We start from the raw sequence: 55,767 nt of genomic DNA, 5'->3' as shown, positions 1-55,767 counted from the left end.
GCATTTGTGGAAATGAATTGAATCGACTCAAGTTTTCTAATTACAATTATTGAGTCGATGCAATGTGTAAAGACCTCCAGCGGCTTTCTGCGCTGCATCGCACAGCTGTGAACGGCTTCAAAAAAATACAACGTCAGCCGCCTCTGCCCGGCTTAGCACCACACCGACGGCCTCAAGCCAGCTCAACGGAATATCACTCGAAATGGAAAGCGCACACCTGCAACAAGGGGCCGAGCCTCAGACCTCATTGGAGATCCGCCTGCCCTGGGTCATCTCCAGCGCCTGGCAAACCCTGCTGAACAACACCCCGCTCGATTTCGAGACGAGCAAAGACCTTTATCCACAGCTCAAGGACCAGGCGCAGGAAGTACTGGGGAAGGCGCTGTGCCAACGTATCCGTAGCTTTGTCGAAGACCCGCACCTCACCGGCATGATCGTACGCAACTGCCCTCGCGACCGGGACATCCCGCCCACGCCTTATTCGGGAGTGCTCAGCCCACGCAGCACGCCCATTGCCTGCCTGGTCACCCTGACCATGCAGAGCCTGATGGGCATCAACCCGGTCGTGTACGAAGGGGAGAACGATGGCCGCCTGTTCCGCCATGTCATCCCGTCGCGCAATTCGTCCAGCCACAAGAGCTCCCACGGTTCGCGACTGCGATTTTCCTACCATGTGGATAACCCGGATCTGCCCCTGTCTTCAGAGCCACTCGGTAGCGCTTCCTGCTGCCCTGAGTACCTGTCGTTCTTCGGCATGCGCTGTGACCCACGCATCAGCACCACGCTGGTCAACCTCGATGCAGTGGTCCAGGCGCTGCCCGCATCGGTCGTGCGTGAGCTGTGCCTGCCGCAGTTCGAAATCCGCCGCCCGGACTCGTTTACCGGCAAACGCCGTTGCACCGCAGAGTTGCCCGTTCTGGCGCGTGGCCATGCGGGCGAATGGTTGTGCCGCTTCGACAGCGAGAACACCCACGGCCTGAACCTGCGTGCCGAGCAGGCCCTGGGCAGCCTGCGCAGCGTGCTGGAAACCCGCCGCTTCGATGAACCGCACCTGCTGCTGCCAGGCGATTTCATGATCTTCAAGAACCAGCGCGTGCTGCATGCCCGCGATGGCTTCGAGCCGCAGAACGATGGCGCCGACCGCTGGCTGTTGCGCCTGTTCGCAGTCAACGACCTGAACCGGGTGCACTTCGCCCGGGCTGACCATCTCTACGAAGTTCTTTCCTGATCCCTTTTACTGACTCGATGGAAGTATTGTTATGGAACTGTTAGGCGCTTTCTGGGCGGAACACTGGTTACTGGCCATCCTCATGCTCGGCGCAATCGCCTTCGTCGCGGGCTTCGTCGACAGCATCGCCGGGGGCGGCGGGTTGTTCCTGGTGCCGGGCTTCCTGTTGGTCGGCATGCCACCGCAAGTGGCCCTCGGCCAGGAAAAACTGGTGAGTACCCTCGGCACGCTGGCTGCTATCCGCAACTTCCTGGCCAACAGCAGGATGGTCTGGCAGGTGGCGCTGGTCGGCGTCCCGTTCTCGCTGCTCGGAGCCTACCTGGGGGCGCACCTGATCGTGTCGATCTCCCAGGAAACTGTAGGCAAGATCATCCTGGCGCTGATTCCCTTCGGCATCCTCATCTTCCTCACACCGAAGGATCGCCCAGTCGAGGAGCGCGAGCTGTCATCGCGCATGCTGTTCACCGTGGTCCCGCTGACCTGCCTGGCCATCGGCTTCTACGACGGTTTCTTCGGTCCTGGAACCGGCAGCATGTTCATCATCGCCTTCCATTACCTGCTGCGCATGGACCTGGTCTCCAGCTCGGCCAACTCCAAGACCTTCAACTTTGCATCCAACATCGGCGCCCTGGTGGCCTTCATCCTGGCCGGCAAGGTCGTCTACCTGCTGGCGTTGCCGCTGGTGGCCTGCAACATCCTCGGCAACCACCTGGGCAGCGCCCTGGCCCTGCGCAAGGGCAACGAAGTGGTGCGCAAGGTGCTGGTGTTCTCGATGCTCTGCCTGTTCACCAGCCTGGGCGTGAAGTACCTGGCCTGACCCCGTCCATAGGAGACAATTGATGAAAACCGCATTCGTAACCGGCGCGTCCGCAGGCTTTGGTCGTGCCATCTGCCGCACTCTGGTTGGCAAGGGCTATCGCGTGATCGGCGGTGCCCGGCGCATGGATAAACTGCAGTCGCTGGAAGCCGAACTGGGGGTCAACTTCATCCCGCTGGCGCTGGACGTAACCGACCCTGCCTCGATCGCTGCGGCGATGGCGCAGATCCAGGACGCATCGCTGCACATCGACCTGCTGGTCAACAATGCCGGGCTGGCGCTGGGCGTAGACCGCGCCCAGGCCAGCAGTGCGGAAAACTGGCAGCGCATGATCGACACCAACATCACCGGCCTGGCCATGGTGACGCACAAGATACTGCCGCAGATGGTCGAAGCCGACAGCGGCATGATCATCAACATCGGTTCCATTGCCGGCACCTATCCCTACCCGGGCGGTAACGTCTACGGCGCCAGCAAGGCCTTCGTCCGTCAGTTCAGTCTCAACCTGCGTGCCGACCTGGCCGGTACCCGGGTGCGGGTGAGCAACATCGAGCCGGGGCTGTGCTCGGGCACTGATTTCTCGGTGGTGCGCCTCAATGGCGACCTGGAGGCCGTGCAGGCCCTGTACCGTGACGTACAGGCCATTCTGCCCGAGGACATTGCCGCCACGGTGGCCTGGATTGCCGAGCAGCCGGGGCATGTGAACATCAATACCATCGAGATCATGCCCGTGGCCCAGAGCAGTGCCGCGCTGAATGTGGTGCGCAACCTGCCGCGCTGTTGATCAGCCAGTGGTGGAAGGCATCGGCAAGGTCAGCAAACGAGGCCGCAACTGACCCAGATCATCGCACGTTCCCGATTCTTGGCTAGTCTTACCTGTTGGCGGCCATCAACTGGCCGCCACCGTGACTACCAAGAGGCGCCGGCCATGTTCCGTGCGTCCACCACCTGATCAGGAGTGCACGATGGACCTGAACCGTCGGCAATTCTTCAAGGTCGCCGCCGTCGGCCTTGGAGGCTCGAGCCTTGCGGCGTTGGGCATGGCCCCGACACCCGCATTCGCCGAGCAGGTGCGTCATTTCAAGCTGGCGCATACCAAGGAAACCCGCAACACCTGCCCCTACTGCTCGGTCGGCTGTGGCCTGATCATGTACAGCCAGGGCGATGCGGGCAAGAACGTCAAACAGAACATCATCCATATCGAAGGTGACGCCGACCACCCGGTCAACCGCGGCACTCTCTGCCCGAAAGGCGCCGGCTTGCTGGACTTCATCCACAGCCCGAGCCGTCTGCAGTACCCCGAGGTACGCAAACCGGGCAGCAAGGAGTGGGTGCGGGTCAGCTGGGACGAGGCGCTCGACCGCGTCGCCGAGCTGATGAAGCAGGACCGCGACGCCAACTTCATCGAGAAGAACGCCCAGGGGCAAACGGTAAACCGCTGGCTCACCACCGGTTTTCTCGCTGCTTCAGCCGCCTCCAGCGAGGCCGGCTACCTGACCCACAAGGTCATCCGCGCAACAGGCATGCTGGGGTTCGATAACCAGGCACGTGTCTGACACGGCCCGACGGTGGCAAGTCTTGCCCCGACGTACGGCCGTGGCGCCATGACCAACCACTGGTCCGATATCGCCAACGCGAATCTGGTCCTGGTGATGGGGGGCAACGCAGCAGAAGCGCATCCGTGCGGCTTCAAGTGGGTGACCGAGGCCAAGGCGCACAACAAGGCGCGGCTGATCGTGGTCGACCCGCGCTTTACCCGTACCGCTTCGGTGGCGGACTACTACGCGCCGATCCGCACCGGTACCGACATCGCCTTCATGGGCGGGCTGATCAACTACCTGCTGAGCAACGACAAGATCCAGCACGAGTACGTGCGTAACTACACCGACGTGTCGTTCATCGTCAAAGAGAACTATGGCTTCGAGGATGGCCTGTTCAGCGGTTACGACGAGGCCAAGCGGGTGTACGCCGACAAGTCCGGCTGGGGCTACGAGCTGGGTGAGGACGGTTTTGCCAAGGTCGACCCGACCCTGCAGCACCCGCGTTGCGTGTTCCAGCTGATGAAGCAGCACTACAGCCGCTACACCCCGGAACTGGCCAGCATGACCTGTGGCATGCCGCAGGACGCCATGCTGAAAATCTGGGAAGAGATCGCCACCTGCTCGGTACCGGGCAAGACCATGACGATCCTCTATGCGCTGGGCTGGACGCAGCACTCGATCGGCGCGCAGATCATCCGCAGCGCGGCCATGGTCCAGTTGCTGCTGGGCAACGTCGGCATGCCGGGTGGAGGGGTCAATGCCTTGCGCGGGCATTCCAACATCCAGGGTCTGACCGACCTCGGGCTGTTGTCCAACTCGCTGCCGGGTTATCTGACCTTGCCCGGCGATGCCGAACAGGACTACGTCGCCTACATCGACAAGCGTGCCTCCAAGCCGTTGCGCCCGGGCCAGCTTTCGTACTGGCAGAACTACGGCAAGTTCCACGTCAGCCTGATGAAGGCCTGGTATGGCGCCAACGCCACGGCAGAGAACAACTGGGGCTACGACTGGCTGCCCAAGCTCGACGTGCCGGCTTACGACGTGCTGCGCATGTTCGAAATGATGGGCCAGGGCAAGGTCAACGGTTACATGTGCCAGGGCTTCAACCCGATTGCCGCGCTGCCGGACAAGAACCGTGTAACTGCGGCCCTCGGCAAGCTCAAGTGGCTGGTGATCATGGACCCGCTGGCCACCGAGACCTCGGAGTTCTGGCGCAATGCCGGGCCGTTCAACGACGTCGACACGGCCAACATCCAGACCGAAGTGATCCGCCTGCCCACCACCTGCTTCGCCGAGGAAAACGGTTCGCTGGTCAACAGCAGCCGCTGGCTGCAGTGGCACTGGAAAGGCGCCGACGGCCCGGGCGAGACCCGCACCGACGTGCACATCATGAGCGAGCTGTTCCTGCGCCTGCGCCAACGCTACCAGGCCGAGGGCGGCGCCTACCCGGACGCGCTGATGAACATCAGCTGGCCATACAAGATTCCCGAAGAGCCATCCCCGGAGGAACTGGCCAGGGAAATGAACGGCTGGGCAGTAACCGACGTCACCGACCCGACCGGCGCAGTGATCAAGGCCGGCCAGCAACTGGCGGGCTTCGGCCAGCTGAAGGACGACGGCAGCACCGCGTCCGGCTGCTGGATCTTCGCCGGCTGCTGGACCGAGCAGGGCAACCAGATGGCCCGTCGCGACAACAGCGACCCGTACGGCATGCACCAGGTGCAGAACTGGGCCTGGGCCTGGCCGGCCAACCGCCGCATCCTCTACAACCGTGCCTCCAGCGACCCGCAAGGCAAGCCGTGGGACGCCGAGAACAAGCGCCTGGTATGGTGGAACGGCAAGGCCTGGACCGGCACCGACGTGCCCGACTTCAAGGTCGACTCGCCACCGGAAGCGGGGATGAACCCGTTCATCATGAACCCCGAGGGCGTGGCGCGCTTCTTCGCCATCGACAAGATGGCCGAAGGGCCGTTCCCCGAGCACTACGAGCCGTTCGAGACGCCGATTGGTATCAACCCGCTGCACCCGCAGAACAAGAAGGCCACCAGCAACCCGGCCGGGCGTATCTTCGATTCGGTGTGGGACACCCTCGGCAAGCACGAGGAGTTCCCGTATGCGGCGACCACCTACCGGCTGACCGAGCACTTCCACTTCTGGAGCAAGCATTGCCGGCTCAACGCCATCGCTCAGCCCGAGCAGTTCGTCGAGATCGGCGAGGTGCTGGCCAACGAGAAGGGCATCAAGGCTGGCGACCGGGTGCGGGTGTCGAGCAAGCGCGGGCATATCGAGGCGGTGGCGGTGGTGACCAAGCGGATTCGCCCGCTCAAGGTCAACAACCAGACCGTGCACCAGATCGGCATTCCGCTGCACTGGGGCTTCACCGGGGCTACGCGGCATGGCTACCTGACCAACACCCTGGTGCCGTTCCTCGGTGACGGCAACACCCAGACGCCGGAGTCCAAGTCGTTCCTCGTCAAAGTGGAGAAACTCTGATGGCCAGCCAAGACATCATCGCCCGCTCGGCCACCACCACCGTACCGCCTTCGGTACGCCAGCAGCAGGAAGTCGCCAAGCTGATCGACACCACCAAGTGCATCGGCTGCAAGGCCTGCCAGGTGGCGTGTTCCGAGTGGAACGAGCTGCGTGACGAGGTCGGCCACAACCACGGCACCTACGACAACCCCCAGGACCTCACTGCCGAGACCTGGACCCTGATGCGCTTCACCGAGCACGAGCGCGACGACGGCAACCTGGAGTGGCTGATCCGCAAGGACGGCTGCATGCATTGCGCCGAGCCAGGGTGCCTGAAGGCCTGCCCGAGCCCAGGCGCCATCATCAAGCACGCCAACGGCATCGTCGACTTCAATCAGGACCACTGCATCGGCTGCGGCTACTGCATCACTGGCTGCCCGTTCAACATCCCGCGGATCTCGCAGAAGGACCACAAGGCGTACAAGTGCACCCTGTGTTCCGACCGTGTGACCGTGGGCCTGGAGCCGGCCTGCGTGAAAACCTGCCCGACCGGGGCGATCGTGTTCGGCAGCAAGGACGAGATGAAGGTGCATGCCGCAGAGCGCATCGTCGACCTGAAGTCGCGGGGCTACGACAAGGCCGGGTTGTATGACCCGGACGGCGTCGGCGGTACCCATGTGATGTATGTGCTGCACCATGCCGATACGCCGAAGCTGTATGCCGGCCTGCCGGACCAGCCGGTGATCAGCCCCCTGGTCGGGCTGTGGAAGGGCATTACCAAGCCGCTGGCGCTGCTGGCCATGGGCGCGGCTGTGCTGGCAGGGTTCTTCCACTATGTGCGGGTCGGGCCGCAGCGCGTGGCGGAGGACGAGCACCCGCTACCGCCCGACGAAAGCGTGCATCAGGTCGACCCGTCGGTGCATGTCTATGACCCGAACAGGCCGGCTGGCCAGGAGGAGCAGCGACCATGAACGACAACAAACCCATCCTGCGCTACAACGCCAACGAGCGCAGCAACCACTGGGTCGTCGCTATCCTGTTCATCCTCGCCGGGCTGTCCGGGCTGGCGCTGTTCCATCCGGCACTGTTCTGGCTCAGCCATCTGTTCGGTGGCGGGCCATGGACGCGTATCCTGCACCCGTTCCTGGGCGTGGCCATGTTCGTGTTCTTCCTTGGTCTGGTGCTGCGTTTCTGGCGCGCGAACTTCATTACCGCCAACGATCGCCTATGGCTGCGTCGGATCGATCGGGTGATGTTGAACAGCGAGCAGGGGGTACCGCCGATCGGCAAGTACAACGCGGGCCAGAAGCTGCTGTTCTGGACCTTGCTGGTGTGCATGCTGGTGCTGTTGGTCAGCGGCGTGGTGATCTGGCGTGCCTGGTTCAGCCAGTACTTCGACATAGGCGCCATTCGCCTGGCCACCTTGCTCCATGCCCTGGCGGCGTTCGTGTTGATCCTCGGCATCATCGTGCATATCTACGCCGGCATCTGGATCAAGGGCTCGGTCGGCGCCATGCTGCATGGCCGGGTCAGCCGCGCCTGGGCGCGCAAGCACCATGAGTTGTGGTATCGCGAAGTGACCGGTGACAAGACCCCGGGCAATCACGGACGGAAAGAAGGATGAGCGCTTGAGCACGATACTCGAACCCGGGCAGATCGAAGCATCGGCGGTGATGCCGCCGTTTTTGCATCTGCCTACTGCCAACCTGTTCGAGCTGCGCGCCGCGCGCCTGGAACAGCTGGCCGAAGGCAATGCCCTTGGCGATTACCTGAAACTGGCGGCCCGGTTGTGTCGCATTCAGCAGCAGCTTGTGGATAACCCGCCCGGTGATATGCCGGTGGCCGAGCAGCGTCAGCGCTTGTGCACAAGTCATGGTTTGCCGCCGCTGGCGGCTGACAGCCTGGTACGCGAAGGGCCGTGGTTGGCCTGGTTGCACGCCTTGCTTGGGTACCTCGACGCTGACACCAGCGGTCCGTTGGGGGAGGCGCTGCAAGCCCTGCGTGGCAGTGGCGACGATCAACGCAAGGGCTGGGGCATCGCCTTGCTTGCTGGCCAGTACGATGCCGTGCCTGCGGCGTTGGTGCCATTCCTCGGCGCCGCGTTGCAGGCAGCCTGGGCCAGCTGGTTGCTGGCGCTACCCGCGCCAGAGCTCAAGCCCGCCGGCAGCCTGGCCCAGTGCCCGGCCTGTGGTTCGCCGGCAATGGCCGGGGTGGTGCGCAACCGCGGCAAGCACAATGGCCTGCGCTACCTGGCCTGTTCGCTGTGTGCATGTGAATGGCATGTGGTGCGGGTCAAGTGCGTGTATTGCGAGTCGAGCAAGGACTTGCGCTACACCAGCCTCGACGACGATCGCCATGCTCCGGGCAAGGCGCCGTTGCGGGCCGAGTGCTGCCCCGCGTGCAAAAGCTACCTGAAGCACAACTACCTGGAAAACGATGCGGCCGCCGAGCCCCTGGCCGATGACCTGGCCAGCCTGGCGCTGGATATGCGCCTGGATGAGGAGGGCTTCCATCGCCTGGCCCCCAACCTGATGCTCGCACCCGGGTAGTGGGTGAGGGTCTACACTGCAATACCGAGTCGCCTTCTTCGCGGGTGAACCCGCTCCCACAGGTACGGCGCAGGTCGCAAAAGCTGCGCGGACCCTGTGGGAGCGGGTTTACCCGCGAAAAGGCCAGTACAGACAACGGATCAGTCCAAGGTAGTACCGCATGCCCTCCAGCCTCGCCAGCGAAACCCCGCGCCTTCCGTCCATCGACACTCTCCTGCGCCACCCAGCCTGCCTGCCGCTGATCGACCGCCACGGCCGCGACGCCGTGCTGGCCACCCTGCGCCAACTGCTCGACGACCTGCGCGACCCCGTCCGCAACGGCCAGCTCAGCGCCGCCGAGCTCGCCGCCGAGGTTCTGCTGGGCCGCGCCGGGGAACGCCTGGCCCACCAGCAGCGCAGCCAGGTCCGGCGCGTCTTCAACCTCACCGGCACCGTGCTGCACACCAATCTTGGCCGCGCCCTGCTGCCGGAGGCGGCCATCGAAGCCATGCAGACCGCCGCCCGCTACCCGCTCAACCTCGAATTTGACCTGGCCTCCGGCAAGCGTGGTGACCGCGACGACCTGATCGAAGGCCTGATCCGCGAGCTGACCGGCGCCGAAGCCGTCACCGTGGTCAACAACAATGCCGCCGCCGTGCTGCTGGCGCTCAACAGCCTGGGCGCGCGCAAGGAGGGCATCATCTCGCGCGGTGAACTGATCGAGATCGGTGGCGCTTTCCGTATTCCCGACATCATGGCCCGTGCCGGCGTGAAACTGCACGAGGTCGGCACCACCAACCGCACCCATGCCCGCGATTACGAGGCCGCCATCAATCCGCGCACCGGCTTGCTGATGCGTGTGCATTGCAGCAACTACAGCATCCAGGGTTTCACCACCCAGGTCGCCACCGCCGAGCTGGCGCGCATCGCCCAGCAACATGACTTGCCGTTGCTTGAAGACCTGGGCAGCGGCAGCCTGCTCGACCTGACCCGCTGGGGCCTGCCTGCCGAGCCGACCGTGCGCCAGGCCCTCGCCGACGGCGCCGATATCGTCACCTTCAGTGGCGACAAGCTGCTGGGCGGGCCGCAAGCCGGGATCATCGTGGGTCGCAAGGCGCTGATCGCCAGGATCAAGAAGAACCCGCTCAAGCGCGCCCTGCGTGTCGACAAGATCACCCTCGCGGCCCTCGAAGCGGTGCTGGCACTGTACCGCAACCCCGACCGCCTGGCCGAACGCCTGCCCAGCCTGCGCCTGCTGACCCGCAGCCAGGCCGATATCCACGCCCAGGCCGAGCGCCTGGCCCCTGCGCTGAAGGCCTGCCTCGGTGAGCAATGGCAGGTCAGCGTGGAGCCGGCACTGGGCATGATCGGCAGCGGCAGCCAACCGGTGGCGCGCCTGCCGAGCGCAGCGCTGTGCCTGCGCCCACAGGTGTCGAAGAAGCTGCGTGGGCGTAGCCTGCATGTGCTGGAACGGGCCTTGCGCGACCTGCCGGTACCGGTGCTCGGCCGTATCGACGACGACGCCCTGTGGCTGGACCTGCGCCAGCTGGATGACGAAGCCCAGTGGCTGGCCCAGTTGCCTGCCCTGCAACTGGGGCCGGTGCAGTGATCGTAGGAACCGCCGGGCACATCGACCATGGCAAGACCGCATTGCTGCAGGCACTGACCGGCCAGGCCGGGGACCAGCGCCAGGAAGAGCGCGCCCGTGGCATGACCATCGACCTTGGCTACCGCTATGCTGCGCTGTCCGAGGGGGCAGCGCTGACCGGCTTCATCGATGTGCCGGGCCATGAGCGTTTCATTCACAACATGCTGGCCGGAGCCCATGGCATCGACCTGGTGCTGCTGGTGGTGGCTGCCGACGACGGGGTGATGCCGCAAACCCGCGAACACCTGGCAATCATCGAACTGCTGGGTATTCCGCAGACCCTGGTAGCGATCAGTAAATGCGACCGGGTTGAGCCGGCGCGCCTGGCCGAAGTGCAGGCGCAGGTCGATGCATTGTTGTCGCCGGGGCCTTATGCCGGGGCGCCGCAATTTCCGTTGTCGAGCGTAACTGGCGAAGGCATCGATGCGCTGCGCCAGGCCCTGCTAGCGGCCCAACAGCAGATGCGCCAGCGCAGCACACGCGGCGGTTTCCGCCTGGCCGTCGACCGCGCTTTCGCCGTTACCGGTGCGGGTGTGGTGGTGACCGGCACCGCGCTGGCCGGGCGGGTCAGTGCAGGCGAGACCTTGCTGCTGGGCAAGGCTGGCAAGCCGGTGCGGGTGCGTGGTCTGCATGCTCAGAACCAGGCCGCGCTGGTCGCCGAAGCGGGCCAGCGGGTGGCGCTGAACATTGCTGCCGAACGCCTGGCGGTAGAGCAACTGCACCGCGGTGACTGGCTGGTACCCGGGTGGCTGCATGCGCCCAGCCTGCGGGTCGATATCGAGCTGCACCTGTTGCCGGGCGAAACCCGCACCTTCGAACATTTCAACGCCGTGCACGTGCACCTCGGCACCCAGGATGTCACCGCCCGGGTTGCGTTGCTCGAAGGTGAAACCCTGATGGCGGGCCAGCGCATGTTTGCCCAGCTATTGCTCAACGCGCCGCTGCAAGCGGTACATGGCGACCGCCTGGTGCTGCGCGACCAGCGCGCCCAGCGCACCCTTGGCGGTGGCAAGGTGCTCGACCCGTTCGCGCCAAGCCGTCAGCGCCGCAGTGAACAGCGCTTGCGGCAGTTACAGGTATTGCGTGATGCCGAGGACCTGGAGCAGGCGCTGCCGGCACTGCTCGCCAGCGCCCAGGGGGGTATCGACCCGCAGCGCCTGGAGCGGCAGTTCAACCGCCTGCGCGACACCTGGCAGTTACCCGACAACGCGCGGGTAGTGACAACCCGGCAGGGCCAACTGCTGTTCGCCAACGACCAGTGGCAGGCGCTGAAACGCCAGGCGCTTGGGCAGTTGGCGCTGTTCCACGAGCAGGAGCCCGACCAGCTGGGCCCGGACCGTGATCGCCTGCGCCGTTTTGCAGGGTTGCCGCTGGAGCGGCCCGCTTTCGTCAGCTTGCTGGACGAATTGCTCGATGAGGGCGCCATTGCCAGCAGCGGCCCATGGCTGCACCTGCCCGAACACAAGGTGCAGTTGAGCGAAGCCGACAGCGCGTTATGGGCCCGGCTGCAACCCAGGTTGCTCGCAGGGCGATACGATCCGCCCTGGGTCCGGACGCTGGCGAGCGAGGAAAACTGTGCCGAAGCCGATGTGCGCCTGTTGCTGCGCAAGCTGGCCCGGCTGGGCCTGGTGCACCAGGTGGTACGCGACCTGTTCTACCCCGAAGCGACGCTACGGCGCATGGCAGAGCTGCTGTTGGGGCAGGCCGGGGAAACGCCGATAGTGCAGGTTGCCGCGTTTCGCGATATGTTGGGCATCGGTCGTAAACGCAGTGTGCAGATTCTGGAATATTTCGACCGCATTGGCCTGACCCGCAGGGTGGCCGACCAGCGTCACATCCGCGCCGACAGTGCCCTGGCCCAGCAGCAGGCCAGGCACTGAGTTCAAGGAAGGCAATCGCGCCCGGTGGCGCGGCCGGGCTTCAAACCCGGTTGGGGACGGCAGCCGTTCCCGGGCAGGTTCGACTCCCGCTGCCTTCCGCCATTTCCTCTTGCCTGTCAGGGCCTAAGCCCGCTCCCCACACAGATCCAGAGCAAACCACCGCTCTGCTGTATTGACGTCCAGGCCAGCCCCCAGCAGCGCAAGCATCTTGCCCAGCGCAGCCTCGCGGGTCATGCCGCCACCGCTGACCAGCCCGGCCCCGCGCAAGCGGTTACCGGCCGCATAGGTATCGAACACCACCGAGCCCTCTGGGCACTGGCTGATCGCGACCAGCAACACGCCGCGCTGGCGCGCCGCGCTCAGTACATCGAGCAGCGCCTGGTCGTCCGACGGCCCGGTACCGCTGCCATAGCACTCCAGCAGCAGCCCTTGCACGCCGCTGCCCAGCACGGCTTGCAGATGGCTGGCCTGCAGGCCTGGGAACACCGGCATCACGGCCAGGTTGACCGCCTGGCGCGGGTGCCGGTAGCCCAGTTCGGCGGGAAGCGCCGCCGCCCGCTCGCCGTCGCGATGCCGCGGCAGCGCGGCGAAGGCGTCGAAGGCTTCGCTGCGCAGCTTCGATACCCGGCAGCCATGCAACAACTGGCCGTGGAAGTACAACTGCACGCCATCCTGCAGGCCGCGTTCGAACTGGCACAGCGCGCCGCACAGGTTGTCCCATGCATCGCTGCCAGGCGCACCTGCCGGCAGCATCGAGCCGGTCAGCAGCACCGGCACCGGCAGGCCGAGCAACAGGAACGACAACGCGGCAGCGCTGTAGGCCAGGCTGTCGGTACCGTGCAGTACCAGCACACCGTCATGGCCAGCGTCCACAGCTGCGACGATGGCATCGCGCATCGCCAGCCAGTTGTGTTGCTGCATATTGGCGCTGTCGAGCAGCGGGTTCATTTCCTGCAGGGCCCAAGGCACCTTCGGCGCATCGGCCATCAAGGCGAAATGCTCGCGCATCCGCACTTCGAAACCACCTGCCGGCGCCAGGCCTTCGGGGGTTTCGAGCATGCCGATGGTGCCCCCGGTATAGAGGACGAGGAGATTCTTTACTGCACGCATGGAAAGCATCCGTAGCGATGAACGGAAAAAGAAAAGCCGCCCGCGGATGGGGCGGCTTGGCAGGCCAGGATATCAGCGCTGGGTTTGCGCTTGGGCAACTGCCTTGTCAGTGGCGGATTCCACCTGCGGATTGGCAGGCCAGGCGTTGCGGTCCAGGTCGAGGTCGGCGAACTTGGCCGAATCGAACACCGGCTGGTCGACACCTGCCTTGCGCTGCTCATCGTAGTCACGCATTACGCGCAGGCCGACCTTGAACAGCAGGGCCAGGGCAATCAGGTTGACGAACGCCAGGCAGGTCATGGTGATGTCGGCGAAGGCGAACACGGTCGACAGGTCCTGCAGCGAACCCCATACCACCAGCGCCAGCACCAGGCCGCGGAACACCATCAGCACCACACGGTTGCGGCTGAGGAACTGCAGGCTGTTCTCGCCCAGGTAGTAGTTGTAGAGGATGCAGGTGAAGACGAACAGCGACAGCGCAACGCTGACGAACACGCGGCCCCAGTCACCGACCACGGCGGCCAGCGAGTTCTGGGTCAGGACGATACCGTCACCTTCGAAGCCCGGAGTGTAGAAGCCCGACAGCAGGATCAGCAGGGCGGTACAGGTGCAGATCACGAAGGTGTCGAGGAACACGCTGAAGGCCTGGACCACGCCCTGCGCACCCGGGTGTTTCACGGCAGCCACGGCGGCGACGTTCGGCGCACTGCCCAGGCCTGCTTCGTTGGCGAACACGCCACGTTTCACGCCCATGACGATGGCGCTGCCGAGCAGGCCGGCAAACGCCGGGTCAAGGCCGAAGGCGCTCTTGAAGATGGTTTCCAGCATGGCTGGCACGTGCTCGATCTGGGTGCCGATCACGTACAGGGTCACGCCGATGTAGGCGAGGGTCTTGATCGGTACCAGCAGGTCGGACACTGCGGCAATGCGTTTGATGCCGCCGATGAAGGTGATGGCCAGCAGCACGGCGAGGACGATGCCGGTGTGCTTGGGGTCGAAGGCGAAGGCGTTCTGCAGCGAGTGGGTCACGGTGTACGACTGCAGGCCGATGAAGGCGAACCCGTAGGTGACCAGCAGCAGGATCGAGAACACGATGGCCATGCTTTTCAGCTTCAGGCCGTGCTGGATGTAGTAGGCCGGGCCGCCACGGTACAGGCCGTCGCCGTCGGCGCGCTTGTAGACCTGGGCGAGGGTACATTCGAAGAAGCTGCTGGACATGCCTACCAATGCGGTAACCCACATCCAGAACACGGCGCCTGGGCCACCGAGGGTCACGGCAATGCCGACACCGGCGATGTTACCAGCGCCAACACGACCGGCCAGGCTCAGCATCAGAGCCTGGAACGAGCTCAGTTGGCCTGCCTGGCCGCGCAGCGATTCTTTGAACACACTGAACATGTGAGCGAAGTGGCGGAACTGGACGAACCGGGAACGGATGGTGAAGTAGCTACCCAGTCCCACGATCAGCACGATGAGCAGTTTCCCCGAGAGGAAATCGTTGAGTACTTCGAGCATTGGAAAATGACCTCGATTCTTATTGTTCGTGTGGAAAGACCAGCGGACGGCAGGCGCACCGCTATTCGTTGGCGCGCATGGTTGGCCATGACAAGAGCGGTTACAATTTCGCGGGTTGCTCCAAATTGGTGCGACTTGATGCTAGACTGGCGTCATTCGCGTCACCTGGGTTCCGTGTCATGAGCGATAATTTCGCTATCAACCTCAAGTTTGCCTGCAGTCATTACCGCTCTATCTCCGAAGTTTGCCGCCAGCTCTCGATCAATCGCGCCCAGTTCAACAAGTACCTGAGCGGGCAGAGCCGTCCGACGGCTTTCAACCTCAAGCGCATCGGCGATTTCTTCGGCGTCGAAGAATACGAACTGAACTTGCCGCCCGAGCAGTTCAGCCAACTGATCGGTGCCCGCGTACCCGCTTTGGTCGAGCCGGCTGGTGATCCGATCAGCGAGCTGTTCCGCCCCTTGCACGACCACGCCGGCAACCTGTCGCGTTATTGCGGCTATTACCTGGAATACTCCAACTGCATGTCGGTGCCGGGCACTGTCCTGGTGTCGCTGGTGCAGCTGTGGGAGGAGCAGGGGCGTTTCCTGTTCGAGCGCGAGGAACGCCAGGAACGCTCCAGCACCATCGACCACCATGCCGAGGTGCGTTGCCGTTACCTGGGCGCGGCGTTCCAGCTGCAGGACCGGATGTTCCTGGTTGACTACGAGTCGCTGACCTTCAATGAGATGAGCCAGACCATCCTCATCCCCAGTTTCAAAAGCCGCATCACCCGACTCAACGGCCTCAAGGCTGGCGTATCCAGCGGTGACCGGCGCAACCCGGCCTGCACCCGGGTGGTGTGGGAATACCTGGGTACGCAGATCAATCGCGCCAGCATTTTCCGCCAGGTGAAACTGTACCAGCCGGATGATCCGCGAATAGATGACGATATACGCGAGCGGTTGAGTGAGCGGCCGTTGCGCAACAGCCTCTTCGAAATCGAGTAGTGTTCGATGCCTCAGGCATTGTCGGGGATGAACGTACCTGGCGCTTGTTCCTGCTCCGTTGGTAGGGATTTCTGCCTCCGGCGACTTTTGACTGAAGTCATCCACGCCTGTGGCAGCGAACGGGGTCGGGGTTGGACTTCCCTGGCAGGAAACCGCAAAATGACCCCTTTCCCTTGATCAACCTCTCCGGATCTGCTGACTCTATGCGTATGCGCCTAATGCTGTTGGGTGGTGGCAATGCCCTCGGGCAAGCGCTGATTCGTCTTGGGGCCGAGGAGGACATCGCTTTCCTGGCGCCGCGCCCGCCCGAGAACGGCTGGACCCCGGCCAGCCTTACCCAGTTGCTCGATGAACATCGCCCCGACGCCCTGGTCAATCTGGCCTACTACTTCGACTGGTTCCAGGCCGAGACGGTCAGCGAACAGCGCCTGGCCCAGCAGGAGCGGGCGGTGGAGCGCCTGGCGGAGCTGTGCCAGCATCACCAGATCACCCTGGTGCAGCCTTCCAGCTACCGGGTGTTCGATGGTTCGCGGGCTACCGCCTACAGCGAAAAGGACGAACCAGTGCCACTGGGGCTGCGCGGCCAGGCGTTGTGGCGCATCGAGCAGAGTGTGCGTGCGGCATGCCCGCAACATGTGTTGCTGCGCTTTGGCTGGTTGCTCGACGAAAGTATCGACGGCGCGCTAGGCCGCTTTCTGACCCGTGCCGAACAACCGCAGGAGTTGTTGTTGGCCGATGACCGGCGCGGCAACCCGACCCCGGTCGACGATGCCGCCCGGGTCATCCTGTCGGTGCTCAAGCAGCTGGATTGCAGTGCGCCGCTGTGGGGCACCTATCATTACGCCGGCAACGAGGCGACCACGCCGCTGGCGCTGGGCCAGGCGATCCTCGCCGAGGCCGGCCATTATCGCCAGCTGGCCGTGCAGGCCCCGACGCCGCAGGCCCATGCCGCGCGGCCGGATGCCAGCGAGGAACCGCAGCATGCGGTACTGGCCTGCAAGAAAATCCTTCATACCTTCGGCATCAAGCCGCGCGCCTGGCGCGCTGGCTTGCCGCCCCTACTGGACCGGTTCTACCGCCATGGCTGACGCCCCCATCCTGATCACCGGCGGTGCCGGCTTCATTGGCTCCCACCTGTGCGATGCGTTGTTGGGCAAAGGCTACGCCGTACGTATTCTCGACGACTTCTCCACTGGCCGGCGCGACAATCTGCAGGTTGATCACCCGCGCCTGCAACTGATAGAAGGCGATGTTGCCGATGCCGCGCTGGTGACCCAGGCGGCGGCTGGCTGCAGTGCAGTGGTGCACCTGGCAGCGGTGGCTTCGGTGCAGGCCTCGGTCGAAGACCCGGTGCGCACCCACCAGAGCAATTTCATCGGCACCCTCAACGTCTGCGAAGCCATGCGCGTGCACGGCCTGCGCCGGGTGTTGTTCGCCTCCAGCGCAGCGGTGTATGGCAACAATGGCGAAGGCGAATCGATTGCCGAAGACACCCCCAAGGCGCCGCTGACCCCCTATGCCGTGGACAAGCTGGCCAGTGAGCAGTACCTGGATTTCTACCGCCGCCAGCATGGCCTGGAGCCGGTGGTGTTCCGCTTCTTCAACATCTTCGGGCCGCGTCAGGACCCGTCCTCGCCTTACTCCGGGGTGATCAGCATCTTTTCCGAGCGCGCGGTGCAGGGCTTGCCGATCACGGTGTTCGGCGACGGCGAGCAGACGCGGGACTTCCTCTACGTGGGTGATCTGGTCCAGGTGATGGTGCAGGCGCTGGAGCAGGCGCAGGTCGAGGAGGGCGCGGTGAACATCGGCCTCAACCAGGCCACCTCGCTGAACCAGCTGCTGGCGGCGCTGAAGATGGTGGTCGGTAGCTTGCCGCCGATCAGCTATGCGGCGGCGCGTTCGGGTGACATTCGCCATTCGCGGGCGGATAACCAGCGCTTGCTGGCGCGGTTCGATTTCCCGCAGGCGACGCCGATCGTCGAGGGCTTGGCGCGGCTTCTGGGCAAGGTCTGAATATCCACGGGGGCGCACCGCGCCCCGAACCTCACGGATGCCGCACCACTTTGCGCTGGCAATCCTCGGCCGCCAGCACTCGCCCGTCGCGGCTTCGTACCTGTAGTGTCTCCAGCGCCTGCCCGGTCACACGCTCCACCAGATCCGAACGCGTTTCACCTGCTGCGAACAGAAATCGCTCGCCCCACTGCCTCAAGCCAACCACCACCGGAAACACCGATCGCCCTTTCTCGGTCAGCACGTACTCCTTGTAGGCGCTGCCATCCGATGCCGGTTGCAGCGTCAGTAGCCCGCTTTCCACCAGCAACTTCAGGCGTGAAGCAAGGATGTTCTTCGCCAACCCCAGGTTCTTCTGAAATTCGCTGAAGCGTCGCAGGCCGTCAAAGGTATCGCGCAGAATCATCAGCGACCAGCGGTCGCCTAGCACCTCCAGTGCCCGTGCCACGGGGCACTGTGCGTTGTTTTCATCGAGCATTACAGCAAACCTGTCTTGATCATCTGGTTGCAGATTAAAACCACATTTGTTAAATATCCAGCATGTGGTTTCAATTTAAAACCAGATTGACGAGAATTCCCGATGCGCTCTGTGCTGACACGCTGGACAACGCTGTTGCTCGCCATCACTAGCGCCATGGCCGTGGCGACCGTGTATTTCGCCCAGCCTTTGCTCGAATCGATGGCCGTCGACCTGGGTGTGGCGCAGCAGCGGATCGGCTGGGTAGTTGGCGCGACGCAGGCAGGCTATGCGCTGGGGCTGCTGCTGATCGTGCCACTGGGGGACCTGATCGACCGCAAGCGCCTGTTGCTTGGGCAGTTACTGTGCTCGGCCCTGGCATTGATCGGTGTAGGCCTGGCCCCCAACTGGCCCCTGCTGTTGGTGACGCTGGCCGCTACCGGACTGATGGCGGTCATGGTGCAGGTGATGGTGGCGCATGTAGCCAGTCTTGCTGCACCCGGCCAGCAAGGGCGGGCGGTGGGCACAGTCACCAGTGGGGTGGTGCTGGGCATTCTGCTGGCGCGGCTGGTCTCGGGCGGGCTTGCCGACCTGGCCGGTTGGCGCAGCGTTTACCTGGTAGCCGCCGGGCTGCTGATGCTGCTGGCGCTGGTGCTGTGGCGGTGCTTGCCGGCGGGGCAGCCGGTGGCGTTACGGCCTGGCTACCGGGCGCTGATCGTGGCCCAGTTCAGTTTGTATCGGCATGACCGCCTGCTACGCCAGCGTGGGTTGTTCGGCGTGTTGATCTTCGCCGCGTTCAGCATGCTGTGGAGCGCCATGGTGATGCCCCTGAGTGCCGCGCCCTTGGCGCTGAGCCATAGCGAGATCGGCCTGTTCGGCATCGCCGGTGTGGCGGGCACGTTGGCGGCAGGGCGCGCCGGTCGCCTGGCCGACCAAGGGCTGGGCGAACGCACCACCGGGTTGGCGCTGGCCCTGCTCACGCTGTCATGGCTGCCAACGGCCTTCGTCGGGCATTCTTTAACGGTATTCGTGTTGGGTGTGCTGATGCTGGATTTTGCCGTGCAGGCAGTGCATGTCACCAACCAGAGCCTGCTGCTGGCCGGACGCAGGGCAATGGCCAGCCGCTTGATCGGCGCCTACATGGGTTGCTATTCGCTTGGCAGCGGGCTGGGGGCGGTGCTGGCGAGCTGGGTGTTTGCCCGTTGGGGTTGGGCTGCGGTGTGTGGCCTGGGCATGGTCATCAGCGCGGTTGCGCTGGGGTACTGGCTGTGGCTAGAACGGGCGAGGGCGGCCGAGGCCGCCCTGCAGTGTTCAGGTCAGAACTTGTAGCCAAGGCCGACCATGTAGACCCAAGGGTCGACTTCGACGTTGACCTTGGTCTTGCTGTAGCCCAGTGCGGAGGGACCGTCGACGCTGGCTTTGGTGTCGATGTCGACGTACCAGACCGCGGCGTTGACCAGCAAGTTGTCGGTGAGCATGTAGTCCATGCCCAGCTGGCCGGCGATACCGACCGAGTCCTGCAGCTTGAGATTGCTGAAGCCCTGCTGCTTGCGGGCGCTGCTGAGGTCTTCGTCGAAGAACAGGGTGTAGTTGATACCCACGCCGGCATACGGCTGGAATCTGGAGCTTGGCTCCATCGGGTAGTACTGCAGCGACAGGGTCGGTGGCAGCTGCTTGATGTCTGCCAGCTTGCCATCCAGGCCGCCGCCCAGGCCCTTGACGCCGACGGTGTGCTTGAACGGGGTGGCCGCCAGCAGTTCCAGGCCGACATGGTCGGTGAGCATGTAGGCGAAGGTCAGGCCCAGCTGGGTGTCGCTGTCCAGAGTTGCCTTGGTGCCCGAAACCTTGTTGCCATCGAACTTGAGGTCGCCGCTGCTTTCGTTGGGGGCGGTGGTGATGGCGCCGGCGCGCAGGATCATATCGCCTGCCTGATAAGCGTGGGCGGCAGGTGCGGCGAGCGCCAGGGCCACGAGTGAGGCGCCGAGCAAGGTCTTGTTCATGGAAGCTCCCAAAGGACGTGAGTAATCGAGTAGTCCAATGGTACGGATGCGTTTGAACAGAAAGTTTGACCCAGCTCAAAGAAGCGTCGCCACGAATTCGAAACAGTTCTCACTTCAGCTCATAAGCGTATATTTTTTCGGCTTCCATCTGGTAGCCAGCATCCGCCAGTTCGCTGGTGGAGGCTCTAACTTGCAGCTTTCCCTCGATCCAGTAAGGCTGGTAGAGGTCTTCGATGCGCACGCCCATTTCGCTGAAGATGTGCACGATCTGGTTCGGCGGTGGTGGCGGCACATGTATGCATGCGCCGTAGTAGGGGACCAGCAGAAACTCGGTTGTGCGGCCTTCTTCGCTCACCTCCAGCGGTACGATGTAGCCGGGCAGCTTGATTCGCTGGCCGTCGAGGCTTTTCACCACTGGCGCGTCGGGGGCCTGCTGGCGCGCCGGAGGCGCCGATTCGGCAGACAGGGCGTCGCCGAGCTGCGACATGTCGTGCAGCGGTGCGAGTTGCGGCGGGATGACGGGTGCGCCTTCGGGGATCAGGGAAGGCCAGTCCAGTTCCCGGGGTTCGTCGGCCCACAGCGGCATTGCTACTGTCAGCAGCAGGATCAGCAGTGTGTGCAGTGCTGACCTCTTCGCGGGCTTACCCGCAAAAATAGCGGTGAGGTTGCGGATCATTACCGGCTCTCAAAGGTGAATGGACAGGCCATCGGCCAGCGACTGCCGGTAGGCCCGCCACGCCGGCACGCTGCCCATCAGCAGCGCGGCCCCCAGGATGATAGCCAGCAATGTCCACTCATGAGCACTGGGCAGTGCCAGTGGCAGATACAAACCATAGTTGGCCTGCACGTACCCCTGTGCCAGGGCGATACCGGCATACAGCAAGCCAAGCCCGGCGATGATCCCGACTGCTGCCAGCGATAATGCTTCAAGTACCAGCAGCCCCGCGATATGCCAAGGCCTGGCGCCAACCGAGCGCAATATCGCCATCTCCCGCCGACGCTCGTTCAGGCTGGTAAGAATCGCCGTGAGCATACCGATCAGGCCGGTCAGCACCACGAACAGCGAGACCACGAACAACGCCTGCTCGGCAGTCCCCATCAGGCTCCACAATTCCTGCAGGGCCACCCCGGGCAGGATCGCCAGCAACGGCTCGTTGCGGTATTCGTTGATTTCCCGCTGCAGGCTGAAGGTGGCAATCTTGTTATTCAGGCCAAGCATGAAGGCGGTTATTGCGGCAGGTTGCAGGTCCATCGTGCGCGCTTGCTCAGCGCTGATGCGCCCGGCTCCCCGGGCCGGCACGCCGTTGTGCCAGTCGATGTGGATGGCTTGCATGCCGCCCAGGCTGATATGCAGGGTGCGGTCCACCGGCGTACCGGTGCGCTTGAGCACGCCGACCACGGTGAACGGTTTGTCGTCATGCTTGACCAGGCTGACCGCGGCTACACCGTGCGCCAGTACCAGCTTGTCGCCTGGCTTGTAGCGCAGGGCATCCGCCACTTCGGCACCGATTACCACTTCGAACGGGTCATCGGCAAACGCGCGGCCCTGGCTGAGCTCCAGGTGCTGGCGGCGACCGTACTGGTAATGGCTGAAGTAGTCGCCGGTAGTGCCCATCACCCGATAGCCGCGGTGCGAGTCGCCCAGCGAGATTGGGATGGCCCACTTCACCCGCGGGTCATTGGCGTAGTGCTGGTAGCTGTCCCAGCGAATGTTGTTGGTGGCGTTGCCGATGCGAAACACCGAGTACAGCAACAGGTTCACCGAGCCGGAGCGGGCACCGACGATCAGGTCGGTGCCGCTGATGGTGCTGGCGAAGCTGGCGCGGGCCTCGGTACGCACCCGCTCGACGGCCAGCAACAGGCACACCGAAAGGGCGATGGCAAAGGCGGTGAGGAAAGCAGTGAAGCGGCGGTTGGCCAGGCTGGCCAAGGCAAGGCGAAGCAGGTACATCAGGCCTCCCGGGGCTTGGCGGCACGGTTGAGTTCGGCCAGCGACAGGTGACGGTCGAACAGCGGCGCCAGGCTCTGGTCATGGCTGACGAACAGGAGGCTGGCGCCAGCGGCGCGGCATTCATCGAACAGCAGGCGGATGAAGGCTTCGCGGGTATCGGCATCCAGGGCCGAGGTCGGCTCGTCGGCGATCACCAGTTCGGGCTGACCGATCAGCGCGCGGGCAGCGGCAACCCGTTGCTGCTGCCCGATCGACAGGCTGTCGGCGCGGCGGGCGAGCAGGGCGGGGTCGTCCAGGCCCAGATGCGCCAGCAGTGTACTGGCCGCCAGGCCGACACTGCCATGGCGCTGCTCGGCGCGGGCCTTGCGGTTGCGCGAGAAGCGGCAGGGCAGCTCGACGTTCTCGCGTACCGAGAGGAACGGCAGCAGGTTGAATTGCTGGAAGATATAGCCGGTGTGGTCAACCCGGAAGCGGTCACGCGCGCCCTGGCCCAGGCTGCCGAGGTCCTGACCGAGCAACTGGATGCGCCCCTGGCCCGGCACGTTCACCCCGCCCAGCAAGCCCAGCAAGGTGGTCTTGCCGCTGCCGCTGGGGCCCTTGAGGAACAGGGCCTCGCCAGCGTCCAGCCGGAACACCGGAATGTCCAGCAGCGCGGGCTGGCCTGGCCAGGCGAACACCAGGTCGCGCAGTTCGATCAACGGCTGGCGCATTCAGAACGCGACCGCTGCCTTGGCCGGCGTGGTTTCCAGGCCTTTCTGGCCGTTGGGGCCGATCAGTTGCACGTTGATTTTCTGCATGGCCGGAAAGGCCTTGAACAGCGGCGCGAGGTCCAGTTGTGCCAGTTTATCCGGGCTGGCGCAGGTCAGCTGGTAATGGGCACCGATGTCGCTGTGCGCGTGCTCGTGGTCATGATCGTCGTCGTCAGCTTTCGGGGCGTCACCGAACAGCGGGCTTTGCAGCTCTTGCTGGTCTTCCTTGCAGTCGGCGGCAGCCGGCAGGCCGAACAGTTTCAGCGGCTGTTCGAGTTGCTGGCGTGCTGCCGCGACCTTGGCCTTGTCGGCATCGCTGCTGGCGGCATGTTCGAAGCCGACCAGGTTCATGGCGGGGCTATCCAGCTCCAGCTCCAGCGTAGTGCCGTCGAGCACGGCGTTGAGCCTGGCCACGCCATGCTCGTGGGCACCCAGGGTGCCGTGGGCGTGGTCATGATCATGGTCATCGTCGTGGGCTTGGGCCACGACCAGGGGCAGCAAGGCGAAGGGCAAGGCGAGCAACAGGCGACGCATGGACGACTCCGGGGCAGGCGGGAAGATTGAGTTATGTTATAACAACTTTTCCGCGCGCCGCCAGTCTGCGTGGCGCAGGTTTCATGTTCGGGTAGCATGGTTGCATTGACCTTGCTCAAGGAATGCATCATGAGAATTCGTGGACAGATCGGTGACTGGCCGGTGGACCTGACCATCGAGCTGGAGCCGGAAGAGTGGGCGCAACTGCGGCGGCAGGTGGAGCTGCCAGAGCCGGCACAGGCGGCCGTAGCGGCAGCAGTGGCGGCGCCGCGCCCGGATGACGGGCAGTGGACTGCGGCGCGCGATGTGTTGTGCCTGGCAGGGCAGCTGAGCGGGCCGCAGCTGCTGGATCGGCTGGAAGGGCTGGCGGGGAGTACGGCAGCGGCTAAGCGGCTGCTGGTGCGCTTGCGGCACAGCAGCGAAGTGAAGGTGGAAAGTGGCGTGGATGCGCCGGTTTATCACTGGGTGGGGTGAGATTCAGGGAATTCGGGGCCGCAAAGCGGCCCCGATATTCTCAGAACATTGCCGCTGAAAGCTTGCGACGGTACACGCTGACCAGCGGGTGGTCGCCGCCCAGCAATTCGAACACCTGCAGCATCGCCTTCTGTGGCAAGCCGTTTTCATAACCACGGTTACGCTGGAACAGCTTCAGCAACCCGTCCAGCGCCGCCTCATACTGCTGGCGCGCCAGCTGCTGCACGCTCAGCTGGTAGGCCGCCTCGTCGTCCTGCGGGTTCTGCGCCAGACGGCTCTTCAGGTCAGCCACCTCCGGCAAGCTGGCGGCCTGACGCAGGAAAGTCAGCTGGGCTTTGGCACCGGCCAATGCGGCTTTATGCTCGTCAGTCTTGACCGCGTCCAGTACCACCTGGGCTTCACCCAGCTCACCGCGTTCGGCCAGGCAGCGGGCGTACAGGATCAACGCCTCGGCATTGCTGTTGTCCTCCCCGAGAAGCGCCTGCGACAGCGCCTCGGCCTCGGCAAAGCGGCTTTCGGCGAACAGCGCCTTGGCCTGCTCCAGCGGCGAAGCGGTGGGCGCTGCAGGCAATTGCACGTGCGGCTCGAGCATGGCACGGATCGCCGACTCTGGCTGGGCTCCGGCGAAACCGTCCACCGGCTGGCCATCCTTGAACAGCACCACGGTCGGCAGGCTGCGGATGCCGAACTGGGCAACCACCTGTTGCTCCACGTCGCAGTTGATCTTGGCCAGCAGCAGCTCGCCCTGGTAGCCCTCGGCGATCTTCGCCAGCAATGGCATCAGCGCCTTGCAGGGTGCGCACCACTCGGCCCAGAAGTCGACCAGTACCGGTTTGTGGAAGGAGTTCTCGATCACCAGTTGCTGGAAGGTGGCATCGGTGGCGTCGAAAATGTACGGCGTGTCTTGGCTCATCGCGACTCTCGCAAACTCATGGATGGCACCACTATAAGGTCTCGCGGCTGGCATGGTACAGGCTGACCCGGCGGAATTCGTGTGGCTCGGCCAGGTCCGGTAGCGTCAGGGCTTCGAGTACCCCCAGCTGCTGGTAGAGCGGGTGGCTGAAATCGCGGACTCGCGAGTCGGCCACCAGCGCCTGATGGCCGCGGTCGAGGAATGCGTCCAGCAGCGGCAGGTTGGCGCGGTCATACAGAACATCGGCAACCAGGATCAGGTCGAAGCAGTCTTCTTCGGCGAAGAAGTCGCTGCTGTAACCCAACTCCACTCCATTCAGCGCAGCATTCGCGCGGCAGGCCTCAAGGGCTAGCGGGTCGAGGTCGCAGGCCACCACCTCCAGCGCACCGGCGCGGGCGGCGGCAATGCCGGCGATACCCGAGCCGGCGCCAAAATCCAGTACCCGCTTGCCGGCGACCCACTCGGGGCGCTCGGCCAGGTAACGGGCCATGGCCAGACCACTGGCCCAGCAGAAGCTCCAGTATGGCGGGTCTTCCAGAATACGCCGGGTCTCTTCGCTGCTGAAGGCGCGGTCCATGTTCTGCTCGTCGATCAACCACAGCTTCAGGTCGCAGCCGGGCAGTTCGCTGACGATCAGGCGCGCTTCGCCGATCAGGCCACTGAGCGCCTGTTGCAGGGCAAGCGGCGCCACTTATGGCGCCTTCTCGAAACGCAGCGGGCCGGTGGCCTGGTTCTGGGCCTGGGTAATGCGCACGGGCGGCAGGTGCAGGATCAGCTGGCCTGAGCGACTGGCGCGGCCGCGCAGCTCGACCCGGGCACCGGCGGGGAAGGCCTCTGGGTTGAAGCGCAGTTGGTAGGGCAGGGCCTGGCCGGTGCCGGTCAGGTTGCTGCTCGCCAGCAGGCGCTGTGGGCGGTCGCGTTCGTCGATGACCAGCAAGGCCAGTTCGACCTCGGCCCCGGCCGGGATCTCCAGCAAGGTGCCGCTCAACTCGCGCTGGTAGGCCGGCAGCGGGCCCGGTGCGTCGGCCGGCTTGGCCACCCGGGCTGGCGTGGGCGCCGCAGGGGTATCGGGCTTCGGCCTGTCGCTGCCACAGGCGGCGAGCAGGGCGGCGCAGCACAGCACGACGAGCGCTCGGTAGTGCATGGGGTAGTCCTTCACGGGCAGATTTCCCATGGATGTTAACCCCTTTGGCTTGTCTTGCCAGTGGGATGCGCTACCATGGCCCTCCCTTTTTTTGTTGCCTGCCACCATGCACTGTCCCTTTTGCGGTGCCAACGACACCAAGGTCATTGATTCTCGCCTCGTCGCCGAGGGCGAGCAGGTGCGCCGCCGCCGCGAATGCGTGGCCTGTGGCGAGCGCTTCACCACCTTCGAAACGGCCGAACTGGTACTGCCCCGGCTGATCAAGCAGGACGGCACGCGCCAGCCTTTCGACGAAGAAAAACTGCGCGCCGGCATGCAACGGGCCCTGGAAAAGCGCCCGGTGAGCGTCGAGCGCCTGGAAGCAGCGCTGGCCCACATCAAGAGCCGTCTGCGCGCCACCGGCGAGCGGGAAGTCAAGTCGCTGGTGGTCGGTGAAATGGTCATGGCCGAACTGCGCAAGCTCGACGAAGTGGCCTATATCCGCTTTGCCTCGGTTTACCGGCGCTTCCAGGACCTCGACGAGTTCCGCGAAGAAATCGACCGCCTGGCACGTGAGCCGGCCAAAGAGTGAGCATGCCCAGCCAGACTGCCATCCTCGATGCCCACTACATGGCCCGCGCGCTGCAACTGGCGCGCCAGGGCCTGTACAGCACCCACCCGAACCCGCGTGTCGGCTGCGTGATCGTGCGCGATGGCGAAGTGGTTGGCGAAGGCTGGCACGTACGCGCCGGCGAGCCGCATGCCGAGGTGCATGCCTTGCGCCAGGCCGGTGAGCGTGCCCGTGGTGCCTGTGCCTACGTCACCCTGGAGCCGTGCAGCCACCATGGCCGCACGCCGCCGTGCGCCGAAGCGCTGGTCAAGGCCGGCGTGGCGCGAGTGGTCGCCGCCATGCAGGATCCTAACCCGCAAGTGGCGGGGCAAGGTCTGCGGCGCCTGGCCGAGGCCGGTATCGAAGTGGCCAGCGGGGTGCTCGAGGGCGAGGCCCGCGCGCTCAACCCGGGCTTCCTCAAGCGCATGGAACATGGCCTGCCGTTCGTTCGCGCCAAACTGGCGATGAGCCTGGACGGCCGCACGGCCATGGCCAGCGGTGAAAGCCAGTGGATCACCGGCCAGGCCGCGCGTTCGGCCGTGCAGCGTCTGCGCGCCCGGTCCAGCGTGGTGCTGACCAGCGCCGCCAGCGTGCTGGCCGACAATGCGCGGATGACCGTGCGCGGCGCCGAGCTGGGCCTGGATGCTGAAAGCACCGCGCTGGCGCTCAGCCGTGCACCGCTGCGCGTGCTGGTCGATGGCCGCCTGCGCCTGCCGCTGGACGCGCCGTTCTTCCAGGCCGGCCCGGCCCTGGTGGTGAGCGCTGTCGCGGATGACCCGCGGTATGCCGCTGCCGGCCACGAGCTGCTCAGCCTGCCGGGCGATAATGGCCAGGTCGACCTGCCTGCGCTGCTGCAGGCCCTGGCCGCCCGTGGCGTCAACGAAATTCTGCTGGAGGCCGGTGCCGGCCTGGTGGGTGCCTTTGCCCGGCAGGGCCTGATCGACGAGTACCAGTTGTTCGTCGCTGGCACCTTCCTAGGCAGTCATGCCCGCCCGCTGCTGGACTGGCCACTGGGAAAGATGAGCGAAGCGCCGCGGCTGAAAATTACCGGAATGCGCGCAGTGGGCGATGACTGGCTGGTCACGGCCGTCCCCCTGCCGGCGCCCGGCGTATAATGCCCGGCTTGCCCTGCGCAAACCGTTTCTGAGGAAGACCCAATGTTCACCGGCATCATCGAATCCATCGGCACCATCCGCAGCCTCACCCCCAAGGGTGGCGACGTGCGCGTCTACGTCGAGACCGGCAAGCTCGACCTGGGTGACGTCAAGCTCGGCGACAGCATCGCCGTCAATGGCGTGTGCCTGACGGCCGTCGAATTGCCGGGCGACGGCTTCTGGGCCGACGTCAGCGTCGAAACTCTCAAGCGTACCGCCTTCATCGACCTCAGGAGTGGCAGCAAGGTCAACCTGGAAAAGGCCCTGACCCCCACCACTCGTCTGGGCGGGCACCTGGTCAGCGGCCACGTCGACGGGGTTGGCGAAATCATCTCGCGCAGCGATAACGCCCGCGCCATCCAGTTCCGCGTGCGTGCACCAAAGGACCTGGCCAAGTACATCGCCCACAAGGGTTCGATCACCGTCGACGGCACCAGCCTGACGGTCAATGAGGTCAATGGCGCCGAGTTCGAGCTGACCATTGTCCCGCACACCCTGTCCGAAACCATCATGGCCGACTACCGCGCAGGGCGTCGGGTCAACCTTGAGGTCGACTTGCTGGCCCGTTACCTGGAGCGCTTGCTGCTGGGTGACAAGGCCGCCGAACCGAGCAAGGGCAGTGGCATTACCGAAAGCTTCCTGGCCGCCAACGGCTTCTTGAAATCCTGATTGAGAAGGGGGTGCCGCGTGGCGCTCAACAGCATCGAAGAACTGGTCGAAGACATCCGCCAGGGCAAAATGGTCATCCTCATGGATGACGAAGACCGCGAGAACGAAGGCGACATCATCATGGCCGCCGAGTGCTGTCTGCCTGAGCACATCAACTTCATGGCCAAGCACGCCCGCGGCCTGATCTGCATGCCGATGACCCGCGAGCGTTGCGAAACGCTGAAGCTGCCGCTGATGGCGCCGCGCAACGGCTCGGGCTTCGGCACCAAGTTCACCGTGTCGATCGAAGCCGCCGAAGGCGTTACCACCGGCATTTCCGCCGCCGACCGAGCGCGTACCGTGCAGGCCGCCGCTGCCAAGGACGCCAAGGCCGAAGACATCGTCAGCCCTGGCCACATCTTCCCGCTGATGGCCCAGCCCGGCGGCACCCTGGCCCGCGCCGGCCATACCGAGGCGGCCTGCGACCTGGCGCGCATGGCCGGTTTCGAGCCGAGCGGGGTGATCTGCGAAGTGATGAACGACGACGGCACCATGTCGCGCCGCGCCGAGCTGGAAGTGTTCGCCGCCGAACACGGCCTGAAGATCGGCACCATCGCCGACCTGATCCACTACCGCATGATCCACGAGCGCACCGTGCAGCGCGTTTCCGAGCAACTGATCGAGAGCGAGCTGGGCGAATTCAACCTGGTCACCTACCGTGACGCGGTCGAAGGTGATGTGCACATGGCCCTGACCCTGGGCAAGATCTGCGCCGAAGAGCCAACCCTGGTGCGCGTGCACAACATGGACCCGCTACGCGACCTGCTGCTGGTCAAGCAGCCGGGGCGCTGGAGCCTGCGCGCCGCCATGGCTGCCGTGGCCGAGGCCGGCAGCGGCGTGGTACTGCTGCTGGGCCACCCGCTGGATGGCGACGTGCTGCTGGCACACATCCGCGAAAGCGCTGGCGAAGCGCCGGTCAAGGCACCGACCACCTACAGCACCGTGGGTGCCGGTTCGCAGATCCTGCGCGACCTGGGGGTGCGCAAGATGCGCCTGATGAGTTCGCCGATGAAGTTCAACGCGATATCCGGATTCGATCTGGAAGTTGTAGAATACGTGCCCTCCGAGTGACTTGAGGCGGCAAATGCGCCGTCCAGCTCGAGTCCATACCCCTGTCGAGGCCGCCAGCAAGCGGCCTCGCTCTTGAAGATGAGAATATCGGAATGACCCTGAAGACCATCGAAGGTACCTTCATCGCCCCCAAAGGTCGCTATGCTTTGGTGGTTGGCCGCTTCAACAGCTTCGTCGTCGAAAGCCTGGTAAGCGGTGCCGTTGATGCCCTGGTACGCCACGGTGTCAGCGAAAGCGACATCACCATCATCCGTGCCCCGGGTGCGTTCGAAATCCCGCTGGTGGCACAGAAAGTCGCCCAGCAAGGTGCCTACGACGCGATCATCGCCCTCGGCGCAGTGATCCGTGGCGGTACCCCGCACTTCGAATACGTGGCGGGCGAATGCACCAAGGGCCTGGCCCAGGTGTCCATGGAGTTCGGTGTTCCGGTGGCCTTCGGCGTGCTGACCGTCGACTCCATCGAGCAAGCCATCGAGCGTTCCGGCACCAAGGCCGGCAACAAAGGTGCTGAAGCTGCCCTGTCCGCTCTGGAAATGGTCAGCCTGCTGGCGCAGTTGGAGGCCAAGTGATTAGCGACGAAAGCGATCGTTTCAACCCGCGCGATCCAAAACCTGCGGATGCCGGCAAGCCGTCGAAGAGCGCCAAGCGTCGCGAAGCCCGCAAGCTCGCGACCCAGGCGCTGTACCAGTGGCACATGGCGCAGCATTCGCTGAACGAGATCGAAGCGCAATTTCGGGTCGATAACGATTTTTCCGATGTTGATGGCGCCTACTTCCGCGAGATCCTGCATGGGGTCCCGGCGATCAAGAGCGACATCGACAACGCCCTGAAGCCATGCCTGGACCTGCCACTGGACGAACTTGATCCGGTCGAGCTGGCCGTGCTGCGCCTGTCCACCTGGGAGTTCATCAAGCGCGTCGACGTACCGTACCGCGTAGTGATCAACGAGGGTGTCGAGCTGGCCAAGGTCTTCGGTGCCACCGACGGCCACAAGTTCGTCAACGGTGTGCTGGACAAGCTGGCGCCGAACCTGCGCGAAGCAGAAGTCAAGGCGAACAAGCGCTGATCCTGGCGCAGCTAGCCCATGGGTGAGTTCGAACTGATCAACCATTACTTCGCCGCCGCGCCTTGCGCGCAAGGTGGCGAGGGCGTGGCCCTGGGTATCGGCGACGACTGTGCCCTGCTGGACCTGCCCCCTGGCGAGCAACTGGCAGTGTCCACCGACACCCTGGTCGCCGGCGTGCATTTCCCCGCGGTGTGCGATCCGCTTCTGTTGGGGCAGCGGTCGTTGGCCGTGGCGGCCAGTGACCTGGCGGCCATGGGCGCGACTGCCATAGGCTTCACCCTTGCGCTGACCTTGCCCGACGTCGGCCCAGAGTGGCTCGAGGCTTACGCCAACGGCCTCAGCCGCATGGCCCATCGTTGCCGCATGAGTCTGATCGGCGGCGACACCACTCGGGGCCCGTTGAGCATAACCGTTACCGTGTTCGGCCGTGTGCCCGTCGGCCAGGCCTTGCGCCGTAGTGGCGCGCGGCCAGGCGACCTGCTGTGTGTGGGCGGTTCGCTGGGCAAGGCTGCCGGTGCTTTGCCGCTGGTGCTGGGTGAGCGACAGGCGCCTGCCGAGCAGGCCAAGCCGCTGCTGCGTCATTACTGGGCGCCGATGCCGCAGTTGACCCTCGGCACGTGGCTGCGAGGCCGCGCGACGGCTGCGCTGGATATCTCCGACGGCCTGCTCGCCGATTGTGGCCACATCGCCAAGGCGTCCGGGGTCGCCATCGAGGTGAACCTGGCCCAGGTACCAGTGTCTGCTGATGTGGAGGCGCTACTGGGGCGCGAGGCCGCACTGCAGGCGGCGCTTAGCGGAGGCGATGATTACGTGCTGGCCTTTACCTTGCCGCGTGAAGCACTTGCACCCCTGACGAGCCTGGGTTTCATCGAAGTGCATGTCATTGGCCGCGTGGTCGAAGGACAGGGCGTGACCTTGCGCGACGCGCGAGGCCGGGACATCACCCCCGCGCAACGCGGCTACCAACATTTCAGGGAGACACCGTGACCGATCACCCCAACCAGGTGCCTGCGGAGTTCGTTCCGCCTTCGGTCTGGCGCAACCCCTGGCATTTCATCGCCTTCGGCTTCGGCTCCGGCACTTTGCCCAAGGCCCCGGGGACCTGGGGCTCGCTGGTCGCCATTCCGTTCATCCCGCTATGGCAAATGCTGCCTGACTGGGGCTACTGGCTGCTGCTCGGCGTGAGCATGCTGTTCGGCTTCTGGTTGTGCGGCAAGGTCGCCAATGACTTGCGTGTGCATGACCATGAAGGCATCGTCTGGGATGAAATCGTCGGCATGTGGATAACCCTCTGGCTGGTGCCGGAGGGCTGGCAGTGGCTGCTGGCGGGTTTCCTGATGTTCCGCTTCTTCGACATCCTCAAGCCGTGGCCGATCCGCTGGATCGACCGCCATGTGCATGGGGGTGTCGGGATCATGCTCGACGATATCCTGGCTGGTGTGTTCGCCTGGCTGGGCATGCAGGTGTTGGTGTGGGCGTTCGCCTGATTCAGCGGCATCTGAGGGCGCTACTGCTGGGCATGCTGCTCAGCCTTGCCCCGTGGGCCGCCGCTGCCGAAGGCGTGCCCAGGCAAATCCACCTGGTCAGCGAGACATGGCTCGACTACACCAACGCCAACGGTACCGGGTTGGCCTGGGATGTCCTGCGCAAGGTGTTCGAGCCGGCCGGGGTCAAGGTGGCGATCCAGAGCGCACCCTACAGTCGTGCGGTGGGCCTGGTCAAACGTGGCGAAGCGGATGCCTGGGTGGGCTCGTACAAGGAAGAGGACGCCGACAACCTGTATCCGCGCTGGCACTTCGACATGGACCACATCTACGCCTTGGGCCTGGCCAGCAAACCCGTGCCTACCCGGGACACTATCGGCCAGTACCGTCTGGTCTGGGTGCGTGGCTACAATTTCGGCCGTTACTTGCCCAATGTGCGCGATGCCCGGGAAGTGCAACGTCGCGAAGGCATCCTGCCGATGCTCGAACATGATCGGGTGGACTTCTATATCGATGCGCGGACCGAGGTCGATCACGTGCTCGGCCAGACCTCCCAACCCGAGCGTTTCCGCCGTGCCCATGTCGCCGAACTGCCGTTGTACCTGGCCTTCGCCCGCAACGACCGGGCCAAGGCCCTGCGTGATCTGTTCGACAAGCGGATGGCTGAGCTGGTACGCCGTGGCGAACTGAAGCCGATTTTCGAACACTGGCAACAGCCGTATCCGTTCACGTCGGGCAGCAAACCACAATAAGACCCGAAACTGTCAGCATCGAACTTTTCGATCTTACCCCACGGTATTCAGCCAGCGCACAGCCGCCAACCTGCTGATACAATCGGCCCACTAGAAATTTCCTACTGATTTCAGGAGCACAACGTGCCCGTCGTCTTTGTTGCCGCCTCTAAACTCCCGACTCCCTTCGCGACCTTCACCATGCATGGTTTCCTCGACGAAGCCACGGGGCGTGAGCATGTGGTGCTCAGCCTGGGTGACATCGCGGATGGCCAGCCGGTGCTGGGGCGCTTGCACTCCGAGTGCCTGACCGGCGACGCCCTGTTCAGCCAGCGCTGTGACTGTGGCTCGCAACTGGAAGCGGCATTGCAGGCCATCGCCCGCGAAGGCCGTGGCGTGCTGCTGTACCTGCGCCAGGAAGGCCGGGGTATTGGCCTGCTGAACAAGATTCGTGCCTATGAACTGCAGGATGGTGGCGCCGATACCGTCGAAGCCAACGAACGCCTGGGCTTTGCCGCCGACCAGCGCGACTATGCCATGTGCCTGCCGATGCTGGAGCATCTGGGCGTGAAGTCGCTGCGCCTGATGACCAACAACCCGCGCAAGGTCAAAGCCCTGACCGACATGAACATCGTCGTCGCCGAGCGCGTGCCGCTGCACACCGGGCACAACCCGCACAACCGCTATTACCTGGCAACCAAGGCCGGCAAGCTCGGTCACATGCTGGGTAACGAGCACCAGGGCGAGGTGCCCCAGGCGTGACCCGCGCCGAGGTCAAGCGGCGCCTGGCGCTGGCCTGGTGGCAGTACCTGGCGGTGGGCCTGGTGCCGCTGCCGGTCATGGCCTGGGCCTTTGGCGGTGGTGATGCGCTGGTGCCGGTACTGGCCATGCCGCTGTTCATTGCCGGGGCGGCGACCATGTTCCTCAGCCTGCCGCGTTTTGCTGCCTACAAGCGCGCGTTGATTGCCACCTCGCAGGTACTTGGCACCGGTGACGAACCCGCTGCCTGGATCGAGCTGGCACGTGTCCGGCGCCTGGCCATGCTGTATGCCTGCTTCCCGGCCTGGGTCGCTGCGCTGTCGGTGCTGGTCGGCCTTGAGGCGGTACCGCAGATTCTGCTGGCGTCGTCCACCGTGGTGGTGCTGTACCTCTACCGCATTCCGCGCCAGCTCGGCTGACTCCTGCTGCCTGGCCCGGCGGATTACAGCCCGAGCCTGGCCATCCGGGCCTGCACCGAAGCCCCGATCCCGGCCGCATCCAGGCCACACTCAGCCAGCATTTGCGCAGGCTTGGCATGCTCGACGTAGATGTCCGGCAGCCCCAGGTGCAGCAGCGGTTTCACGATCGCCTCGTTGGCCAGGAACTCGCCAACCGCTGCACCCGCACCGCCCATGATGGCGTTCTCTTCGATGGTCACCAGCAATTCATGAGTATCGGCCAGCTCCAGCACCAGGGCCTGGTCCAGCGGCTTGACGAAGCGCATGTCGACTACCGTGGCGTTGATCTGCTCAGCCACTTGCATGGCCTCGGCCAGTTGCACGCCGAACACCAGCAAGGCGACTTTCTCGCCCTGGCGACGGACTACGCCCTTGCCGATTTCCAGCGGTTCCAGGTCGCCGCTGATCGGCGCGTTGGGGCCGGTGCCGCGTGGGTAGCGCACTGCCGCCGGGCCGTTGTACAGGTGGCCGGTGCTGAGCATCTTGCGTAGCTCATTCTCATCGCTCGGCGTCATCACCAGCATGCCGGGGATGCAGCGCAGGTACGACAGGTCGTAGCTGCCTGCATGGGTCGGGCCGTCTTCGCCGACCAGGCCGGCGCGGTCGATGGCGAACAGCACGTCGAGGTTCTGCACCGCCACATCGTGGATCAGCTGGTCATAGGCGCGCTGCAGGAAGGTGGAATAGATCGCCACCACCGGCTTGCTGCCCTCGCAGGCCATGCCGGCCGCCAGGGTCACGGCATGTTGCTCGGCTATCGCCACGTCGAAGTAACGCTCCGGGTAACGCTCGCTGAAAGCGACCAGGTCGGAGCCTTCCTTCATCGCCGGGGTGATGCCCACCAGGCGGCTGTCGGCGGCGGCCATGTCGCACAGCCACTGGCCGAACACGGCGGAATACTTGGGGCCGCTGGTTTTTTTCGGCGCGACGGGCTTGTCTACCGGCTCCAGCTTGGTGATGGCGTGATAGCCGATCGGGTCAAGTTCGGCCGGGGCGAAGCCTTTGCCTTTCTTGGTCACCACATGCAGGAACTGCGGGCCCTTGAGGTCACGCATGTTGCGCAGGGTGGCGATCATGGTTGGCAGGTCATGGCCGTCGATCGGGCCGATATAGTTCCAGCCCAGCTCTTCGAACAGCGTACCCGGCACCAGCATGCCTTTGGCGTATTCCTCGGTGCGGCGGGCGATTTCCCAGGCGCCTGGCAGGCGCGACAGCACTTTCTTGCTGCCTTCGCGCATGCTCGCGTAGGTGCGGCTGGAGAGGATCTTGGCCAGGTAGTTGGACAGGCCGCCGACATTGCGCGAAATCGACATGTCGTTGTCGTTGAGGATCACCAGCATGTCGGCGTTGACCTCCTGGGCGTGGTTCAACGCCTCGAAGGCCATGCCGGCGGTCAGCGCGCCGTCACCGATCACCGCGATCGACTTGCGCGCGCTGTTCTGCAGACGGGCGGCAATGGCCATGCCCAGCGCAGCGCTGATCGAGGTGCTGGAATGGCCGACGCCGAAGGTGTCGTACTCGCTCTCGCTACGGCGTGGGAAGGCGGCGATGCCGTCTTTCTGGCGCAGGCTGAGCATGCGCTTACGGCGCCCGGTGAGGATCTTGTGCGGGTAGGCCTGGTGGCCGACGTCCCACACCAACCGGTCGTCCGGGGTGTCGAAGACATAGTGCAGGGCAATGGTCAGCTCGATGACGCCCAGGCCGGCACCAAAATGCCCACCGGTCTGGCCCACGGTGTAGAGCAATTCCTGGCGCAGTTCGTCGGCCAGGGTCTCCAGGTCGGCTTCTGCCAGCCGGCGCAGGCCGGCAGGCGTGTCAGCGCGGTCGAGCAACGGCGTGACCGGGCGTTCGCGGGGGATCTCTTGAAACGTCGTGGGCATCAGGCGAGTCGTTATAGGTGTGTAAGACGCGGCAGTTTACCCCATTGTAGGAAATACTGCCCATTCAGACGGGTGTCGCACGGGCCGCACGGCGGCCCCAGGCAATCAGTTGCGCCGTTCGACAATGTAGCGCGCCAGCGCGCGTAGCGGTTCGGCCTTGTCGTCAAACCCTTGCAGGGCGCCCAGCGCCTGGTCGCGCAGTTCGATGGCATAGGCCTTGGCCGCGTCCAGGCCCAGCAGCGCCGGGTAGGTCGGTTTGTCGCGGGCGATGTCGGCGCCCTGGCGCTTGCCGAGGGTCGCGGTGTCGCTTTCCACGTCGAGGATATCGTCCTGCACCTGGAACGCCAGGCCAATGGCCTGGGCATAGGCCTGCAAGGCGTCCAGTTGCGCCTGTTCGGCACGGGCACTGGCCAGGGCACCCAGGCGCACGCTGGCTTCGATCAGCGCGCCGGTCTTGTGCCGGTGCATGAGCTCCAGGGCCTGCTGGTCCAGTTTCAGGCCGACCGAGCCGAGGTCGATGGCCTGACCGCCGACCATGCCCGCCGGGCCGGCAGCCTTGGCCAGCGCCTGGACCATGGCCAGGCGGATGCTGTCGGCCTGTGGGCTCAGGCGCGGGTCGAGCAGGGCACTGAAGGCCAGGCTCTGCAAACCATCGCCGGCGAGAATGGCACAGGCTTCGTCGAATGCCTTGTGAGTGGTTGGCTGGCCTCGGCGCAGGTCGTCGTCATCCATCGCCGGCAGGTCGTCATGCACCAGCGAATAGGCGTGGATGAGTTCCACCGCACAGGCTGCGCCGTTGGCCTGTTCGGCCGGGGCCCCGAGGGCTTCGCAGGCCGCGTAGGCCAGCAGCGGGCGTACCCGCTTGCCGCCGTTCATCACGCTGTAGCGCATGGCCGCGTAGAGGCGTTCGAGTTCCCGGATCGGGGCGACGAACAACGGCTCGAGTGCGGCGTCGACCCGCGCCTGGCAGCTGGCCTGGTAGGTGCCGATCATGCTTCCGGCTCCGCGTCGAAAGGCTGCGCGGCCAGCTCGCCATCGCGCTCCAGCAGGATCTGCACCTTCTGTTCAGCCTGGGCCAGGGCGCCCTGGCAATCCCGGGTCAGGGCGATGCCTTGTTCGAAGGCGGCCAGCGACTCTTCCAGCGACAATTCGCCGTTCTCCAGGCGCTCGACCAGGGCTTGCAGGTCTGCGAGGGATTGCTCGAAATCGAGGGAGGCTTTTTTGCGGGCCATGGCGACTGTCTCGGTGGCATTCAGAACGGCGCGACACTAGCAGAGCGGGGCGGGGGGAGCAAACTTCGGGGGCAAGTAGGTCGCTTTCAACGGCCATTCGCGGGCGTACCCGCGAATGGCTCCAAGGTGACCTGTCAGGCTGGCTCGGCTTCCAGCGCCAGCATCGCTTCACGGTACTGCGCCAGTTCCTCGATGGTCAGCACCGGCAGATTGTACTGCCGCGCATACACCGCCACCTGCTCGCCGCGCGCCATGCTGCCGTCGGGGTTCATCAGCTCGCACAGCACCGCCGCCGGGCGCAGGCCTGCCAGGCGCGCCAGGTCCACCGAACCTTCGGTGTGCCCACGGCGGGTCAGCACCCCGCCATTGCGCGCGCGCAACGGGAATACATGGCCCGGGCTGACGATATGGCGCTGCCCTGCGGTAGAGCGCAGTGCTGCGGCGATGGTGGTGATGCGGTCCTGGGCGGAAACCCCGGTGGTGATCCCTTCGGCCGCCTCGATGGTGACGGTGAAGCCGGTGCCGTGGCGCGCCTGGTTGTTCTGCACCATCGGTGCCAGCTGCAGCTCGTCGACGGTTGCTTCGTCCAGGCACAGGCAGACGATGCCGCTGCAATCGCGAATCATCATGGCCATGGTCTGCAGCGAGATGTTCTCGGCGGCGGCAATGATGTCCGCTTCGTCCTCGCGGTCGTCATCGTCGAGCAGCAACACAGGGCGCCCGGCCTGGAAGGCGGCGATGGCGGCGCTGACATTGGGGAATTGCGGGTGGCGCTGGGTGGACATGAAACGCTCCTCGTGAATGATCGATGAACGTCTCGGGGCGAACAAAATGCGCGCACAGGGACGCCCGGATGGCCCCTGCCTGACGCCTTCTTTCATCCGGACTATGACCGTCGGCCCTGGAATTGCACCAGATCTGCTGACCCCCGGCATGGCCGGGGCGCTCGCGGGCTCATCTTTCGATTTACCGCCGGTGGGGACTTTCACCCCGCCCTGAAGACGGGCCAAGCATACCGCACCTCGCCACCCCGCTGGCAACCCACGGTTCTACGACCTTTGGCGGTATCATGCCGGTATGGCCCTTCAGGAACAGCCCCATGGACATTCTCCAGGTTGCCGGCGGCAAGCCGGTCAAGTTATGGACCGACGGCGTGCCGGTCGAGGACGACGCCCGCCGGCAATTGCTCAATACCGCCAGGATGCCGTTCATCTTCAGGCACCTGGCGGTGATGCCGGACGTGCACTTGGGCAAAGGTTCGACCATTGGCAGCGTGATCCCGACCGTTGGCGCGATCATTCCTGCGGCGGTGGGGGTAGACATCGGCTGCGGCATGATCGCTGCGCGCACCTCGCTGCACGCCCGCGACCTGCCGGACCACCTGCACGGCCTGCGCAGCGCCATCGAGCAGGCGGTGCCGCATGGCAAGACGTTCGGCAAACATGACCAGGGCGCCTGGGACGATGTGCCGGCCCAGGCCGACAAGGCCTGGGGGCGGTTGGCCGGGCGCTTCAAGGCCATTACCGACAAATACCCGCGCCTGGCGAAGACCAACAACCGCCAGCACCTGGGCACGCTGGGTGGTGGCAACCACTTCATCGAGGTGTGCCTGGACGAGGCCGACCGTGTCTGGTTCATGTTGCACAGCGGCTCGCGGGGTGTAGGCAATGCCATTGGCAACCTGTTCATCGAGCTGGCCCAGGCCGACATGCGCCAGCACCTGGCCAACCTGCCGGACAAGGACCTGGCTTACTTCGAGGAAGGCAGCCGCCATTTCGCCGACTACGTGGAAGCGCTGGAATGGGCGCAGGACTATGCCCGGCAGAACCGCGAGCTGATGATGCTGGCGGTGGTCGGTGCCGCCCGCAAGGTGCTGGGCAAGCCGTTCGAGGCCAGCCTGGAAGCGGTGAACTGCCACCACAACTACGTGCAGCGCGAGCAGCATTTTGGCCGCGAAGTGCTGGTGACGCGCAAGGGCGCGGTGTCGGCGCAGAAAGGGCAGCTGGGCATCATTCCTGGCTCGATGGGGGCCAGGAGCTTCATCGTGCGTGGGCTGGGTAACGAGGAATCGTTCTGTTCCTGCAGCCATGGCGCCGGGCGGGTGATGAGCCGGACCAAGGCCAAGAGCCGCTTCACCGTGGAGGACCAGCGACGGGCCACGGCGCATGTGGAATGCCGCAAGGACAAGGAAGTGATCGACGAGATCCCGATGGCCTACAAGGATATCGATGCGGTGATGCGCGCGCAGCAGGATCTGGTCGAGGTGGTGCACACCTTGCGCCAGGTGGTGTGTGTGAAGGGCTGACAGCTATGCTGTCTGGACCGGCCGTTTCGCGGGTAGGCCCCGCGAGAAGGCCAGTGCAGGTTTATCGGGACATCCCTTCAATCACCCGCTTCAGCGAGGCCGCGAACATCGGCCCATGCCCCAGCCCGTCAAACCGCTCGAACCGCAGCTGCAACCCCGGAACCTTGGCCAGGTCTGCCACCAGCTCCTGCGCCGCCCGCTCTGCATCGCCTTGCACCGGCATGCGCGGGTTCGCCGGCTCCTCACTCCCGCGCATCAGCAACAACCGAGGCCGGCTGTTACCCAAGCGCTGGCCGAACCGCTGCGCCTCACGCACGATCGCACCGTCACGCCACCACAGCGAAGGGCTGGCCGCAACATAGTCACTGAAAGCCCCCGGCCGGGGTAAACAGCGCATGCAGCACGGCCAGCCCACCATAGGAGTGCCCCCACAACGTCTGCTGCTGCAGGTCGATCGGTGCCACACCCGCCACCAGCGGCCGCATGCGCTCGCTCAGCAGATCGAGAAATGCATCCACGCCACCGCTCGGTTGCCCGGTCAACGGGTCCAGTTGCTCAGCCTGCCCAGGCAGCGCCGGGGTGTAGTCATAGGTACGCCCGACCCGCTCGATCCGCTGATCGGTCTGGTATCCCACGGCCACCAGCAATGGCGCTTGTCCAGCGGCAAGCTTGCCCAGCAGTTGGCCGTCCAGTGCCCCCAGCGCGGCGTTGCCATCGAGCATCCACAGTACCGGGTAACCGGCCGCTGGCGCCGGGCGGTCTGGTTTGCCGACCCACAAGCGGTAATGACGCTGGCCATCGGCCGAGTCCAGATCGAGCTGGCTGAAGCGGTAGGCCAGGTCCTCGCGCTGCAGCAGCGAGGTATCCATCCTCTGTCCATGTTCGGGCTGCGCCATAGCAGCGGGGGCCACAAGGGACAGTGCCAAGGCCAGCGTCAGGGTCATCTTGCTCATCAGGTGTCTCGTCAGGGCTTCGCAAGTAGCGCAAGGCAGGAACGGCCAGATGATAATCAGTCCTGATTGAGGGTAAAGCGCATTAACTTTCTAAACAGTCCTGGCTACTGGCAATGTGATGTGCAGGCACAGGCCTGGGTGGCCATTGCTGGCCCACACACGACCGCCTTGTAGTTCGATGGCGCGGCGGGCGATGGCCAGGCCCAGGCCGAAGCCCGCGCCGCTGTCGGCCAGCCGCTGGTAGGGTTCGAAGATGCGTTCGAGCTCGGCGTGCGGGACCCCCGGGCCTTGGTCGCTGAGGCGCAGGTGCCAGCAGTCGCCGTCCAGCCACCCGTCCAGGCACACCCGGCCATCGCTCGGCGAGTGGCGGATGGCATTGCGCATGAGGTTTTCCAGGGCTTGGGCCAGGCTGTCGAGGTGTGCCTGTACCACACAGTCGGTGCCGAGCGAGCAGGGCAGGCGGGCGCGGTCCCAGCCGCTTTCGAAACAGATGTCCTGACTCAAGGCTTCCCACACCGAAACCATCAACACCGGTTCGGTCGGCAAGCTGGGCTGTTCGGTGTCCATCCAGGCCAGGTCCAGCGTATCTTCCAGCAGCTTCTGCATGTCGGTGACCTCGCGGTCCAGGCGCTCACGCAACTGGGCTGGCGGCAAGCCGCTGTCATGGGCGATGCGCAGCCGCGCCAGCGGCGTACGCAGTTCGTGCGACAGCGTGCGCAGCAACAGGCGCTGCTGCTCCAGGCTCTGGCGCAGGCGCCCGGCCATGTGCTCGAAGGCCTGCGCCAGTTCACCCAGCTCATCGCGCCGTTCCAGCAGGGGCAGGGCGGGGCTGGCAAAGTCGTCGGCACGCAGCGCGTCGGCGCGGTCGCGCAGGCGATTCAGGGGCACCACAAGGTGGCGGTACAACGCCAGACCCAGCAGCAGGGCGAGCAGTGTGGGGGCCACGCCATGGGTGATTACATGGGTCCATGGCGTCAGCCCGGTGGGCAGCAGGTGCTCGGGCAGTTGGATTACCAGGCGGCCGTGCTCGGGGTGTTGCGGGAACTCGATGCTGACGTAGGGCAGTTCATCCTGCAGGCGCCGGCTCATCGGCCAGTCGAGCTTGCGCATGAAGGTCAGGTGGCTGGCTTCCTCGGCGCTCAGCGGTGTGCTGCCAAGGCTTTGCAGGTGCGGCCCGACCAGCGCCACCCAGGTGCCCTCGGCCTGTGCCAGTTGCCTGCGCCAGGCCTCGGCCCCCTCCGCGCCGCCTTGCTCCCAGGCTTGTTCGGCTTGCTGTGCAAAGCGCGCCAGGTAGTCCTGGTCGGCCTGGGACAGGAAGTAGGAACTGCGTTCCACCGACAGGCCCCAGGTCCAGATCAGCCAAGTCAGCAACAGGCAGAAGCCGACCTGCAGTACGGCCAGTTTCCACAGCAAGGGATGACGGCGCATCAGGCCTGGTCCGCTTCGACCAGGATGTACCCTTGGCCGCGTACGGCCTGGATCTGCAGGTGCTGGGCCGCGATGTCAGCCAGCTTGCGGCGCAGGTTGCACACATGCACATCGAGGCCTCGGTCCAGGCGGGTATAGGCCCGGTGCAGCACGGTCTGGTAGAGAAATGGTTTGCTCAAGGCTTCGCCGGGGTGGGCCAGCAGGGTGGCCAGCAAGCGGAATTCGGAGGCAGTGAGGCCGGCAGACTTGCCGTTGTGGATCAGGTCCTGGCGGTCCTGGTCGAGCATCAATTCGCCGACGTCGGCACGCAACGCCGTACCCCGATCGAAGGCCACACGCCGCAGCAGGGCATCGGCCCGGGCGTCCAGTTCGGCCAGGCTGAAGGGTTTGGGCAGGTAATCGTCCGCGCCACGGGTAAAGCCAGTGATGCGGTCCTGCTCGGCCCCCAGCGCCGACATCAGCATGACCGGCACCGCCTGCTGCCGACGCAACTCGTCGAGCAGGCTGAGGCCATCGATACCCGGCAGCATGATGTCCAGCAGCACCAGTTCGAAGCGTGATTGCTGTATGGCGTTCAGGGCCTGGGCGCCAGTGGCGCAGGCGTGTACCCGGAACCCGCGGTTGAGGAAATGGCGTTCCAGGTCCTGACGCAGGCGTGGGTCGTCTTCGGCAAGGAGGAGTGAGGTGGACACGGCGAGCCTTGAATGAGAACTCATATCAGTTGCGAATCATCCCATTGCCAATAGGGTTCGGGCAACGCCTGGATACGTTAAGAAGGTTAATCCTGCTGCACCCGCAGTTTCCCTTCGGTATCGTTCGCAAAAAGCAACTTGTTTCGTTTGCGAATTATTGTCATTGGGGCGAGGGTGTGACATGAGCAGTTTCAGGAGTATGGGGTGCCGGCGACCGGTTCGGGGCTGGCTGGTGCTGGGGTTGCTGGCGCCGTTTTCATTGACGGCACTGGCCGAGACGGTAGCAACCCGGGCGCCGGCCGACGACAGCGCGCTCGACTTGCCGGCATTGACCATCGAAGGCAATCGCCTGTACGACATGCTGCCGTCGGAAGAAACCGGCGGCTATAGCGTGGATGCCGCCACCGTGGGCACCAAGACCCCTGCAGCGCTCAAGGACATCCCGCAATCGATCACCGTCTACACCCAGGACTATGTAAAGGACCGCCAGTTCGTGCACCTTGATGACCTGGCCAAGTACACCGCCGGCCTGCGAACCCTGACCAACGACAGTGGCCGTTCGTCGATCTACGCCCGTGGCTACGAGTACAGCGAGTTCAATATCGACGGCCTGCCGGCGCCCATGGCCAGCATCTTCGGTACAGTACCGTCGCTGGCGGCTTTCGACCGTGTCGAGATCATGCGTGGCCCGGCCGGGCTGTTCAGCAGTACCAGCGAACTGGGCGGCATCGTCAACATGGTGCGCAAGCGCCCGACCGCCGAGTTCCATGGCCACGTCGAAGGCAGCTATGGCACCTGGGACACCAACCACGAAGAAATCGACCTGAGCGGGCCGCTGGATGATGCCGGCCGCGTACGCGGGCGCTTCATCGCCTCGCGTGACGACAGCAATGGCGAGGTCGACTACAACGCCAACACCAGCAACAGCTACTACGGTGCGCTGGACGTCGACCTGGACGAAGCCACCACCCTGTCGTTCGGCCTGATTCACGAAGTGAAGAACATCACGCCGCACAACGGCTACCCGGCTACACTGGGCGGCGAAGTGCCCGACTTCAGCCATTCCCGCTTCCTTGGCGCGGACTGGAACTACTTCGACGGCAAGACCACCGACCTGGTCGCCGAGTTGACCCACCGCTTCGACAACGGCGGCTATGGCCGTGTCGCTGCCCGTGGCTCGCACCGCGACACCAATTACCTGTACGCCTTCACCGCGACCAACGGCAGCACTGGCGCCAACTCCGAGCGCGCCAGCGCCCGCGATTTCACCCAGGACACCTACTCGCTGGACGCCAGCTACAGCCAGCCGTTCGAAACCTTCGGCCAGGTCAGCGAGTTCGTGGTCGGCAGCGACTACAAGAACTACGACACCGAGTACCTCAACGGCACCACCAACCTGGGCGCCATCAACGTCAATACCTACTCGCCGAAGCAGTTTGCCAAGCCATCGCCCAACTACAGCACCGAGACCGGCACACAGGAAGAGGAATACGGCCTTTACTCCAAGGTCACCTTCCGCCCGGTCGAGCGTCTGGCGCTGATCGCCGGGGGCCGCTTCAGCTGGTACCGCGGTGATTTCTACACAACCACCCTCAGTAGCGGCGCTACCACCAACGACAGCAAGCGCGTGGATGGCCACTTCACCCCGTATGGCGGCCTGGTCTACGACCTGACCGAGAACCATGCGCTGTACGCCAGCTATTCGCAGGTGTTCAAGCCGCAGTCCGACACCGACAGTAATGGCCGGGTGCTCAAGCCGCGTGAGGGCGAGCAGTACGAGTTCGGTCTCAAGAGCAGCTACTTCGGCGGCGACCTGAATACGCGCCTCTCGGTGTTCCGCCTGACCGACAGGAACCGCGCGACCACCGTGTATGACGCCGACGGTGTGGCTACCAATGACGCTGTTGCATCCGGCAAGACCCGTGTGAAGGGCGCCGAAGTGGAAGTGAGCGGCAAGCTGACGCCGAACTGGGAAGTGCTGGCCGGCTACACCTGGATGGAAACCGAAACCCTCAAGGGCGACGCCGAAACCACCTTCTTCATCATGCCGCGCAACCAGGCATCGCTGTGGAGCAAGTACACCATCAGCCAAGGTTTGCTGAACGGCCTGGCCATCGGTGGCGGTATTTCGGCGATGAGTAACTTCTACTCCGAGAACGGCGGTGTGCGTATCGACGCGCCAGGCTATGCGACGGTGGATGCAATGCTGTCGTACCCGGTTACCTCGAAGCTGACGGCCACCTTCAACATCAACAACCTGTTCGACCGGGACTACCTGTCGCGGGTGGGGTCGACCTCGACGTTCAATTTCTACGGACCATCGCGGAGCATGATGGTTGGGGCGCGGTACGACTTCTGATAATCAGAATTTTCCCGGTGCGTGCAGGCGCCATTTTCGGACCGGGTGGCCTTCAGTTTCCATGGACGTGCTGCTTCCCATCGCGGTGCGTGTGTGTCTTCGGCACTGGAACACCGGGCGCCGGATGATGCGCTTCTGAACCGCCCGTCGCGTGGCTGTCGTTCTGGTTTTCATGGTTGTGCATTTCGCTTTCGCCACCGCCATGGCGGTGGCCGCTGCTGCTCGCTACCAGCGCGCTGTACTGCTGGGCGTCGAGCTTGGGCAACTGGTCGAGGAAGGCCACGATGCCCCAGATGTATTCGTCGCCCATGCTCTTGCCCCAGGCCGGCATGCCGGTGGCCTTGATGCCATGCTTGATGATCCAGAAAGCTGCGGCAGGGTCGCCGTCGATGCCGCCGGTGGCCAGGTTGGGCGGCGAGGGGTACAGCGCCTGGCTGAGCTCGGTCTTTTCCACGCCCGGGGCCAGGTGGCAGCCGATGCACATGGCGTTGTAATTACCGGCGCCGGTGCGGATCAACGCCTGGTCTTGCAGGTCTGGCACCACGATGTCCCGGGCACGAACTGCAATGGAGCGGTCCCGTGCCATTGCCAGAAATGCATGTACGGCAGGGAAGTGGGGATCGTCGGCCCCGACATTGACCAGGCCTGAGTACGCGGCACCCAGGGCTGCCGCGCAGGTGACCGCGCCAGCCACAACAAGCGTTGTTATTGCTCTTTTCATGGCAGGTTCTCAAAACCACATACGGATACCGGCGACGAAACGCGCTTCATCTACATCACCACCTTCATCACGGATGAAATCGGCGGTCTTGCCATAGGAGCGGTTCCAGGTGATGCCAATATAGGGGGCGAACTGGCGGACAATCTCATAGCGCAGGCGCAGCCCGACCTCGGTGTTGGCCAGGCCGGAACCCACGCCGCGCGTCGGGTCGTTCTTGCCGTAGAAGTTGGCTTCAGCGGTTGGCTGCAGGATCAGGCGGTTGGTCAGCAAGATGTCATAGTCGCCTTCCAGGCGAGCAGCAGTCTGGCCGTTCTCGCCAATGAATGCGGTGGCTTCGGCTTCGAAATCGTACAGCGCCATGCCCTGAACACCGAATGCCGCCCAGGTCTGGGGCGATTCGGGCTTGAAGTCCTGGCGCACCCCGGCAACCACATCCCACCAGGGGCTGACCGAGCGGCCGTATAGCAGCTGCAATTCCGCATCCTCGGTCACGCCGCTGGTACGTTCGCCTTCGGAACGGACCCACAGCCGGTTGATATCGCCGCCTATCCAGCCGGATGCATCCCAGGCCAGCGTGCTGCCTTCGTCCGCATCCTGGTACTCCAGCTGATCCAGCAGCAGGAAGCCGTTGATCGCGCTGTCATGCATCTGGTGCCCAGCCAACGGGGGGAAGGCTGCCTGGCGGTCCGCATCGGTCAATACGGGGATCGGGGTACGGCTGGTCGTCGTCGCGTCTTCTGCCGAGCCGGTGGGCATCGTCGAATGGTCCATGGCGCCATGGTCCATGCCCTGCATGCTGCCATGTTCCATCTCGCTGTGGTCCATACCCTGCATGCTGCCGTGGTCCATCGTGCCGTGGTCCATGCCTGGCATCGATTCCCGCCCCATGGCCGAATGGTCCATTTCGCCAGCGGCGAAACTGGGCGCAATGCCCAGTACGCCGAGGGCAACGCTCAATGCCAGCAGCGATGGTCGTGCCAGGCTATTGAGCATCTTTCCCTGCCTTAGCTTTGTCGCTGCCATGCGATTCCATCATCTTGCCGTGGTCCATGCCTTTCATCGCGCCATGGTTCACGTCATTCATGGCGTCATGGTTCATACCCTTCATCGTGCTGTGATCCATGCCTTTCATAACGTCATGGCTCATGCCTTGCATGTTGCCCTGATCCATGCGGTGTGCGCCTTTGGCGCTTTCAGCGTTGGCCGGCTGCTTGCTGGTGTCGCCTGACCACGAGGAGGGTGCATGGACAGCAAACAGGCCTGCCATCGCGGCAGATAGGAAAAACGCGCTTGGTTTCATCGGTTTGCTCATCTCGGATCTCCAGTTCATTCGTCGACACGGACTTCGCGGAACATGCCCATTTCCATGTGGAACAGCAGGTGACAGTGATAGGCCCAACGCCCCAAGGCATCTGCAGTGACGCGGTAGCTCCGTTTCGAGCCAGGCGGCATATCGATGGTGTGCTTGCGCACCATGAAGTTGCCTTGCTCATCCTCCAGGTCGCTCCACATGCCGTGCAGGTGGATGGGGTGAGTCATCATGGTGTCGTTGACCAAGGTGATGCGCAGGCGCTCGCCATACTTGAGGCGCAGTGGCTCGGCATCGGAAAACTTGATGCCGTCGAAGGACCAGGCGAATTTTTCCATGTGCCCGGTTAGGTGCAGCTCGATCGTGCGGCCGGGCGCGCGGCCGTCCGGGTCCGGGAAGGTACTGCGCAGGTCGGCATAGGTGAGTACGCGGCGGCCATTGTTGCGTAGCCCAATGCCGGGATCGCTCAGCTTTGGCGTCGGCGTCATCGTCTGCATGTCGACCAGCGGGTTGTTGGTCTCGGAGTCCGGGTGACGCTGAATGGTCCCGTTCGTGCCAGTCATGCTGCCATGGTCCATGCCAGGCATGCTGCGGTGATCCATGCCGGCCATGCCGCCATGTTCCATGCCCATGTCGTTCATGGAAATGACGGGACGTGGGTCCACGGCCGGAACAGGGGCTTGCAAGCCCTCGCGGACAGCCAGGGTGCCGCGGGCATACCCGGTACGGTCCATGGACTGGGCGAAAATGGTGTAGGCCTGCTCGCTGTCGGGTTCGACGATGACGTCGTAGGTTTCGGCAACGGCGATGCGGAACTCGTCGACCGAAACGGGTTTGACGTGCTGCCCGTCTGCCGCGACAACGGTCATTTTCAGGCCGGGAATGCGCACATCGAAATAGCTCATGGCAGAGCCGTTGATGAAACGCAGGCGGATTTTCTCGCCCTGCTTGAACACGCCCGTCCAGTTGCCATCCGGGGCCTGGCCATTCATCAGGTAGGTGTAGGTGTAGCCGCTCACGTCGGCGAGGTCGGTGGGGCTCATCTTCATCTCGGCCCACATCTTCCGGTCGGCTAGCGCAGCAGACCAGCCCATTTCGCTGACGTCGTTGACGAAGTCAGCCACCGTGCGCTTGTGGTAGTTGTAATAGTCCGACTGCTTCTTGAGCTTGGACAGCACCCGGGCAGGGTCCTCATCTGTCCAGTCGCTGAGCATTACCACGTAGTCCCGGTCGTAGGTGAACGGCTCGGGCTCCTTCGCATCGATGACCACGGCGCCGTAAACCCCGACCTGCTCCTGGAAGCCGGAATGGCTGTGGTACCAGTAGGTACCGTTCTGCTGGACCTTGAACTTGTACTCGTACATGCCGTCGGGGGCGATGCCGTGGAAGCTCAGGCCCGGTACGCCGTCCATGTTGGCCGGCAGGATGATGCCGTGCCAGTGGATGGAGGTGTCCTGCTGTAACCGGTTACGCACACGCAGGGTGACGGTGTCGCCTTCGCGCCAGCGCAGGATGGGGCCGGGCACGGAACCGTTGATGGCCATCGCCGTGCGTTTCGCGCCGGTAAAATTCACCGGCAGTTCGCCGATGTACAGGTCAAACTCGGTGCCTGTCAGCACATTCGCCTGGCCAGGGCTGGTCACCGCCCAGACCGGCGCGCGCCACATGCCCAACCCGCCAAGCAGTCCGGTGGCGACCAGGCCTTTGACGAATGAGCGTCTCGTGGTTTTGCTTTGCATGCCGTTGCGTCCAGTCAGTCGATTGTTTTCGATAAAGCACCAACAGCTTGCAGGCTAGTCGGCCCGGGCTGTCATCTGGCTGAGCGCGACATTACTTTTCAGTCAGCTTGCGCAGGCGAGGTGTACGCGTGGCTCTGGAGGCGGGGAGGGGGCTAGGGAGGGGCATTAAAAAGCCGGCTTGTGGCCGGCTTCTCGGGGACGCTTCCGGCTAATTTATGGTAAGCCGCAATCGCCTTAACTGTGTGGCCATCAAGGGCCTGAAAGGATGGCAGATGCCCGTGTGGGATATCGCCGAGCCCTCTGGACCGCGGCATGCGCCGGTCGGGGCTGAAGGTGCGGCGTAGCATACAAGGGTGCGCACGGGATGCCCAGCAAAAAATGGCACAGGTTGTTTCAGCCTGGCCGTTGCTGACGAAAATACGACCAGTGAAAGACCCAGCCCAGAATTTCCAGCCCCTGCGCCTGACGCTGCGCGGCGGTATAGCGTTCGACGGCATAGCTGTGCCGGTCATGGCTGTGCAGGTACAGCGTGCCGTGTTGGCCGAGGCTGAGGTTGTTCACCCTGAGCGCGCCGTTATGCAGCAGGGCATAGGTTTCGCCCTCAACCACCCGGATCATCCCCAGGTCGATGGCAAGGGTGGCCTGCTGTGGAATCAGCGGGGCCATGTTGTTGCCGGGCATGCCCAGGCAGATGGCGTTGTCGGCCTGCACCCCCAGGCTTTTCAGGGCATTGAGGGGCAGGCACAGGTGTTTGCCGGGTTCGGGCGAGAGCAGGCCGTTGCGCACCTGGTAAAAGGGAACTTTCAGGGCCCGTCCACCATGCGCCGACAGTGGCGTGGGCGAGTCGACGGGCACCGGTACCGGGGCAGGGTTGCGCGGGATCGGGTTGATATGTTTGGGCCCTTCGCCGGTGTGCAGCCAGCGCCGGTGCACGCAGAACAGGTCGGCCAATTCGTCCAGTCGGGCCAGCGGCACACCGCGGTTGAACCAATTGTTGACGTGCTGGGGGGTGACGCTGCGCAGGGCGGCGAAATCGGATGGGGTCAGGCCACATTCGTGGAGGAGGGCCTTGAGGCGGTCACCGGATGTGTTCATGGCGGCGAGTGTAGCGGCGGGGTGCCAGCAAGGATATCAACCGGATGTTGACGAGATTTGTACGAAACCCAAAATTTGTAGGGTGTTGGAGTAGGACTCTGTGAGAATTTTTACGGCTGCGCGCGGCGGTCGGCCAATTGCGACTGCCTATAAAAAACCCCGCCAGGGCGGGGTTCTTCAAGCAACCGGTATCAGCCCTTGTAGGCAGCCACCGATTTGGTGATCGCGGCACGGGCGGCGTCGGCGCCTTCCCAGCCTTCGATCTTGACCCACTTGCCCTTCTCGAGATCTTTGTAGTTGGCAAAGAAGTGCTCGATCTGCTGGATCAGCAGGGCTGGCAGGTCGGTGTATTCCTTCACGTCGACGTACAGCTGCGACAGCTTGTCGTGAGGCACAGCGATGACCTTGGCGTCGCCGCCGCCGTCGTCGGTCATGTTCAGCACGCCAACCGGACGGGCGCGGATAACCGAACCTGGGGCAACCGGGTAAGGGGTAACAACCAGCACGTCCAGCGGGTCACCGTCGTCAGCCAGGGTGTTCGGGATGAAACCGTAGTTGGCTGGGTAGAACATCGGGGTAGCCATGAAACGGTCGACGAACAGGGTATCGCTGTCCTTGTCGATCTCGTATTTGATCGGCGCGTGGTTGGCCGGGATCTCGATGGCGACGTAGATGTCGTTCGGCAGGTCTTTGCCCGCCGGAATCTTGCTGTAGCTCATTGGGCAGTGCCCCCGTGTTTGACCAAAAAAGTGGCCGCGATTATAGGCACATTCTGCCGGGGCATGCCACGCCTGGCCTGATGTGCGGCCCCGTCAGGCGTGGCTTGCGCGGTACTCCAGGTGTTCGGCCTGCAGCCGGCACAGGCGTGCCAGCGGGTCCTGGCGGTAAAACTGCGACAACTGGTGGTAGACCTTTGGATAAGCCTGCTGCAGCAGGTCGGGGGCACTAAAGAAGTACTCGCTGGTGACAGCGAAGAACTCGGCCGGGTTTTCCGCCGCATAAGGGTCGATGGCGGTTTCGGCGTCGGGGTCATTGTCCAGCTGGCGATTGAGGTCGTCATAGGCCTGTTGCATGGCGCTTGCCCATTCTTCCACAGACATGCCGCTGTGCAGTGGTGGCAGGCCGTTGGCATCGCCATTGAGCATGTCGAGCTTGTGCGCCAGCTCATGGATGACCAGGTTGTAGGCTTCCCAGCCACCACTGGCCAGCACGCCATTCCAGGCCAGGATGACCGGGCCCTGTTGCCACGCCTCGCCGCTGTGTTCGCCATCCCAGACATGCTCCACGCCACTGGCATCGCGGTGGCGCTGGGGGCTCTTGAAGTCGTCGGGGTAGAGAATGATCTCGTGGAAACCCTGGTACCAGTTCAGCTCGCCCAGATGTAGCAACGGCAACTGCGCCTGGACGGCCAGCAGCAGGCGCTGCTCGTCGTCCAGTTCGACGCCGGGCAGGCAGGTGAGGTGTTTGTCCAGCAAGAACAGGATGCAGGCTTCACGCAGCCAGCGGTCCTCTTCGTCAGTGATGCCGTCCAGGATCGGCAGGCGTGCGCGCACGGCCTGCCATTGCTGGGGGGCGATAGGGTAGCGCGCCAGGGTGCGCTTGCGCCGCCAGGCGCTGAACGACCACATCGGCCGGCTTCAGTGGGCCTTGGCCGTGCGGCCCAGGCGGCCACGCAGCAGGCCGAGGATCATCGGCACCAGCGACAGGATGATGATGCCCACAACCATCAGCGACAGGTGTTGTTTGATGAATGGCACGTTGCCGAAGAAGTAACCCAGGGTTACCAGACCACCGACCCACAGCAGCGAACCGGCAACACTGAAACCGAGGAAGCGCGGGTAATGCATGTGGGCGATGCCGGCGACGAAGGGGGCGAAGGTGCGCAGGATCGGCAGGAAGCGCGCCATGGTCACGGTCTTGCCGCCGTGGCGTTCGTAGAAGTCATGGGTGCGCTGCAGGTAGTCGCGGCGGAAGACCTTCGAGTTGGGCTTGTTGAACAGGCGCTCGCCGACCGTACGGCCGATCACATAGTTGGTGCTGTCGCCGAGGATCGCCGCAGCCATCAGCAGGCCGGCCAGCAGCAGCGGGTCCATGCCGCCACCCGCGGCTACGGCCCCGGCGATGAACAGCAGCGAATCGCCTGGAAGGAAGGGCATCACCACCAGCCCGGTTTCGCAGAAGATCACGGTGAACAGGATGGCGTAGATCCAGGGACCATAGTTGGTGACCAGCAGATCGAGGTAGGCATCGAGATGCAGGATAAGGTCCAGCGGGTTGAAATCCATGTACAGCACCTGTGTTCTTGGGGCGTAGGCTCGGTTACCTGGCGATGGGTAAAATTTCACACATGACAGATGGGCCATTATACGGCGAAGTCGGGAACATGCCCGGGGAGTTTGTAGCGGGGGGTTACGGCAGGGGGGTATTCCTGTACCGGCTTTGTCGCGGGCGTGCCCGCGACAAAGCCGAAAGGTTCAATCCTGGCTGATCGGCAGGATATAGCTCTTGAACTCATTATCCTCACGAAAGCCGATGGATTCGTAAGTCTTGTGCGCCACTGCGTTATCGCTGCTGGTCGATACCCGCATGCGCACCGCGTTGGTGTCCTTGGCCATCTTCTTCGCTTCGCGCATCAGGCGGTCGGCCACCAGCATGCGCCGCGAATCCTCGGCCACATAGATGTCGTTGAGAATCCACACCCGTTTCAGCGACAGTGACGAATAGCTCGGGTAGAGCTGGCAGAAACCCAGCAGCTTGCTGTCGTCGTCATCCGGCAAGGCCAGGTAGATCACCGACTCATCCCGCTTCAGGCGCTTTTCCAGGAAGCTGCGCGAGCTGTCGGGGTAGGGAAGCTGCCCGTAGAACTCACGATATTTGACGAACATCGGCGTGAGCAGGTCGAGGTGTTCCAGGGTTGCCTTGATGATGCGCATGTGCGGCCCTCATAGTCCATTAGAAACAGCGGATTGCCAGCAGCCTTCCCGGGCATGCTGCCCAATGCGCGGCGCAAGTGCAATCGGCGTTCCGTTACAGGTTTCTTACCCTTCGCCGAGCAGGAAGTTGGCCTTCTGGTCGGCGCCATGTTCACTCTCGAGGCTATGGACTTCGGCTTCGTCCTTCAGATTCACTCCGGAAAGCTGACGCCGGCAGGCTTCGCGCATCAGGTACAGCAGGCGGTGCGCCGCCATGCCGTAGCTCAGCCCCTCCAGGCGGATGTTGGAAATGCAGTTGCGGTAGGCATCGGTCAGGCCGACCTTCGGCGCGTAGGTGAAATACAGGCCGAGGCTGTCGGGCGAGCTGAGCCCCGGGCGTTCGCCAATCAGCATCACCGTCATGCGCGCACCCAGCAGTTCACCAACCTCGTCAGCCACCGCCACACGGCCCTGCTGCACCAGCACCACCGGTGCGCTGGTCCAGCCGTCGGAAGCGGCCTGCTCCTCGAAGCGGGCCAAGAACGGCAGGGTGTGGCGGTGCACGGCCAGGGCCGAGAGGCCGTCAGCGACGACGATGGCCAGGTCGACACCGCCGGGGTTGGCCTGGGCGTGCTGGCGCAGCGTCGCTACCGAGTCCTCGTTCAGGCGCCGCCCTAGGTCCGGGCGTTGCAGGTATTGGTTGCGGTCGCTGGCAGCGCTGTGCAGCACCAGGCTTTCGCGGCCGCGGTCAGCCAGCTGGGCAGCCAGGCTGGCGTGATCGAACGCCAGGTGCACGGCGTCGCGCGCCTGGGCATGGGCGAACTGGAAGTCCAGCTGCGCGTCGGTTGGCAGGCTGGTGCCGGCTCGGCCCAAGGCTATGCGCGCCGGGGTGAGGTTGCGCAGGGCCAGCCAGGGGTTGTCGGGGTTAGGCGTGCGATGGTCCATGGTCATCCCTATGCAAGCTGTGCCAAGGCCTGGCGGAACGCCGGCGGCAGGTTGTCACCAAAGCGTACCCGGCCATCGGCCTGGGTGAAGATGCCGGTGCGGGCCAGCCAGGCCTCGAATTCCGGCCCGGGTTTCAGGCCCAGGGTCTGGCGCGCGTACAGCGCATCGTGGAACGAGGTGGTCTGGTAGTTGAGCATGATGTCGTCGGAACCAGGGATGCCCATGATGAAGTTGATCCCGGCCACGCCCAGCAGGGTCAGCAGGGTGTCCATGTCGTCCTGGTCGGCTTCGGCGTGGTTGGTGTAGCAGATGTCGCAACCCATCGGTACGCCCAGCAGCTTGCCGCAGAAGTGGTCCTCGAGGCCGGCGCGGATAATCTGCTTGCCGTTGTACAGGTATTCCGGGCCGATGAAGCCGACCACGGTGTTGACCAGGAACGGCTTGAAATGGCGGGCCACGGCATAAGCGCGGGTTTCACAGGTTTGCTGGTCGACGCCGTGGTGGGCGTTGGCCGACAGCGCGCTGCCCTGGCCGGTTTCGAAGTACATCAGGTTCTGCCCGAGCGTGCCGCGCTTCAGCGAAAGGCCCGCTTCGTAGCCTTCCTGCAGCACATTGAGGTTGATGCCGAAGCCGGCGTTGGCCGCTTCGGTACCGGCGATGGACTGGAACACCAGGTCCAGCGGCACGCCACGGTTGATCGCCTCGATCGACGTGGTCACGTGGGTCAGTACGCAAGCCTGGGTGGGTATGTCGTAGCGCTGGATGATGGCGTCGAGCATTTCCAGCAGCGCGCAGATCGAAGCGATGCTGTCGGTGGCCGGGTTGATACCGATCATGGCGTCGCCGTTGCCGTACAGCAGGCCGTCGAGGATGCTGGCGGCGATGCCGGCCGGCTCGTCGGTCGGGTGGTTGGGCTGCAGCCGGGTCGACAGCCGCCCGCGCAGGCCCATGGTGCCGCGGAAGCGCGTGACCACGCGGATCTTCTGCGCCACCAGCACCAGGTCCTGCACACGCATGATCTTCGACACTGCTGCGGCCATTTCCGGCGTCAGCCCGGGCGCCAGGGCGCGCAAGCTGTCCTCGTTGGCGGCATCACTGAGCAGCCAATCGCGCAGGCCGCCCACGGTCAGGTGGCTGACAATCGCAAACGCCTGGGCATCGTGGGTGTCGATGATCAGCCGGGTGACTTCGTCTTCTTCGTAAGGAATCAGTGCTTCATTGAGGAAATGCGTCAGCGGAATATTGGCCAAGGCCATTTGCGCGGCGACCCGTTCGCCGTCGTTGCTGGCGGCGACGCCCGCCAGGTAGTCCCCCGAGCGGGCGGGGCTGGCCTTGGCCATCACTTCCTTGAGGCTGTCGAAGCGGTAGACCAGGTGGCCCACCGTGTGTACGAAACTTGCCATACAGACTCTCCAGAGCCGCGGGTTGCCCCGCGGCGGGTGGCGGCGATCAGTGCAGGGCCTCTTCGGCCTTCTGGATCGCGGCGAATTCCTCTTCCGGTGTGCCCGCTACCAGGTGGTGGCGGCTGTACAAAGCAAAGTAGGCAATTAATACCGCATAGATCACTGCGGCGCCAATCACCACCCGTGGGTCGACGAGGAAACCGGCGACCACGGCGATGCAGGCCAGTACCAGGGCCACGCCCGAAGTGAAGATGCCTCCGGGGGTACGATACGGGCGCTCCATCTTCGGCCGACGGATACGCAGGGTGATGTGCGCAGCCATCATCAGCACGTACGACAGTGTGGCACCGAACACCGCCACCAGGATCAGCAGGTCGCCCTGGCCGGTCAGCGACAGGGCGAAGCCGATGATGCCGGGGATCACAAGGGCCATGACCGGGGCCTTGCTCTTGTTGGTTTCCGACAGCTTGCGCGGCAGGTAGCCTGCGCGCGACAGGGCGAAGATCTGCCGGGAATAGGCATAGATGATCGAGAAGAAGCTGGCGATCAGCCCGGCCAGCCCGACCAGGTTGACGAAGCCGCCCATCCAGGTGGAGCCGCCATAGGCCTTGGACAAGGCTTCAACCAGCGGGTTGCCGGAGGCCTTCAGCGCCTCGGAGCCCGCGCCACCCGGGCCGACCACCAGGATCAGCAGGGCGAAGGCCAGCAAGACCAACATGGCGCCGATCAGCCCGCGTGGCAGGTCGCGCTTGGGGTTCTTGGTTTCTTCTGCGGCCAGCGGCACACCTTCGACGGCAAGGAAAAACCAGATGGC

The 55,767-nt window shown here is 64.3% G+C and carries 55 protein-coding genes, 1 tRNA gene, 2 pseudogenes and 1 riboswitch (1 of these 59 cut by a window edge); of the genes and pseudogenes, 28 read left to right on the top strand and 30 right to left on the bottom strand.

The genetic code is table 11. From position 1 onward, the window contains the following. Window positions 1-202: 202 nt before the first annotated feature. The 10 genes from ACVWZT_RS06355 (at window position 203) to ACVWZT_RS06310 (ending at window position 12,216) form a co-directional block, all read left to right on the top strand. Window positions 203-1,228: a TauD/TfdA family dioxygenase gene (locus tag ACVWZT_RS06355; RefSeq protein WP_296235461.1), complete on the top strand. Its 1,026-nt coding sequence runs from the start codon at window positions 203-205 to the stop codon at window positions 1,226-1,228. A 31-nt stretch (window positions 1,229-1,259) separates the two neighbouring features. Next, window positions 1,260-2,045 (top strand): sulfite exporter TauE/SafE family protein, encoded by a 786-nt coding sequence (locus ACVWZT_RS06350; RefSeq protein ID WP_457468653.1) that lies wholly within the window; start codon window positions 1,260-1,262, stop codon window positions 2,043-2,045. A gap of 22 nt (window positions 2,046-2,067) precedes the next feature. Beyond that, window positions 2,068-2,829, top strand: coding sequence for an SDR family NAD(P)-dependent oxidoreductase (locus ACVWZT_RS06345; protein ID WP_296235463.1), 762 nt, complete (start codon window positions 2,068-2,070; stop codon window positions 2,827-2,829). A gap of 181 nt (window positions 2,830-3,010) precedes the next feature. Then, window positions 3,011-6,079: a formate dehydrogenase-N subunit alpha gene (gene fdnG / locus ACVWZT_RS06340; RefSeq protein ID WP_457468651.1), complete on the top strand. Its 3,069-nt coding sequence runs from the start codon at window positions 3,011-3,013 to the stop codon at window positions 6,077-6,079. After that, window positions 6,079-7,029, top strand: a complete 951-nt coding sequence (fdxH, locus tag ACVWZT_RS06335; protein WP_296235465.1) for a formate dehydrogenase subunit beta — start codon at window positions 6,079-6,081, stop codon at window positions 7,027-7,029. The genes fdnG and fdxH overlap by 1 nt, the downstream gene beginning before the upstream one ends. Beyond that, the gene (locus ACVWZT_RS06330; protein ID WP_457468649.1) at window positions 7,026-7,682 is read left to right on the top strand and encodes a formate dehydrogenase subunit gamma; all 657 of its coding nucleotides are present in this window, start codon (window positions 7,026-7,028) and stop codon (window positions 7,680-7,682) included. The genes fdxH and ACVWZT_RS06330 overlap by 4 nt, the downstream gene beginning before the upstream one ends. Before the next feature lie 4 nt (window positions 7,683-7,686). Then, entirely contained in the window at window positions 7,687-8,607 is a 921-nt protein-coding gene (fdhE, locus tag ACVWZT_RS06325) for a formate dehydrogenase accessory protein FdhE (RefSeq protein ID WP_457468648.1), read from the top strand. Between the two features lie 160 nt (window positions 8,608-8,767). Beyond that, window positions 8,768-10,195: an L-seryl-tRNA(Sec) selenium transferase gene (gene selA, locus ACVWZT_RS06320; RefSeq protein WP_457468646.1), complete on the top strand. Its 1,428-nt coding sequence runs from the start codon at window positions 8,768-8,770 to the stop codon at window positions 10,193-10,195. Further along, a complete protein-coding gene (gene selB, locus ACVWZT_RS06315) occupies window positions 10,192-12,114 on the top strand; it encodes a selenocysteine-specific translation elongation factor (protein WP_457468644.1) in 1,923 nt (640 codons plus the stop codon). Before selA ends, selB begins: the two co-directional genes overlap by 4 nt. Window positions 12,115-12,120: 6 nt before the next feature. Further along, a tRNA-Sec gene (locus ACVWZT_RS06310) sits at window positions 12,121-12,216 on the top strand. A gap of 21 nt (window positions 12,217-12,237) precedes the next feature. Here the strand turns inward: ACVWZT_RS06310 and ACVWZT_RS06305 are convergent. Continuing rightward, window positions 12,238-13,224, bottom strand: a complete 987-nt coding sequence (locus ACVWZT_RS06305; protein WP_457468642.1) for an asparaginase — start codon at window positions 13,222-13,224, stop codon at window positions 12,238-12,240. Between the two features lie 72 nt (window positions 13,225-13,296). Further along, window positions 13,297-14,739: an alanine/glycine:cation symporter family protein gene (locus ACVWZT_RS06300; protein ID WP_296235471.1), complete on the bottom strand. Its 1,443-nt coding sequence runs from the start codon at window positions 14,737-14,739 to the stop codon at window positions 13,297-13,299. A gap of 179 nt (window positions 14,740-14,918) precedes the next feature. Between ACVWZT_RS06300 and ACVWZT_RS06295 the strand changes: the two genes are divergently transcribed. The 3 genes from ACVWZT_RS06295 (at window position 14,919) to ACVWZT_RS06285 (ending at window position 17,741) form a co-directional block, all read left to right on the top strand. Continuing rightward, the gene (locus ACVWZT_RS06295) at window positions 14,919-15,728 is read left to right on the top strand and encodes a helix-turn-helix domain-containing protein (RefSeq protein ID WP_457468639.1); all 810 of its coding nucleotides are present in this window, start codon (window positions 14,919-14,921) and stop codon (window positions 15,726-15,728) included. Between the two features lie 203 nt (window positions 15,729-15,931). Further along, window positions 15,932-16,816 carry a sugar nucleotide-binding protein gene (locus ACVWZT_RS06290; protein WP_457468637.1) on the top strand — a complete coding sequence of 295 codons (885 nt, stop codon included), beginning with the start codon at window positions 15,932-15,934 and terminating at the stop codon, window positions 16,814-16,816. Further along, window positions 16,809-17,741, top strand: coding sequence for an NAD-dependent epimerase/dehydratase family protein (locus ACVWZT_RS06285; RefSeq protein WP_296235474.1), 933 nt, complete (start codon window positions 16,809-16,811; stop codon window positions 17,739-17,741). The genes ACVWZT_RS06290 and ACVWZT_RS06285 overlap by 8 nt, the downstream gene beginning before the upstream one ends. Before the next feature lie 31 nt (window positions 17,742-17,772). Here ACVWZT_RS06285 and ACVWZT_RS06280 read toward each other — a convergent pair whose 3' ends face one another. Further along, window positions 17,773-18,216, bottom strand: a complete 444-nt coding sequence (locus ACVWZT_RS06280; RefSeq protein WP_296235475.1) for a winged helix-turn-helix transcriptional regulator — start codon at window positions 18,214-18,216, stop codon at window positions 17,773-17,775. Between the two features lie 102 nt (window positions 18,217-18,318). On the opposite strand from ACVWZT_RS06280, the gene ACVWZT_RS06275 reads away from it, so the two are divergent. Further along, window positions 18,319-19,524, top strand: coding sequence for an MFS transporter (locus tag ACVWZT_RS06275; RefSeq protein ID WP_457468634.1), 1,206 nt, complete (start codon window positions 18,319-18,321; stop codon window positions 19,522-19,524). Here the strand turns inward: ACVWZT_RS06275 and ACVWZT_RS06270 are convergent. From ACVWZT_RS06270 to ACVWZT_RS06250, 5 genes are all read right to left on the bottom strand, one after another. Continuing rightward, on the bottom strand, window positions 19,512-20,195 hold the full coding sequence (locus ACVWZT_RS06270; protein ID WP_225780189.1) for an OmpW/AlkL family protein: 684 nt from the start codon (window positions 20,193-20,195) through the stop codon (window positions 19,512-19,514). The genes ACVWZT_RS06275 and ACVWZT_RS06270 overlap by 13 nt on opposite strands. 109 nt (window positions 20,196-20,304) lie before the next feature. Then, a complete protein-coding gene (locus ACVWZT_RS06265) occupies window positions 20,305-20,871 on the bottom strand; it encodes a DUF3299 domain-containing protein (RefSeq protein WP_457468632.1) in 567 nt (188 codons plus the stop codon). A gap of 9 nt (window positions 20,872-20,880) precedes the next feature. Further along, complete coding sequence (locus tag ACVWZT_RS06260; protein WP_457468630.1) at window positions 20,881-22,146, bottom strand: ABC transporter permease; 1,266 nt, start codon at window positions 22,144-22,146, stop codon at window positions 20,881-20,883. Further along, window positions 22,146-22,856: an ABC transporter ATP-binding protein gene (locus tag ACVWZT_RS06255; protein WP_457468628.1), complete on the bottom strand. Its 711-nt coding sequence runs from the start codon at window positions 22,854-22,856 to the stop codon at window positions 22,146-22,148. The genes ACVWZT_RS06260 and ACVWZT_RS06255 overlap by 1 nt, the downstream gene beginning before the upstream one ends. Further along, entirely contained in the window at window positions 22,857-23,429 is a 573-nt protein-coding gene (locus ACVWZT_RS06250) for a DUF2796 domain-containing protein (protein WP_296235480.1), read from the bottom strand. A gap of 129 nt (window positions 23,430-23,558) precedes the next feature. Between ACVWZT_RS06250 and ACVWZT_RS06245 the strand changes: the two genes are divergently transcribed. Next, the gene (locus ACVWZT_RS06245) at window positions 23,559-23,903 is read left to right on the top strand and encodes a hypothetical protein (RefSeq protein WP_457468626.1); all 345 of its coding nucleotides are present in this window, start codon (window positions 23,559-23,561) and stop codon (window positions 23,901-23,903) included. Between the two features lie 40 nt (window positions 23,904-23,943). Here the strand turns inward: ACVWZT_RS06245 and trxA are convergent, their stop codons facing one another. Genes trxA through ACVWZT_RS06230 form a run of 3 tightly spaced genes read right to left on the bottom strand, consistent with a single transcriptional unit; the run spans window position 23,944 to window position 25,960 of the window. Then, window positions 23,944-24,816: a thioredoxin gene (trxA, locus tag ACVWZT_RS06240; protein ID WP_457468625.1), complete on the bottom strand. Its 873-nt coding sequence runs from the start codon at window positions 24,814-24,816 to the stop codon at window positions 23,944-23,946. A gap of 31 nt (window positions 24,817-24,847) precedes the next feature. Next, on the bottom strand, window positions 24,848-25,507 hold the full coding sequence (locus tag ACVWZT_RS06235) for a class I SAM-dependent methyltransferase (RefSeq protein ID WP_296235483.1): 660 nt from the start codon (window positions 25,505-25,507) through the stop codon (window positions 24,848-24,850). Then, entirely contained in the window at window positions 25,508-25,960 is a 453-nt protein-coding gene (locus ACVWZT_RS06230; RefSeq protein WP_296235484.1) for a YbaY family lipoprotein, read from the bottom strand. A 106-nt stretch (window positions 25,961-26,066) separates the two neighbouring features. On the opposite strand from ACVWZT_RS06230, the gene nrdR reads away from it, so the two are divergent. The 11 genes from nrdR to ACVWZT_RS06175 all read left to right on the top strand — a co-directional run bounded on the left by nrdR (window position 26,067) and on the right by ACVWZT_RS06175 (window position 33,941). Continuing rightward, entirely contained in the window at window positions 26,067-26,531 is a 465-nt protein-coding gene (gene nrdR, locus ACVWZT_RS06225) for a transcriptional regulator NrdR (RefSeq protein WP_003255402.1), read from the top strand. Window positions 26,532-26,533: 2 nt separating this feature from the next. Beyond that, entirely contained in the window at window positions 26,534-27,664 is a 1,131-nt protein-coding gene (ribD, locus tag ACVWZT_RS06220; protein WP_457468624.1) for a bifunctional diaminohydroxyphosphoribosylaminopyrimidine deaminase/5-amino-6-(5-phosphoribosylamino)uracil reductase RibD, read from the top strand. Between the two features lie 42 nt (window positions 27,665-27,706). Then, on the top strand, window positions 27,707-28,372 hold the full coding sequence (locus ACVWZT_RS06215; protein WP_457468622.1) for a riboflavin synthase: 666 nt from the start codon (window positions 27,707-27,709) through the stop codon (window positions 28,370-28,372). 18 nt (window positions 28,373-28,390) lie between these two features. Beyond that, window positions 28,391-29,482, top strand: a complete 1,092-nt coding sequence (gene ribBA, locus ACVWZT_RS06210) for a bifunctional 3,4-dihydroxy-2-butanone-4-phosphate synthase/GTP cyclohydrolase II (RefSeq protein WP_296235487.1) — start codon at window positions 28,391-28,393, stop codon at window positions 29,480-29,482. A 92-nt stretch (window positions 29,483-29,574) separates the two neighbouring features. Then, window positions 29,575-30,051 carry a 6,7-dimethyl-8-ribityllumazine synthase gene (ribH, locus tag ACVWZT_RS06205; protein WP_003255395.1) on the top strand — a complete coding sequence of 159 codons (477 nt, stop codon included), beginning with the start codon at window positions 29,575-29,577 and terminating at the stop codon, window positions 30,049-30,051. Then, window positions 30,048-30,548 carry a transcription antitermination factor NusB gene (gene nusB, locus ACVWZT_RS06200; protein WP_289129308.1) on the top strand — a complete coding sequence of 167 codons (501 nt, stop codon included), beginning with the start codon at window positions 30,048-30,050 and terminating at the stop codon, window positions 30,546-30,548. The genes ribH and nusB overlap by 4 nt, the downstream gene beginning before the upstream one ends. Window positions 30,549-30,566: 18 nt before the next feature. Next, window positions 30,567-31,535, top strand: a complete 969-nt coding sequence (gene thiL / locus ACVWZT_RS06195; protein ID WP_296235488.1) for a thiamine-phosphate kinase — start codon at window positions 30,567-30,569, stop codon at window positions 31,533-31,535. After that, entirely contained in the window at window positions 31,532-32,035 is a 504-nt protein-coding gene (locus tag ACVWZT_RS06190; RefSeq protein WP_296235489.1) for a phosphatidylglycerophosphatase A family protein, read from the top strand. The genes thiL and ACVWZT_RS06190 overlap by 4 nt, the downstream gene beginning before the upstream one ends. 32 nt (window positions 32,036-32,067) lie before the next feature. Further along, entirely contained in the window at window positions 32,068-32,784 is a 717-nt protein-coding gene (locus tag ACVWZT_RS06185; protein ID WP_457472033.1) for a substrate-binding periplasmic protein, read from the top strand. A 123-nt stretch (window positions 32,785-32,907) separates the two neighbouring features. Continuing rightward, window positions 32,908-33,525, top strand: a complete 618-nt coding sequence (gene ribA, locus ACVWZT_RS06180; protein ID WP_003260612.1) for a GTP cyclohydrolase II — start codon at window positions 32,908-32,910, stop codon at window positions 33,523-33,525. Next, entirely contained in the window at window positions 33,522-33,941 is a 420-nt protein-coding gene (locus ACVWZT_RS06175) for an MFS transporter (RefSeq protein ID WP_457468619.1), read from the top strand. Before ribA ends, ACVWZT_RS06175 begins: the two co-directional genes overlap by 4 nt. Before the next feature lie 23 nt (window positions 33,942-33,964). Here ACVWZT_RS06175 and dxs read toward each other — a convergent pair whose 3' ends face one another. The 4 genes from dxs to ribB all read right to left on the bottom strand — a co-directional run bounded on the left by dxs (window position 33,965) and on the right by ribB (window position 37,877). Beyond that, window positions 33,965-35,860, bottom strand: coding sequence for a 1-deoxy-D-xylulose-5-phosphate synthase (gene dxs, locus ACVWZT_RS06170; RefSeq protein ID WP_457468618.1), 1,896 nt, complete (start codon window positions 35,858-35,860; stop codon window positions 33,965-33,967). Window positions 35,861-35,965: 105 nt separating this feature from the next. Then, window positions 35,966-36,853, bottom strand: a complete 888-nt coding sequence (gene ispA / locus ACVWZT_RS06165) for a (2E,6E)-farnesyl diphosphate synthase (protein ID WP_457468616.1) — start codon at window positions 36,851-36,853, stop codon at window positions 35,966-35,968. Then, entirely contained in the window at window positions 36,850-37,092 is a 243-nt protein-coding gene (locus ACVWZT_RS06160; protein ID WP_003255380.1) for an exodeoxyribonuclease VII small subunit, read from the bottom strand. Before ACVWZT_RS06160 ends, ispA begins: the two co-directional genes overlap by 4 nt. A gap of 134 nt (window positions 37,093-37,226) precedes the next feature. Then, entirely contained in the window at window positions 37,227-37,877 is a 651-nt protein-coding gene (gene ribB / locus ACVWZT_RS06155; RefSeq protein WP_457468613.1) for a 3,4-dihydroxy-2-butanone-4-phosphate synthase, read from the bottom strand. 80 nt (window positions 37,878-37,957) lie between these two features. Then, window positions 37,958-38,099, bottom strand: a riboswitch (FMN riboswitch). A 92-nt stretch (window positions 38,100-38,191) separates the two neighbouring features. Here ribB and ACVWZT_RS06150 point away from each other — a divergent pair. After that, on the top strand, window positions 38,192-39,397 hold the full coding sequence (locus ACVWZT_RS06150) for an RtcB family protein (protein WP_457468612.1): 1,206 nt from the start codon (window positions 38,192-38,194) through the stop codon (window positions 39,395-39,397). 61 nt (window positions 39,398-39,458) lie between these two features. On the opposite strand, the pseudogene ACVWZT_RS06145 reads toward ACVWZT_RS06150, so the two are convergent. From ACVWZT_RS06145 to ACVWZT_RS06135, 3 genes and pseudogenes are all read right to left on the bottom strand, one after another. Continuing rightward, window positions 39,459-40,350: pseudogene (locus tag ACVWZT_RS06145) on the bottom strand (alpha/beta hydrolase). Between the two features lie 90 nt (window positions 40,351-40,440). Then, window positions 40,441-41,778 carry a HAMP domain-containing sensor histidine kinase gene (locus tag ACVWZT_RS06140; RefSeq protein ID WP_457468610.1) on the bottom strand — a complete coding sequence of 446 codons (1,338 nt, stop codon included), beginning with the start codon at window positions 41,776-41,778 and terminating at the stop codon, window positions 40,441-40,443. Next, window positions 41,778-42,470 (bottom strand): response regulator transcription factor, encoded by a 693-nt coding sequence (locus tag ACVWZT_RS06135; RefSeq protein WP_457468608.1) that lies wholly within the window; start codon window positions 42,468-42,470, stop codon window positions 41,778-41,780. Before ACVWZT_RS06135 ends, ACVWZT_RS06140 begins: the two co-directional genes overlap by 1 nt. 181 nt (window positions 42,471-42,651) lie before the next feature. On the opposite strand from ACVWZT_RS06135, the gene ACVWZT_RS06130 reads away from it, so the two are divergent. Next, entirely contained in the window at window positions 42,652-44,829 is a 2,178-nt protein-coding gene (locus ACVWZT_RS06130; protein ID WP_296235497.1) for a TonB-dependent siderophore receptor, read from the top strand. Window positions 44,830-44,881: 52 nt separating this feature from the next. On the opposite strand, the gene ACVWZT_RS06125 is transcribed toward ACVWZT_RS06130, so the two are convergent. The 12 genes and pseudogenes from ACVWZT_RS06125 to eat all read right to left on the bottom strand — a co-directional run. Next, the gene (locus ACVWZT_RS06125) at window positions 44,882-45,550 is read right to left on the bottom strand and encodes a c-type cytochrome (protein WP_457468606.1); all 669 of its coding nucleotides are present in this window, start codon (window positions 45,548-45,550) and stop codon (window positions 44,882-44,884) included. Window positions 45,551-45,559: 9 nt separating this feature from the next. Then, a complete protein-coding gene (locus ACVWZT_RS06120) occupies window positions 45,560-46,543 on the bottom strand; it encodes a copper resistance protein B (protein ID WP_296235499.1) in 984 nt (327 codons plus the stop codon). Then, on the bottom strand, window positions 46,533-46,880 hold the full coding sequence (locus tag ACVWZT_RS06115) for a hypothetical protein (protein WP_457468604.1): 348 nt from the start codon (window positions 46,878-46,880) through the stop codon (window positions 46,533-46,535). Before ACVWZT_RS06115 ends, ACVWZT_RS06120 begins: the two co-directional genes overlap by 11 nt. After that, on the bottom strand, window positions 46,877-48,598 hold the full coding sequence (locus ACVWZT_RS06110) for a copper resistance system multicopper oxidase (protein WP_457468602.1): 1,722 nt from the start codon (window positions 48,596-48,598) through the stop codon (window positions 46,877-46,879). Before ACVWZT_RS06110 ends, ACVWZT_RS06115 begins: the two co-directional genes overlap by 4 nt. Before the next feature lie 393 nt (window positions 48,599-48,991). Beyond that, window positions 48,992-49,693, bottom strand: coding sequence for a LexA family transcriptional regulator (locus ACVWZT_RS06105; RefSeq protein ID WP_296235502.1), 702 nt, complete (start codon window positions 49,691-49,693; stop codon window positions 48,992-48,994). A gap of 191 nt (window positions 49,694-49,884) precedes the next feature. Then, complete coding sequence (gene ppa, locus ACVWZT_RS06100; protein ID WP_003255365.1) at window positions 49,885-50,412, bottom strand: inorganic diphosphatase; 528 nt, start codon at window positions 50,410-50,412, stop codon at window positions 49,885-49,887. A 93-nt stretch (window positions 50,413-50,505) separates the two neighbouring features. Then, window positions 50,506-51,321 carry a M90 family metallopeptidase gene (locus ACVWZT_RS06095; protein WP_457468599.1) on the bottom strand — a complete coding sequence of 272 codons (816 nt, stop codon included), beginning with the start codon at window positions 51,319-51,321 and terminating at the stop codon, window positions 50,506-50,508. 9 nt (window positions 51,322-51,330) lie between these two features. Continuing rightward, on the bottom strand, window positions 51,331-51,978 hold the full coding sequence (locus ACVWZT_RS06090) for a DedA family protein (RefSeq protein ID WP_296235504.1): 648 nt from the start codon (window positions 51,976-51,978) through the stop codon (window positions 51,331-51,333). Window positions 51,979-52,167: 189 nt separating this feature from the next. Beyond that, complete coding sequence (locus ACVWZT_RS06085; RefSeq protein WP_296235505.1) at window positions 52,168-52,626, bottom strand: GNAT family N-acetyltransferase; 459 nt, start codon at window positions 52,624-52,626, stop codon at window positions 52,168-52,170. Window positions 52,627-52,731: 105 nt separating this feature from the next. Next, entirely contained in the window at window positions 52,732-53,550 is an 819-nt protein-coding gene (gene eutC / locus ACVWZT_RS06080; RefSeq protein ID WP_457468597.1) for an ethanolamine ammonia-lyase subunit EutC, read from the bottom strand. A gap of 8 nt (window positions 53,551-53,558) precedes the next feature. Next, on the bottom strand, window positions 53,559-54,953 hold the full coding sequence (locus tag ACVWZT_RS06075) for an ethanolamine ammonia-lyase subunit EutB (RefSeq protein ID WP_296235507.1): 1,395 nt from the start codon (window positions 54,951-54,953) through the stop codon (window positions 53,559-53,561). 46 nt (window positions 54,954-54,999) lie between these two features. Next, window positions 55,000-55,767: pseudogene (gene eat, locus ACVWZT_RS06070) on the bottom strand (ethanolamine permease) (it continues 680 nt past the right edge of the window).

Source organism: Pseudomonas sp. TE21394, assembly GCF_054057835.1.
Note: the sequence above shows the minus strand (reverse complement) of the source record. Positions and strands in the feature narration are given on the sequence as shown.

Coding starts and splice junctions, on each gene's coding strand:
- thiL (WP_296235488.1), top strand. CDS start 30,567: ATGGGTGAGTTCGAACTGATCAACCATTACTTCGCCGCCGCGCCTTGC.
- ACVWZT_RS06350 (WP_457468653.1), top strand. CDS start 1,260: ATGGAACTGTTAGGCGCTTTCTGGGCGGAACACTGGTTACTGGCCATC.
- ACVWZT_RS06110 (WP_457468602.1), bottom strand. CDS start 48,598: ATGCAAAGCAAAACCACGAGACGCTCATTCGTCAAAGGCCTGGTCGCC.
- ACVWZT_RS06160 (WP_003255380.1), bottom strand. CDS start 37,092: ATGGCCCGCAAAAAAGCCTCCCTCGATTTCGAGCAATCCCTCGCAGAC.
- ACVWZT_RS06150 (WP_457468612.1), top strand. CDS start 38,192: ATGGACATTCTCCAGGTTGCCGGCGGCAAGCCGGTCAAGTTATGGACC.
- ACVWZT_RS06270 (WP_225780189.1), bottom strand. CDS start 20,195: ATGAACAAGACCTTGCTCGGCGCCTCACTCGTGGCCCTGGCGCTCGCC.
- eutC (WP_457468597.1), bottom strand. CDS start 53,550: ATGGACCATCGCACGCCTAACCCCGACAACCCCTGGCTGGCCCTGCGC.
- ACVWZT_RS06280 (WP_296235475.1), bottom strand. CDS start 18,216: ATGCTCGATGAAAACAACGCACAGTGCCCCGTGGCACGGGCACTGGAG.
- ACVWZT_RS06105 (WP_296235502.1), bottom strand. CDS start 49,693: ATGAACACATCCGGTGACCGCCTCAAGGCCCTCCTCCACGAATGTGGC.
- ribB (WP_457468613.1), bottom strand. CDS start 37,877: ATGTCCACCCAGCGCCACCCGCAATTCCCCAATGTCAGCGCCGCCATC.
- dxs (WP_457468618.1), bottom strand. CDS start 35,860: ATGCCCACGACGTTTCAAGAGATCCCCCGCGAACGCCCGGTCACGCCG.
- ACVWZT_RS06245 (WP_457468626.1), top strand. CDS start 23,559: ATGAGAATTCGTGGACAGATCGGTGACTGGCCGGTGGACCTGACCATC.
- ACVWZT_RS06075 (WP_296235507.1), bottom strand. CDS start 54,953: ATGGCAAGTTTCGTACACACGGTGGGCCACCTGGTCTACCGCTTCGAC.
- ACVWZT_RS06305 (WP_457468642.1), bottom strand. CDS start 13,224: ATGCGTGCAGTAAAGAATCTCCTCGTCCTCTATACCGGGGGCACCATC.
- ACVWZT_RS06130 (WP_296235497.1), top strand. CDS start 42,652: ATGAGCAGTTTCAGGAGTATGGGGTGCCGGCGACCGGTTCGGGGCTGG.
- ACVWZT_RS06265 (WP_457468632.1), bottom strand. CDS start 20,871: ATGATCCGCAACCTCACCGCTATTTTTGCGGGTAAGCCCGCGAAGAGG.
- ribD (WP_457468624.1), top strand. CDS start 26,534: ATGCCCAGCCAGACTGCCATCCTCGATGCCCACTACATGGCCCGCGCG.
- ACVWZT_RS06300 (WP_296235471.1), bottom strand. CDS start 14,739: ATGCTCGAAGTACTCAACGATTTCCTCTCGGGGAAACTGCTCATCGTG.
- ACVWZT_RS06115 (WP_457468604.1), bottom strand. CDS start 46,880: ATGAACTGGAGATCCGAGATGAGCAAACCGATGAAACCAAGCGCGTTT.
- ACVWZT_RS06330 (WP_457468649.1), top strand. CDS start 7,026: ATGAACGACAACAAACCCATCCTGCGCTACAACGCCAACGAGCGCAGC.
- ACVWZT_RS06215 (WP_457468622.1), top strand. CDS start 27,707: ATGTTCACCGGCATCATCGAATCCATCGGCACCATCCGCAGCCTCACC.
- ACVWZT_RS06090 (WP_296235504.1), bottom strand. CDS start 51,978: ATGGATTTCAACCCGCTGGACCTTATCCTGCATCTCGATGCCTACCTC.
- ACVWZT_RS06095 (WP_457468599.1), bottom strand. CDS start 51,321: ATGTGGTCGTTCAGCGCCTGGCGGCGCAAGCGCACCCTGGCGCGCTAC.
- ACVWZT_RS06185 (WP_457472033.1), top strand. CDS start 32,068: ATGCTGCTCAGCCTTGCCCCGTGGGCCGCCGCTGCCGAAGGCGTGCCC.
- ACVWZT_RS06140 (WP_457468610.1), bottom strand. CDS start 41,778: ATGCGCCGTCATCCCTTGCTGTGGAAACTGGCCGTACTGCAGGTCGGC.
- ribH (WP_003255395.1), top strand. CDS start 29,575: ATGACCCTGAAGACCATCGAAGGTACCTTCATCGCCCCCAAAGGTCGC.
- ACVWZT_RS06250 (WP_296235480.1), bottom strand. CDS start 23,429: ATGCGTCGCCTGTTGCTCGCCTTGCCCTTCGCCTTGCTGCCCCTGGTC.
- ACVWZT_RS06285 (WP_296235474.1), top strand. CDS start 16,809: ATGGCTGACGCCCCCATCCTGATCACCGGCGGTGCCGGCTTCATTGGC.
- ispA (WP_457468616.1), bottom strand. CDS start 36,853: ATGATCGGCACCTACCAGGCCAGCTGCCAGGCGCGGGTCGACGCCGCA.
- ACVWZT_RS06230 (WP_296235484.1), bottom strand. CDS start 25,960: ATGCACTACCGAGCGCTCGTCGTGCTGTGCTGCGCCGCCCTGCTCGCC.
- ACVWZT_RS06260 (WP_457468630.1), bottom strand. CDS start 22,146: ATGTACCTGCTTCGCCTTGCCTTGGCCAGCCTGGCCAACCGCCGCTTC.
- trxA (WP_457468625.1), bottom strand. CDS start 24,816: ATGAGCCAAGACACGCCGTACATTTTCGACGCCACCGATGCCACCTTC.
- ACVWZT_RS06275 (WP_457468634.1), top strand. CDS start 18,319: ATGCGCTCTGTGCTGACACGCTGGACAACGCTGTTGCTCGCCATCACT.
- nrdR (WP_003255402.1), top strand. CDS start 26,067: ATGCACTGTCCCTTTTGCGGTGCCAACGACACCAAGGTCATTGATTCT.
- ACVWZT_RS06355 (WP_296235461.1), top strand. CDS start 203: ATGGAAAGCGCACACCTGCAACAAGGGGCCGAGCCTCAGACCTCATTG.
- ACVWZT_RS06290 (WP_457468637.1), top strand. CDS start 15,932: ATGCGTATGCGCCTAATGCTGTTGGGTGGTGGCAATGCCCTCGGGCAA.
- fdxH (WP_296235465.1), top strand. CDS start 6,079: ATGGCCAGCCAAGACATCATCGCCCGCTCGGCCACCACCACCGTACCG.
- ACVWZT_RS06120 (WP_296235499.1), bottom strand. CDS start 46,543: ATGCTCAATAGCCTGGCACGACCATCGCTGCTGGCATTGAGCGTTGCC.
- ACVWZT_RS06255 (WP_457468628.1), bottom strand. CDS start 22,856: ATGCGCCAGCCGTTGATCGAACTGCGCGACCTGGTGTTCGCCTGGCCA.
- ACVWZT_RS06125 (WP_457468606.1), bottom strand. CDS start 45,550: ATGAAAAGAGCAATAACAACGCTTGTTGTGGCTGGCGCGGTCACCTGC.
- ppa (WP_003255365.1), bottom strand. CDS start 50,412: ATGAGCTACAGCAAGATTCCGGCGGGCAAAGACCTGCCGAACGACATC.
- ACVWZT_RS06085 (WP_296235505.1), bottom strand. CDS start 52,626: ATGCGCATCATCAAGGCAACCCTGGAACACCTCGACCTGCTCACGCCG.
- ACVWZT_RS06295 (WP_457468639.1), top strand. CDS start 14,919: ATGAGCGATAATTTCGCTATCAACCTCAAGTTTGCCTGCAGTCATTAC.
- selA (WP_457468646.1), top strand. CDS start 8,768: ATGCCCTCCAGCCTCGCCAGCGAAACCCCGCGCCTTCCGTCCATCGAC.
- ACVWZT_RS06345 (WP_296235463.1), top strand. CDS start 2,068: ATGAAAACCGCATTCGTAACCGGCGCGTCCGCAGGCTTTGGTCGTGCC.